This is a genomic window from Halomonas rhizosphaerae (assembly GCF_030010555.1).
Taxonomy (GTDB): domain Bacteria; phylum Pseudomonadota; class Gammaproteobacteria; order Pseudomonadales; family Halomonadaceae; genus Halomonas; species Halomonas rhizosphaerae.
Genome location: NZ_JASCQP010000007.1, coordinates 1 through 55,226, shown reverse-complemented (window position 1 = coordinate 55,226; position 55,226 = coordinate 1). Strand labels below are relative to the sequence as shown.

Annotated in this window: 52 protein-coding genes and 1 other RNA gene (1 of these 53 running past the window's edge); 27 read left to right on the top strand and 26 right to left on the bottom strand. The window is 68.0% G+C overall.

Going from position 1 to position 55,226, the window contains the following annotated elements; translation table 11 throughout:
* The 3 genes from gmhB to glyQ all read right to left on the bottom strand — a co-directional run.
* A protein-coding gene (gene gmhB, locus QLQ83_RS02005; protein WP_282733906.1) for a D-glycero-beta-D-manno-heptose 1,7-bisphosphate 7-phosphatase crosses the window boundary here: on the bottom strand, positions 1-526 show its 5' portion. It extends 65 nt beyond the left edge of the window; only the first 526 of its 591 coding nucleotides appear in the window; the start codon lies at positions 524-526; its stop codon lies beyond the left edge, outside the window.
* A gap of 253 nt (positions 527-779) precedes the next feature.
* Positions 780-2,846 carry a glycine--tRNA ligase subunit beta gene (glyS, locus tag QLQ83_RS02000; RefSeq protein ID WP_282733905.1) on the bottom strand — a complete coding sequence of 689 codons (2,067 nt, stop codon included), beginning with the start codon at positions 2,844-2,846 and terminating at the stop codon, positions 780-782.
* Complete coding sequence (gene glyQ / locus QLQ83_RS01995) at positions 2,846-3,793, bottom strand: glycine--tRNA ligase subunit alpha (protein WP_282733904.1); 948 nt, start codon at positions 3,791-3,793, stop codon at positions 2,846-2,848. The genes glyS and glyQ overlap by 1 nt, the downstream gene beginning before the upstream one ends.
* Positions 3,794-3,887: 94 nt before the next feature.
* On the opposite strand from glyQ, the gene rfaD reads away from it, so the two are divergent.
* Entirely contained in the window at positions 3,888-4,844 is a 957-nt protein-coding gene (rfaD, locus tag QLQ83_RS01990) for an ADP-glyceromanno-heptose 6-epimerase (RefSeq protein ID WP_282733903.1), read from the top strand.
* The gene (gene waaF, locus QLQ83_RS01985) at positions 4,837-5,877 is read left to right on the top strand and encodes a lipopolysaccharide heptosyltransferase II (protein ID WP_282733902.1); all 1,041 of its coding nucleotides are present in this window, start codon (positions 4,837-4,839) and stop codon (positions 5,875-5,877) included. Before rfaD ends, waaF begins: the two co-directional genes overlap by 8 nt.
* Here waaF and QLQ83_RS01980 read toward each other — a convergent pair.
* From QLQ83_RS01980 to QLQ83_RS01965, 4 genes are all read right to left on the bottom strand, one after another.
* On the bottom strand, positions 5,874-7,550 hold the full coding sequence (locus tag QLQ83_RS01980; RefSeq protein WP_282733901.1) for a sulfatase-like hydrolase/transferase: 1,677 nt from the start codon (positions 7,548-7,550) through the stop codon (positions 5,874-5,876). The genes waaF and QLQ83_RS01980 overlap by 4 nt on opposite strands.
* A 202-nt stretch (positions 7,551-7,752) precedes the next feature.
* Positions 7,753-8,523 carry a glycosyltransferase family 2 protein gene (locus QLQ83_RS01975; RefSeq protein WP_282733900.1) on the bottom strand — a complete coding sequence of 257 codons (771 nt, stop codon included), beginning with the start codon at positions 8,521-8,523 and terminating at the stop codon, positions 7,753-7,755.
* Complete coding sequence (locus QLQ83_RS01970) at positions 8,520-9,620, bottom strand: glycosyltransferase family 9 protein (protein WP_282733899.1); 1,101 nt, start codon at positions 9,618-9,620, stop codon at positions 8,520-8,522. Before QLQ83_RS01970 ends, QLQ83_RS01975 begins: the two co-directional genes overlap by 4 nt.
* 367 nt (positions 9,621-9,987) lie before the next feature.
* Complete coding sequence (locus QLQ83_RS01965; RefSeq protein ID WP_282733898.1) at positions 9,988-10,734, bottom strand: 3-deoxy-D-manno-octulosonic acid kinase; 747 nt, start codon at positions 10,732-10,734, stop codon at positions 9,988-9,990.
* Here QLQ83_RS01965 and QLQ83_RS01960 point away from each other — a divergent pair.
* The 3 genes from QLQ83_RS01960 to waaA are packed head-to-tail and all read left to right on the top strand — an operon-like array spanning position 10,733 to position 14,551.
* A complete protein-coding gene (locus tag QLQ83_RS01960) occupies positions 10,733-11,830 on the top strand; it encodes a glycosyltransferase family 9 protein (protein WP_282733897.1) in 1,098 nt (365 codons plus the stop codon). The two genes, QLQ83_RS01965 and QLQ83_RS01960, sit on opposite strands and share 2 nt — an antisense overlap.
* Positions 11,820-13,250, top strand: coding sequence for a bifunctional D-glycero-beta-D-manno-heptose-7-phosphate kinase/D-glycero-beta-D-manno-heptose 1-phosphate adenylyltransferase HldE (gene hldE, locus QLQ83_RS01955; RefSeq protein ID WP_282733896.1), 1,431 nt, complete (start codon positions 11,820-11,822; stop codon positions 13,248-13,250). The genes QLQ83_RS01960 and hldE overlap by 11 nt, the downstream gene beginning before the upstream one ends.
* A complete protein-coding gene (gene waaA, locus QLQ83_RS01950) occupies positions 13,250-14,551 on the top strand; it encodes a lipid IV(A) 3-deoxy-D-manno-octulosonic acid transferase (protein ID WP_282733895.1) in 1,302 nt (433 codons plus the stop codon). The genes hldE and waaA overlap by 1 nt, the downstream gene beginning before the upstream one ends.
* Positions 14,552-14,573: 22 nt before the next feature.
* Here the strand turns inward: waaA and rpiA are convergent, their stop codons facing one another.
* Positions 14,574-15,248 (bottom strand): ribose-5-phosphate isomerase RpiA, encoded by a 675-nt coding sequence (rpiA, locus tag QLQ83_RS01945; protein ID WP_282733894.1) that lies wholly within the window; start codon positions 15,246-15,248, stop codon positions 14,574-14,576.
* Positions 15,249-15,403: 155 nt separating this feature from the next.
* On the opposite strand from rpiA, the gene ilvA reads away from it, so the two are divergent.
* Positions 15,404-16,918 (top strand): threonine ammonia-lyase, biosynthetic, encoded by a 1,515-nt coding sequence (gene ilvA, locus QLQ83_RS01940; RefSeq protein WP_282733893.1) that lies wholly within the window; start codon positions 15,404-15,406, stop codon positions 16,916-16,918.
* A 401-nt stretch (positions 16,919-17,319) separates the two neighbouring features.
* Here ilvA and QLQ83_RS01935 read toward each other — a convergent pair whose 3' ends face one another.
* The 3 genes from QLQ83_RS01935 to QLQ83_RS01925 form a co-directional block, all read right to left on the bottom strand.
* Complete coding sequence (locus tag QLQ83_RS01935) at positions 17,320-17,952, bottom strand: 5-formyltetrahydrofolate cyclo-ligase (RefSeq protein ID WP_282733892.1); 633 nt, start codon at positions 17,950-17,952, stop codon at positions 17,320-17,322.
* Between the two features lie 9 nt (positions 17,953-17,961).
* Positions 17,962-18,146, bottom strand: a non-coding RNA gene (ssrS, locus tag QLQ83_RS01930) — 6S RNA.
* Between the two features lie 51 nt (positions 18,147-18,197).
* Entirely contained in the window at positions 18,198-18,497 is a 300-nt protein-coding gene (locus tag QLQ83_RS01925) for a cell division protein ZapA (RefSeq protein ID WP_282733891.1), read from the bottom strand.
* A gap of 326 nt (positions 18,498-18,823) precedes the next feature.
* On the opposite strand from QLQ83_RS01925, the gene QLQ83_RS01920 reads away from it, so the two are divergent.
* The 4 genes from QLQ83_RS01920 to QLQ83_RS01905 all read left to right on the top strand — a co-directional run bounded on the left by QLQ83_RS01920 (position 18,824) and on the right by QLQ83_RS01905 (position 23,432).
* Positions 18,824-19,402 carry a YecA family protein gene (locus tag QLQ83_RS01920; RefSeq protein WP_282733890.1) on the top strand — a complete coding sequence of 193 codons (579 nt, stop codon included), beginning with the start codon at positions 18,824-18,826 and terminating at the stop codon, positions 19,400-19,402.
* A 31-nt stretch (positions 19,403-19,433) separates the two neighbouring features.
* On the top strand, positions 19,434-20,771 hold the full coding sequence (gene pepP / locus QLQ83_RS01915) for a Xaa-Pro aminopeptidase (protein WP_282733889.1): 1,338 nt from the start codon (positions 19,434-19,436) through the stop codon (positions 20,769-20,771).
* A 65-nt stretch (positions 20,772-20,836) separates the two neighbouring features.
* Positions 20,837-22,048 carry a 2-octaprenyl-6-methoxyphenyl hydroxylase gene (ubiH, locus tag QLQ83_RS01910; protein WP_282733888.1) on the top strand — a complete coding sequence of 404 codons (1,212 nt, stop codon included), beginning with the start codon at positions 20,837-20,839 and terminating at the stop codon, positions 22,046-22,048.
* 112 nt (positions 22,049-22,160) lie between these two features.
* The gene (locus QLQ83_RS01905; RefSeq protein WP_282733887.1) at positions 22,161-23,432 is read left to right on the top strand and encodes a UbiH/UbiF/VisC/COQ6 family ubiquinone biosynthesis hydroxylase; all 1,272 of its coding nucleotides are present in this window, start codon (positions 22,161-22,163) and stop codon (positions 23,430-23,432) included.
* On the opposite strand, the gene QLQ83_RS01900 is transcribed toward QLQ83_RS01905, so the two are convergent.
* From QLQ83_RS01900 to gpmI, 3 genes are all read right to left on the bottom strand, one after another.
* Positions 23,410-24,714 (bottom strand): S41 family peptidase, encoded by a 1,305-nt coding sequence (locus QLQ83_RS01900; RefSeq protein WP_282733886.1) that lies wholly within the window; start codon positions 24,712-24,714, stop codon positions 23,410-23,412. The genes QLQ83_RS01905 and QLQ83_RS01900 overlap by 23 nt on opposite strands.
* Before the next feature lie 72 nt (positions 24,715-24,786).
* Complete coding sequence (locus QLQ83_RS01895; RefSeq protein WP_282733885.1) at positions 24,787-25,944, bottom strand: murein hydrolase activator EnvC family protein; 1,158 nt, start codon at positions 25,942-25,944, stop codon at positions 24,787-24,789.
* A 21-nt stretch (positions 25,945-25,965) separates the two neighbouring features.
* Positions 25,966-27,540, bottom strand: coding sequence for a 2,3-bisphosphoglycerate-independent phosphoglycerate mutase (gene gpmI / locus QLQ83_RS01890; RefSeq protein WP_282733884.1), 1,575 nt, complete (start codon positions 27,538-27,540; stop codon positions 25,966-25,968).
* Between the two features lie 211 nt (positions 27,541-27,751).
* Between gpmI and QLQ83_RS01885 the strand changes: the two genes are divergently transcribed.
* From QLQ83_RS01885 to ruvX, 8 genes are all read left to right on the top strand, one after another.
* Entirely contained in the window at positions 27,752-28,174 is a 423-nt protein-coding gene (locus tag QLQ83_RS01885) for a rhodanese-like domain-containing protein (RefSeq protein WP_282733883.1), read from the top strand.
* Positions 28,175-28,233: 59 nt separating this feature from the next.
* Positions 28,234-28,758 (top strand): protein-export chaperone SecB, encoded by a 525-nt coding sequence (secB, locus tag QLQ83_RS01880; RefSeq protein WP_282733882.1) that lies wholly within the window; start codon positions 28,234-28,236, stop codon positions 28,756-28,758.
* A 13-nt stretch (positions 28,759-28,771) separates the two neighbouring features.
* Positions 28,772-29,518, top strand: coding sequence for a 16S rRNA (uracil(1498)-N(3))-methyltransferase (locus QLQ83_RS01875; protein WP_282733881.1), 747 nt, complete (start codon positions 28,772-28,774; stop codon positions 29,516-29,518).
* A gap of 50 nt (positions 29,519-29,568) precedes the next feature.
* On the top strand, positions 29,569-30,282 hold the full coding sequence (locus tag QLQ83_RS01870) for a CvfB family protein (protein WP_282733880.1): 714 nt from the start codon (positions 29,569-29,571) through the stop codon (positions 30,280-30,282).
* 89 nt (positions 30,283-30,371) lie between these two features.
* Positions 30,372-31,337, top strand: coding sequence for a glutathione synthase (gshB, locus tag QLQ83_RS01865; protein ID WP_282733879.1), 966 nt, complete (start codon positions 30,372-30,374; stop codon positions 31,335-31,337).
* A 19-nt stretch (positions 31,338-31,356) separates the two neighbouring features.
* Complete coding sequence (locus tag QLQ83_RS01860) at positions 31,357-32,277, top strand: TonB family protein (protein ID WP_282733878.1); 921 nt, start codon at positions 31,357-31,359, stop codon at positions 32,275-32,277.
* 17 nt (positions 32,278-32,294) lie between these two features.
* Positions 32,295-32,867: a YqgE/AlgH family protein gene (locus tag QLQ83_RS01855; RefSeq protein ID WP_282733877.1), complete on the top strand. Its 573-nt coding sequence runs from the start codon at positions 32,295-32,297 to the stop codon at positions 32,865-32,867.
* 34 nt (positions 32,868-32,901) lie between these two features.
* Positions 32,902-33,345, top strand: coding sequence for a Holliday junction resolvase RuvX (gene ruvX, locus QLQ83_RS01850; RefSeq protein ID WP_282733876.1), 444 nt, complete (start codon positions 32,902-32,904; stop codon positions 33,343-33,345).
* On the opposite strand, the gene QLQ83_RS01845 is transcribed toward ruvX, so the two are convergent.
* The 3 genes from QLQ83_RS01845 to QLQ83_RS01835 all read right to left on the bottom strand — a co-directional run bounded on the left by QLQ83_RS01845 (position 33,346) and on the right by QLQ83_RS01835 (position 35,873).
* Positions 33,346-33,993 (bottom strand): hypothetical protein, encoded by a 648-nt coding sequence (locus tag QLQ83_RS01845; RefSeq protein WP_282733875.1) that lies wholly within the window; start codon positions 33,991-33,993, stop codon positions 33,346-33,348.
* Between the two features lie 93 nt (positions 33,994-34,086).
* On the bottom strand, positions 34,087-35,115 hold the full coding sequence (pyrB, locus tag QLQ83_RS01840; RefSeq protein ID WP_282733874.1) for an aspartate carbamoyltransferase: 1,029 nt from the start codon (positions 35,113-35,115) through the stop codon (positions 34,087-34,089).
* An 80-nt stretch (positions 35,116-35,195) separates the two neighbouring features.
* Positions 35,196-35,873, bottom strand: coding sequence for an IclR family transcriptional regulator (locus tag QLQ83_RS01835; protein ID WP_282733873.1), 678 nt, complete (start codon positions 35,871-35,873; stop codon positions 35,196-35,198).
* Positions 35,874-36,063: 190 nt separating this feature from the next.
* On the opposite strand from QLQ83_RS01835, the gene QLQ83_RS01830 reads away from it, so the two are divergent.
* The 3 genes from QLQ83_RS01830 (at position 36,064) to QLQ83_RS01820 (ending at position 40,138) form a co-directional block, all read left to right on the top strand.
* A complete protein-coding gene (locus QLQ83_RS01830; protein WP_282733872.1) occupies positions 36,064-38,403 on the top strand; it encodes a cytochrome P450/oxidoreductase in 2,340 nt (779 codons plus the stop codon).
* 71 nt (positions 38,404-38,474) lie between these two features.
* Positions 38,475-39,530 carry a TRAP transporter substrate-binding protein gene (locus tag QLQ83_RS01825; protein WP_282733871.1) on the top strand — a complete coding sequence of 352 codons (1,056 nt, stop codon included), beginning with the start codon at positions 38,475-38,477 and terminating at the stop codon, positions 39,528-39,530.
* A gap of 176 nt (positions 39,531-39,706) precedes the next feature.
* Positions 39,707-40,138, top strand: a complete 432-nt coding sequence (locus QLQ83_RS01820; RefSeq protein WP_282733870.1) for a hypothetical protein — start codon at positions 39,707-39,709, stop codon at positions 40,136-40,138.
* Positions 40,139-40,200: 62 nt separating this feature from the next.
* Here QLQ83_RS01820 and QLQ83_RS01815 read toward each other — a convergent pair whose 3' ends face one another.
* On the bottom strand, positions 40,201-40,986 hold the full coding sequence (locus QLQ83_RS01815) for a helix-turn-helix transcriptional regulator (RefSeq protein WP_282733869.1): 786 nt from the start codon (positions 40,984-40,986) through the stop codon (positions 40,201-40,203).
* A 129-nt stretch (positions 40,987-41,115) separates the two neighbouring features.
* On the opposite strand from QLQ83_RS01815, the gene QLQ83_RS01810 reads away from it, so the two are divergent.
* On the top strand, positions 41,116-42,813 hold the full coding sequence (locus QLQ83_RS01810; RefSeq protein WP_282733868.1) for an FAD-dependent monooxygenase: 1,698 nt from the start codon (positions 41,116-41,118) through the stop codon (positions 42,811-42,813).
* Positions 42,810-43,010, top strand: a complete 201-nt coding sequence (locus tag QLQ83_RS01805) for a hypothetical protein (RefSeq protein ID WP_282733867.1) — start codon at positions 42,810-42,812, stop codon at positions 43,008-43,010. Before QLQ83_RS01810 ends, QLQ83_RS01805 begins: the two co-directional genes overlap by 4 nt.
* Positions 43,011-43,057: 47 nt before the next feature.
* On the opposite strand, the gene QLQ83_RS01800 is transcribed toward QLQ83_RS01805, so the two are convergent.
* From QLQ83_RS01800 to QLQ83_RS01770, 7 genes are all read right to left on the bottom strand, one after another.
* On the bottom strand, positions 43,058-44,329 hold the full coding sequence (locus QLQ83_RS01800) for a multidrug effflux MFS transporter (protein ID WP_282733866.1): 1,272 nt from the start codon (positions 44,327-44,329) through the stop codon (positions 43,058-43,060).
* A gap of 53 nt (positions 44,330-44,382) precedes the next feature.
* A complete protein-coding gene (gene maiA, locus QLQ83_RS01795) occupies positions 44,383-45,027 on the bottom strand; it encodes a maleylacetoacetate isomerase (protein WP_282733865.1) in 645 nt (214 codons plus the stop codon).
* A gap of 10 nt (positions 45,028-45,037) precedes the next feature.
* Positions 45,038-46,057: a fumarylacetoacetate hydrolase family protein gene (locus QLQ83_RS01790; RefSeq protein WP_282733864.1), complete on the bottom strand. Its 1,020-nt coding sequence runs from the start codon at positions 46,055-46,057 to the stop codon at positions 45,038-45,040.
* A 69-nt stretch (positions 46,058-46,126) separates the two neighbouring features.
* The gene (gene hmgA / locus QLQ83_RS01785; RefSeq protein WP_282733863.1) at positions 46,127-47,437 is read right to left on the bottom strand and encodes a homogentisate 1,2-dioxygenase; all 1,311 of its coding nucleotides are present in this window, start codon (positions 47,435-47,437) and stop codon (positions 46,127-46,129) included.
* A 14-nt stretch (positions 47,438-47,451) separates the two neighbouring features.
* Positions 47,452-47,691 (bottom strand): DUF2783 domain-containing protein, encoded by a 240-nt coding sequence (locus tag QLQ83_RS01780; protein ID WP_282733862.1) that lies wholly within the window; start codon positions 47,689-47,691, stop codon positions 47,452-47,454.
* Positions 47,678-49,402: an FAD-dependent oxidoreductase gene (locus tag QLQ83_RS01775; protein ID WP_282733861.1), complete on the bottom strand. Its 1,725-nt coding sequence runs from the start codon at positions 49,400-49,402 to the stop codon at positions 47,678-47,680. The genes QLQ83_RS01780 and QLQ83_RS01775 overlap by 14 nt, the downstream gene beginning before the upstream one ends.
* Positions 49,403-49,472: 70 nt before the next feature.
* A complete protein-coding gene (locus QLQ83_RS01770) occupies positions 49,473-50,441 on the bottom strand; it encodes an MBL fold metallo-hydrolase (protein WP_282733860.1) in 969 nt (322 codons plus the stop codon).
* Positions 50,442-50,811: 370 nt separating this feature from the next.
* Here QLQ83_RS01770 and QLQ83_RS01765 point away from each other — a divergent pair, with 370 nt between their 5' ends.
* The 4 genes from QLQ83_RS01765 (at position 50,812) to QLQ83_RS01750 (ending at position 54,241) form a co-directional block, all read left to right on the top strand.
* Positions 50,812-51,861: a TRAP transporter substrate-binding protein gene (locus QLQ83_RS01765; RefSeq protein WP_282733859.1), complete on the top strand. Its 1,050-nt coding sequence runs from the start codon at positions 50,812-50,814 to the stop codon at positions 51,859-51,861.
* A 20-nt stretch (positions 51,862-51,881) separates the two neighbouring features.
* Positions 51,882-52,421 carry a TRAP transporter small permease gene (locus tag QLQ83_RS01760; RefSeq protein ID WP_282733858.1) on the top strand — a complete coding sequence of 180 codons (540 nt, stop codon included), beginning with the start codon at positions 51,882-51,884 and terminating at the stop codon, positions 52,419-52,421.
* Complete coding sequence (locus tag QLQ83_RS01755) at positions 52,418-53,713, top strand: TRAP transporter large permease (RefSeq protein WP_282733857.1); 1,296 nt, start codon at positions 52,418-52,420, stop codon at positions 53,711-53,713. Before QLQ83_RS01760 ends, QLQ83_RS01755 begins: the two co-directional genes overlap by 4 nt.
* A 72-nt stretch (positions 53,714-53,785) precedes the next feature.
* Complete coding sequence (locus tag QLQ83_RS01750; protein WP_411971108.1) at positions 53,786-54,241, top strand: MarR family winged helix-turn-helix transcriptional regulator; 456 nt, start codon at positions 53,786-53,788, stop codon at positions 54,239-54,241.
* 75 nt (positions 54,242-54,316) lie between these two features.
* Here QLQ83_RS01750 and QLQ83_RS01745 read toward each other — a convergent pair.
* Positions 54,317-55,226, bottom strand: a 910-nt coding sequence (locus QLQ83_RS01745) for an IS3 family transposase (protein WP_282733855.1), incomplete at its 5' end; no start/stop codon positions are given.

Here is a 55,226-nt window from a genome sequence, read left to right as displayed (position 1 = left end):
AGGCGGCCAGGTCATCGAAGATCATTGCGCCTTCGAGGCCTTCTCCCTTTTCCTCCGTCCGGCGTCCCTTGCCGGTTCGCACCAGTACCGGCCGGCACCCCATCGGCTCACCGGCCTGAAGGTCGCGGAGGCTGTCACCGACCATCCAGCTGCCTTCAAGGCTGTCCAGCGCCAAAGCCTCCCGAATCTCTTCAAGCAGCCCGGGCGATGGCTTGCGACATGCACAGCCATCACCCGGGCCGTGGGGACAGTGGGCGATATGGGCAATCTCCCCGCCGGCCTCTTGCACCAGTTCGCGGAGTCGAACGTGTATGGCCTCCAGCATCTCCACGCCGTAGTAGCCGCGGGCTATGCCGGACTGGTTGGTGGCAACGGCCACCGTCCAGCCGTCACGGGTGAGCCTGGCGATGGCCTCGATGGCGGTGGGGAAGGGGATCCATTCTTCCAGAGACTTCACGTACTCGTCGGAGTCCTGGTTGATGACACCATCGCGGTCGAGGATCACGAGCCGTTCGGCTGCGGGCATGGTGGCAATCTCCTGAGGTGGGTAGTCTTTGAGCGGAAGTGTTTCACGTGGAACATCTGATGCCAAGCCGCCAAGCCGCCAAGCCGCCAAGCCGCCAAGCCGCCAAGCCGCCAAGCCGCCAAGCCGCCAAGATCGAGCTCTCGTCCATCTGCTCCTGCTGGTCTCGTTGGGGTGTTTCACGTGGAACAGCAAATATCAGGCATGAAAAAGGCCGGCGATTGCTCGCCGGCCTCGCTGTCACCTCAAACTCGCGTTACTGCTGGAGCAGGGCGATATCCGCCACCTCCAGGAAGAGGGCCTGAAGGCCGGCGAGCAGGGCCAGGCGGTTGCGGCGCACGGCCGGATCCTCGGCCATGACCATGACCTGGTCGAAGAAGGTGTCAACCGGTGCGCGCAGGCCGGCCAGGACGTCCAGTGCCTCGCTGTAGCGAGCCTCGGCGAAGAGCGGCATTACCGCCCGGCGGCTCGATGCCAGGGCCTCGTAGAGCGCCTTCTCGGCGGCTTCCTGGAGGAGACCGGCTTCTACCTCGGTGGTGCCATCGTGCTGTTGCTTGCTGAGGATGTTGGAGACGCGCTTGTTGGCGGCGGCCAGGGCCGCGGCTTCCTCGCGGCGAGAGAAGCCCTGGACGGCGCGCAGGCGGCGCGCGAAGTCGAGGGGCTGGGTCACCGGGCGGGCCCGCACGGCGAGGTAGACCTCGGTATCGATGCCCTCGTCGCGTGCCCAGGCGCGGAAGCGGTCGAGCATGTAGGTGAGCACCTCATCCACCAGCCCTTCGGCGTAAGGTAGCTCCTGGTGCTGCGCCGCGGCCAGTTCCAGCAACTCCCTCAGGTCGAGGGCAAGCTTGCCCTTGACCAGGATGTTGATCACGCCGATGGCGGCGCGGCGCAGGGCGAAGGGATCCTTGGTGCCGCTGGGGCGCTGGCCGATACCGAAGATGCCGGTCAGGGTGTCGAGGCGATCGGCCAGTGCCAGTGCCAGGCCGGTGCGGGTCTGGGGGATCGCATCGCTGGCGAAGCGGGGCAGGTACTGCTCCTCGAGGGCCTGGGCCACCTCGGCAGCCTCGCCGTCGTTCACGGCATAGTAGCGGCCCATGATGCCCTGGAGTTCCGGGAACTCGAGGACCATCTCGGTGACCAGGTCGCACTTGCCGAGCTCCGCGGCGCGACGTGCCTGGGCCACGTCACCGTCTATGCGGCCGGCGATGAAGGCCGCCACGGCGGCGCTGCGATGGGCCTTGTCGGCCAGGCTGCCGAGCTTCTTCTGGAACACCACGCCGGCCAGTTCTGGGGCCCGGTCGGCCAGCGTTCGCCGGCGGTCGGTGTCGTAGAAGAAGGCGGCATCGGCCAGGCGGGGGCGGATCACCTTCTCGTTGCCTTGGATCACCTGCTCCGGTTCGTGGCTGTCGATGTTGGCGATAGTGATGAACAGCGGCTTGAGGTGGCCCTCCTGGTCGAGTAGGTGGAAGTACTTCTGGTTGGCCTTCATGGACGAGATCAGGCACTCGGCGGGCACCTCGAGGAAGCGCGCATCGAAGCTGCCGGTCAGGGCCACGGGCCACTCCACCAGGCCGCTCACCTCGACGAGCAGTTCCTCGTCGATCACCGCCGTGGCGTCCTGGACCTCGGCCTCGGCCAGCACCTGCTCGCGGATGCGCTCGCGTCGCTTGTCGCGGTCGGCCAGCACCCAGGCCTGTTCCAGGGCGCCGAGGTAGTCGTCGGCGTGGGCCAGCTCGATGGGTGCCGGCGCATGGAAACGGTGGCCGCGGGTGGCGCGTCCTGCCTGCAGGCCCAGGGCGCTTGCCTCGACGACCTCGTTGCCATAGAGCATGACAAGCCAGTGGACGGGACGGGAGAACTCCACCCGCGAGGCGCCCCAGCGCATGTTCTTGGGCACCGGCAGGGCGCCGATGGCCTGTTCGACGATGGCGGGGAGCAGGGCCGTGGTGGCCTCGCCCTGCTGCTGCTCGCGATACCCCAGCCAGGTGCCCTTGTCGGTCTCCAGGTGGATCAGGTCATCCACGCCGACGCCGCAGGAGCGCGCGAAGCCCTCGGCGGCGCGTGTCGGTTGGCCTTCCTTGAAGGCGGCGGCCAGGGCGGGACCACGACGCTCGACCTCGCGGTCGGGCTGCTTGTCGGCCAGCTCGCGCACTTGGACGGCCAGGCGTCGCGGGCCGCCATGGGCGAGGACCTCGCCGAAGTCGATGTCGGCCTCGACGAGACCCCGGCGGAGGCCCTCGGCAAGGGCGTCGGAGAGGTCATCGATGGCGCCCGGTGGCAGCTCCTCGACGCCCAGTTCGACCAGTAGGGTATTGGCAGCCATCAAGCGTCTCCCTGTTCGGCAAGCAGTTCGCGGCGCAGGGCTTCGGGGGCCAGCGGGAAGCCGGCGGCCTTGCGCGAGTCAAAGTAGGCCTGGGCCACGTCGCGGGCCATGGTGCGCACGCGCAGGATGTAGCGCTGGCGTTCGGTCACCGAGATGGCGTGGCGGGCATCCAGCAGGTTGAAGGTGTGCGATGCCTTGAGCACCTGTTCGTAGGCGGGCAGTGGCAGGCCGGCCGCCAGCAGCTTGGTGCACTCGCGCTCCTGGTGGTCGAAGGAGGCAAAGAGGAATTCAACGTCGGCGTGCTCGAAGTTGTAGGCCGACTGCTCGCGTTCGTTCTGCAGGTAGACGTCGCCATAGGTGACGCGGCTGCCATCCGGTGCCACCGTCCAGACCAGGTCGTAGACGCTGTCGACATCCTGCAGGTACATGGCGATCCGCTCCAGGCCGTAGGTGAGCTCGCCGGTGACCGGGTAGCACTCCAGGCCCCCGGCCTGCTGGAAGTAGGTGAACTGGGTCACCTCCATGCCGTTGAGCCAGACCTCCCAGCCCAGGCCCCAGGCGCCGAGGGTGGGCGACTCCCAGTTGTCCTCGACGAAGCGGATGTCATGGACCAGCGGGTCGAGCCCCAGGTGCTTCAGGGACCCCAGGTAGCGCTCCTGCAGGTCGGCGGGGGAGGGTTTCATCACCACCTGGAACTGGTAGTAGTGCTGCAGGCGGTTGGGGTTCTCGCCGTAGCGGCCATCGGTGGGGCGTCGGGAAGGCTGCACGTAGGCCGCGTTCCAGGTCTCGGGGCCGATGGAGCGCAGGAAGGTGGCGGTGTGGAAGGTGCCGGCGCCCACCTCCATGTCCAGGGGCTGGAGGATCACGCAGCCCTGGTCGGCCCAGTACTGCTGCAGGGCGAGGATCAGGCCCTGGAAGGTTGTCACGTCTGGCGTCGACTGTGTCATTGGAAGCACCGTTGGCCATGAATTCACGAGCCGTCAAGTATACAATCACCGGAAGATCGGTTATAGGCGCAGGCCCGGAGACGAGAGGATTCCCATGATCGTAGTGACAGGCGGGGCCGGCTTCATCGGCTCGAATCTGGTCAAGGCACTCAATGCCCGCGGCCGTGACGATGTGCTGGTGGTCGACGACCTCAGCGACGGTACCAAGTTCGTGAACCTGGCCGACTGCACCCTCGGCGACTACCTGGACAAGGAGGACTTCCTCGCCCGGGTGACGGCGGCGATGAATGGCGAGGCGTCACACCTGCCGCCCATCGAGGCCATCTTCCACGAGGGCGCCTGCTCGGACACCACCGAGTGGGACGGACGCTTCATGCTCGAGAACAACTTCGAGTACTCCAAGGTGCTGCTTCACTTCTGCCAGCGCGAGGGCATCCCTTTCCTCTACGCCTCCTCGGCGGCCACCTACGGGGGCAGCGAGGTGTTCTTCGAGGCCCCCGAGCACGAGAAGCCGCTCAACGTCTACGGCTACTCCAAGCTGCTGTTCGACCAGTACGTGCGTGCTCGCCACGACGACTTCACCAGCCAGGTGGTGGGTTTCCGCTACTTCAACGTCTACGGGCCCCGGGAACAGCACAAGGGCAAGATGGCCAGCGTCGCCTACCATCACCATACCCAGATCAGCGCCGGCCAGAACGTGAAGCTCTTCGGTGCCTGGGATGGCTATGAGGCCGGCATGCAGAGCCGCGACTTCATCTATGTGGGCGACGTGGTGGACGTCAACCTCTGGTTCCTAGATCACCCCGAGGCCTCCGGCATCTTCAATCTGGGCACCGGCCGCGCCGAGCCCTTCAAGGCCATCGGCGAGACCGTGGTCGACTACTATGGCCGCGGCAGGATCGAGTACATCGATTTTCCCGAGGAGCTGAAGGGCCGCTACCAGAGCTATACGCGCGCCGACATCAGCCGCCTGCGCGAGGCCGGCTACGATCGCGAGTTCCGTACCGTGGCCCAGGGGGTACGCGACTACCTGGAGTGGCTGAATGGCTGAGGCCCGGCAGATACCGGCCTCATGGAAGCCACGCATCCTGGTGGTGGGGCCTTCCTGGGTCGGCGACATGGTTATGGCGCAGAGCCTCTTCAAGACCCTGAAGGCGAGGCAGCCGGGCAGCCGGATCACCGTGGTGGCCCCTGCCTGGTCACGGCCGATCCTCGAGCGGATGGACGAGGTCGACGAGGTGGCCAGCCTCGAGGTAGGGCATGGGCAGTTCGGCCTGGCCACACGGCGGCGGCTTGCCCGTTCCCTGCAAGGACGCTTCGACCATGCCATCGTCCTGCCACGCTCCTGGAAGTCGGCGCTGGTGCCCTTCCTGGCGCGTATCCCCCTGCGTACCGGCTTTACCGGCGAACAGCGCCTCTGGCTGCTCAATGACCGCCGGCGGCTCGACAAGGCGGTGCTGGACCAGACCGTGAAGCGCTTCGTGGCCCTGGGCCTGCCGGTGGAGGAAGCGGCTCGGGGCGACTTCCCCATTCCCCGGCCCCGGCTGCGCCTGGACACCGAGAACCTGGTGGAGCGCCGCGTCGACCTGGGACTCTCGTCGCGCCCTGCCATCGGCATGATGCCGGGGGCAGAATATGGTCCCGCCAAGCAGTGGCCGCTCGCGTATTTTCGGGAACTGGCGAGATCACTGGTGGTGGAGGGATTCGAGGTGCGCGTGCTGGGAGGCCCCAAGGACGTGGATGCCGGCGAGGTGATCGCCGATGCGCTGCCCCACACCCACAACCTCTGTGGAAGGACGCGGCTGGCGGATGCCGTCGACCTGCTCGGTGACTGCCAGCAGGTCGTGACCAACGACTCCGGGCTGATGCATGTGGCGGCCGCGGTAGGGACCCGGGTGCAGGCCATCTATGGTTCGTCATCGCCTGCCTATACGCCGCCGTTGACCGAGAATGCCGAGGTGCACTACCTCGCCCTCGACTGCTCGCCCTGCTTCCGGCGCACCTGCCCGCTGGGGCACACCAACTGCCTGAAGCAGCTCAAGCCCGAACGGGTCCTGCAGGCGATGCTGGCGACCGCCGGCTAGGGCAGTTCCTCGGGTGCCTCTGGTGTCTGGTCCTCGGGGGTCTCGACGACCTGCTCGACGACCGGTTCGGGAGGGGGTGGCGGGGCTTGCGGCGGCGCCAGGCCTTCCCACAGGCGCTCCTGGAGGGCCGTCTCCTCGCGCAGATGGGTATTGAGGGTGTCCAGCCCGTGCTCCTCGATCAGGGTCGGTTCACCGGAGAGCAGCGACACGCCCAGTCCCGCACGATGCCAGTCGATGACGAACCCCATGGCCTCGAGCACCGTGGGCAGGACATCCATGGTCGATGCCTCGACCTTGAGCCGGCGCGGCTCGAGCTGATCCCCCAGCAGCATGAAGGTATTGTCTCGCTTGCCGGCGACCAGCTGCTCCCAGGCAGAGACGCGCATGGTCAGGTGGTCACTGGCGACCACCACCAGGGTGTTCTCCAGCAGGCCTTCATCCTCGAGTCGCTCGACCAGCCGGCGCGCCAGCCAGGCCGAGCATTCCACCGAATAGAGGATGTCCACGCCGTCGAACTCGCCCTGACGCTCCCGGCAGTCGCGAGCCGGATAGCCATTGGGGGCATGGCCGGTGATGCTCAGGTTGACCAGTCCCCAGGGGGCGTCCTGCCGTTCCAGCCGGCGGATCTCCTCGACGGTGAGGTCATAGAGCGTATCGTCATACAGGCCCCAGCTGTTCACGTAGTCGGGCTCCTCGAGCCGTGGCTCCAGCTCTTCCCGTCCCAGTATCCTGTCGAAGCCGTGGTCCCGGTAGAAGACCCCCTTGCCGGCGAAGCGGGTGCTGGCCCCGCCCATGTAGGACAGCTTATAGCCATGGGCGGCGAGCAGGTCGCCCAGGCAGTCGACGCCCGGCACTACCTTGCCGAGGGGCTCGAACTGGCTGTCATGCAGCAGGCCGGCCGGCATCAGTGGCGTGCCGCACTGGCTGGCAATCATGCCGGCCATGGTCCAGCCGGTGTTGTCGACCTGGCGGACCCCCTCGAAGACCACGGCCTTCTCCCCCAGGGTCTCCAGGTGGGCATAGGCATCCCCGAAGCGTTCCCGGTCGGCGTAGGTGCGCTCGATGCTCTCCAGGTAGAGCAGCAGCAGGTTGGGCGGGTCGCGAGGTGCCTCGAGGATGACCGGCTCGACGTACTGGCGCTCCAGCCAGGCGCCATCCTCGGTGACGATGGCGGCGCCGCGTTGGCCGATGCCATAGAGCATGGGGTTGCCTACCAGCAGGGCCAGGGCCAGCAGGCGCTCCGCCAGTCGCCAGCGATGGTCGACCCGCACCAGCCAGGTGAAGGAGGCCAGCAACAGCAGCATGCTGAGGGTATAGAGCAGGGCAGCGCCGATGCGATCACCGCCGCCATGCTCTTCCATGCCGGCCTGGAGGTGAAAGAATACCGCCCCGAGATCGACCATGCCGAAACTGTTGGCCAGGTAGACGTAGAGCCCCCACAGGGCGATCGGGAACAGCGACCAGGGCCAGATCCTGCGCACGGGGCGAGGGTGTGATGGCGCGCCCCAGCGCCACCAGCGGGCCACCAGCAGCCACCCCACGGTGATCGGGACCATGCTCCAGAGCGGAATGCGGGGCAGCGCGGCCACGGCAAACCCCAGCCACAACCCGATGACGATCAGGGCCCACCAGCGGGGCTGGCGAAGCGGGGGCGGCAGGAAACGGCTGGGCATGGTGGGAAACACTGAGGAGAATTCCCCTACAGCTTACCAAGGGACAGGAAGCGAAAGTACCAATGAGTCCTGGAGAGGCGTCCTACCGTCGCGGTGGCTACCCAGCCTGCCACATCCCCCCCCCCGTTCCACCGACTGGTGGAACGGCACCGTGAGTTCGGCGCTTCGCGACCAGGCCGGTAGTAGCGCAGCATCCAGGAGATCAGGCCTGCCCCGAATGATCGGAACGCTCCTTCTCATAGAGCTCGTTGAGCTTGGCATACTTCATGTAGGCATGAAACGCGGTGGTCACGGCCACCGTCATCCCGTCGGCGCCCTGGAACAGGCCTCCCTTGAGGATCAGTTTCCTCAACAGGGCACTCAGTGCATGCCAGGTTGGGCGGCAGCGGGAAGGCTTCTTCCCCCGCTGCTTCATTGCCCAGGCATCCCGGCTCGAGAGCTGATCGATGCGGATGACCCAGTGGGAGAGGTCCCGGTAGGTGAAATGCCGGATATGGCCCTTCGTATCGAGGACCTGCGGTGCCTGAACGGAGGAGTGGGCCTTCTTTGGCAGGTAACCCGAAGTAGTGCGGTTGTAGAGTCGCGTCACCGGGTCCGGATAGAAGCCGGCTGCCTTGATCCAGTGTTGGCCGGCAAAATTGCGGCGGTTGAAGCGATACGCCTTGTCGGGATCCTCCAGTGGCAGTGACCGGATGGCGGCCACGGCATCCTCCTCGAGTCGTTCGTCGGCATCCAGGGCTAGGATCCAGTCGTTGCGCGCCCGGGGCACGGCGAAGGCCTTCTGGGGGCCGTCACCGAGGTAGGGCTGATAGATGACAGAGGCCCCCTCGCGCTCGGCGATCGCCACGGTGTTGTCCCGGCTGCCCGAATCCACGACGATGATCTCGTCACAGACGGGGCGCAGCGAGGCGATGCAGTCGGAGATGTTCTCCGCCTCATCGAGGGTGATGATGATTCCGGTGATCGGCATCATGGGGTCGTCTCGCGGGTCGGGAAGTGGCGAAGGTGGTCGGCGATCCGGCTCGCTGCGGCCTCCAGGTCGATGCTGTCCATGTCGCGCTCGCCGGCTCCGGGGGGCGGGCAGAAGGCCAGTCGGTGGGCCTCGGCATTGCAGGTCTGCCAGCGCAGTGGGGTGGCAGAGCGGCGGGACGGATAAAAGCCCGCGGTGGGGCGATCCAGGCAGCCGGCGATGTGCAGGGGACCGGTGGAGCCGGCGATGAACAGGTCGGTAGCCGACAGGCTGAGGGCGAAGTCATCGAGACCACGGCGGGGCGGCAGCAGGCCTGCCGTCACGCCTTCGCCGAGGAGTCGCCTGCGGAGTCGGTCGGCCGCGGCCTCCTCGCCGGGGCCGGCGGTCAGCACCCAGGCCGGGGCGGGACGACTCGCCTCGGCCAGCCGCGCCTCCACGCCCAGCACCAGGGTGGCATAGCGCTCGAGGGAGAGGTTCACGGCCGATCCGCCGCTGCCGGGATGCAGGAAGAGCCAGGGGCGCGAGCTGTCAAGGCCCAGCTCATCGGCAATGCGCTCCCGCTGCGCCTCGCGGGTCCCCTCGGGAAGCGGCCAGTAGGGCGGCTCGGGGCGTGCCGGCAGCGCGAGACCGAGCTCCCCCAGCAGGGCCTCGGCCAGCTCCATGTTGTAGAGGTACTCCGGCTTCTCGGAGCGGGACCTGCGCTGCACGATGCGTCGGTTGTAGAATAGCTGGGCCCACTTGGTGGCCGGGGCCAGGCGCAGGGGAATGCCGGCTCGCCAGCCCAGCCAGCCGATGCGCGGGGTGGAGAAGAGCGTCAGAAGGGCATCGAAGCGCGCCTCGCGCAGGCGCTGGAGCAGCGCCCGGCGCCCCGCTCGGCCGCCTGCGCCACCCGGGTCGATCAGCACCTCGTCGATCCAGGGGCACTGCCTGGCCAGCGGCGCGGTGTAGGCGGGAACCAGCACGCTGACATGGGGCGCCGCGCCGAGGGCCTTGAGGCAGGCAAGTGCCGGCCAGGCGAGCATGAAATCCCCGAGCTTGTCGTTGCGAACCACCAGCAGGCGAGGGCGGTTACCGTCACCGCCGGCAGGACCAGGTGTCATCATCCGGGCTCCCGAGCCCCGTCACCGCAAAGGAGATCTCCTTGTCACGAAAGGTCATGCATATCTGTCTCTCGAACGGCTGGGGCGGACTGGAAATGTATTCGTCGCGGATTATACCCGAGCTTAGGCGACAGGGGGGGGAGGAGGCCCCACGGCCTGGCGCTGGCGGGTTCACGGGTTGCCGCCAGTCTTGCCATCCATGGCGAGACTGGCCGCTTCGCCGCCCGATGATCCCCTGGCCTGGCGTGACGCCCTGGGAGAACTGGCGGGCGACGCCACGCTGAGGAAATGCCTGGGTCCGGCGGCTCGCCAAGAAGGTGAATGCTCACTTCGCCCTGAGCGTCCATGTGCAGGGGCTGGTGGAGGCTTATGCCGACGCCGGCACGGGAGCGTCATAGCCCCCACGGATGGCCGCCATGGCCTTGGAAGCGCCGAACTTCGCCAGCGAGCGTTCGAGACGCGCCAGGTTGTCGGTCTGCCAGGTGCCCGTGGGGCGCAGCCGGCAACGGTCGAGGTCGATCAGCCACACCTTTCCCTGCGGGTCGACGAGCAGGTTGCGAGCGTTGAGGTCCACGTGATCCAGGCCGGCATCATGGAAGCGGCGGATGGTGGCGCCGACGCGTTGCAGCAGATCGTCGTCGGCCTCGCCGGAGACCAGCAACTCGGCCAGGGCACGGGCGCCTGGAATGCGCACGGTGATCAGCGCCGCCCGGTAGGTGAGCCCGTGGCGGGTCACCCGAGCGGCGACCGGGCGAGGGACGGGCAGGCCGCGCGCATGCAGGCCGGCGGTCAGGCGACACTCGCGAAAGGCGCGGGTCCGCTCCAGGCCGGTCCACAGGTAGTAGTTGTCGCTGAGCCGGGCGATGAGGCCGCCGCGGCGATAGGGTCTTAGCACCCACTGGGCGCTTTCCTCGAAGGGGCTGGCATCCAGGAAGAGGCTGGCACCGCGACCGGGGGCCTCGCCGATGACCCGACCGGCGTCTCGCCAGTAGGCGGGATCGAAGGCGCATGGGGGAATGGGCGGCACCGTTTGTGGCGCCCGGCCGGCGTCACATAAACTGTCCGCATCATATAGAATGAAAATCTTTCCCGCTCGATACGTTGCCAACCGCATGAAGCATCCTCTGCCCGCCCGACCCCAGCATATCTGCGTACTGCGGCTCTCCGCCCTGGGCGATGTCTGTAACCTGGTGCCGACGGTGCGTGCCCTGCAGCGCCAGTGGCCCGAGGCGAGGCTCACCTGGATCATCGGCAAGGGCGAGCACAGTCTACTGGCGGGCCTCTCCGGGGTCGAGTTCGTCGTCTATGACAAGGCGACGGGACTTGCCGGCATGCGCGCCCTCTGGCGCGAACTGGCCGATACCCGCTTCGACCTGCTGCTGCACATGCAGCAGGCGCTGCGGGCCAGTGTGCTCTCCCTGGGGCTCAAGGCCGACGTGCGGGTGGGCTACGACAAGGCCCGGGCCAAGGATGCCCAGCACTGGTTCACCCAGCGCCACCTGGCGCCCCATCCCCGGGCCCATGTGCTGGAGTCGTACCTCGACTTCGCGCGCCTGCTGGGCGTCGAGGACCTCTCGCTGGCCTGGGACCTGCCGGTGCCAGGGACGGCCTTCGAGGAGGCGCGGCAGATTATCGGAGAGTCGCCCTACCTGCTGATCAGCCCGTGCGCCAACCCGCGCCTGCGCAACTTCCGCAACTGGTCCGCCGAGGGATACGCGGCGGTGATCGAGCATGCCTGGCGCCAGCATGGCCTGAAGACGGTGCTCACCGGCGGTGGCAGCACCCAGGAGCGCCAGCTCGGCGAGCGCATCCAGGCCCTCTGTCCCGGTGGGGTGGTGATCGACGTCATCGGCGAGACCTCGCTCAAGGGCCTGCTGGCACTGATCCGGAAGAGCCGGGCGGTGATCGCCCCGGACTCGGGCCCGGTGCACATGGCCAATGCTCTGGGCGCCCCGGTGGTCGGGCTCTACGCCACCACCAACCCCGACCGGGCCGGCCCCTACCTGTGGCGCGACTTCGTGGTCGACCGCTATGCGGACGCCGCTCGCGCCTTCCTGCACAAGGAGCCAGCGGAACTCTCCTGGGGCCAGCGGGTCCGTCACCCCGATGCCATGTCGTTGATTCGTGCCGAGGACGTGATCGACCGCCTCGAGGCAGTGCTGGCCTCCCCCGAGACCCCAAAGGACACGGAGTTCCCCGATGAAGCTTGACCTGACCGCCCTGGAGCGCTCCCGCCTGCTGGTGGTGGGCGATGTCATGCTCGATCGCTACTGGCATGGCGGCACCTCGCGCATCTCCCCGGAGGCGCCGGTACCGGTGGTGCGGGTCGACGAGTCCGAGGACCGCCCCGGGGGGGCCGCCAACGTGGCCCTCAACATCGCGTCCCTAGGCGCCCATGCCGCCCTGGCCGGCCTGGTGGGCGACGACGACAATGCCGACCGGCTGGCCACCCGGCTGGAGGATGCTGGAGTGAGCACTCACTTCGACCGCAGCCCGGGTATCCCCACCATCACCAAGCTGAGGGTGATGAGCCGCAACCAGCAGCTGATCCGCCTGGACTTCGAGGAGGGCCTCGGCGACGTCGACACCACCGGGTTGCTGGCACGGGTCGAGGCGGCCCTGCCCGACTGCGACCTGGTGATTCTCTCCGACTACGGCAAGGGAACCCTGAACCAGGTCGAGGCACTGATCCGGCTGGTCAAGGCCGCCGGCAAGCGGGTGCTGGTGGACCCCAAGGGCAGCGACTTCAGCCGCTACCGCGGGGCCAGCGTGATCACTCCCAATCTGGGCGAGTTCGAGACCGTGGTCGGCCACTGCCGGGACGACGCCGAGCTCGCCGCCAGGGGCGAAGCGCTGCGCGCTGAGCTGGAGCTGGAGGCGCTGCTGATCACCCGCAGCGAGAAGGGGATGACACTGATTCGCGAGGGACACGAGCCGCTGAACCTGCCTACCCGGGCCCGCGAGGTCTTCGATGTCACCGGGGCGGGCGATACCGTGATCGGCGTGCTCGGCCTGGCGCTGGCGGCCGGGCACGGCTTCGCCGAGGCGATGACCCTGGCCAACCTGGCCGCCGGCCTGGTGGTGGCCAAGCCCGGCACCGCGACCCTCTCCATTGCCGAGCTCTATACCGCCCTGCACGGCGACAAGCTGGCCGAGTTCGGGGTGATCGAGGAGCCGGCGCTGATCGAGGCGGTGCGTGCCGCCCAGGCCCGCGGCGAGCGGGTGGTGATGACCAATGGCTGCTTCGACATCCTGCATGCCGGCCACGTCGCCTACCTGGAGCAGGCCCGCCGCCTCGGCGACCGGCTGGTGGTCGCGGTCAACGACGATGCCTCCATCAGCCGCCTCAAGGGCCCCAAGCGTCCCATCAATCCCCTGGCGCGGCGCATGCAGGTGCTGGCCGGCCTGGGCGCCGTCGACTGGGTGGTGCCCTTCGGCGAGGACACCCCTCAGCGGCTGATCGAGGCGGTGCTGCCCGACGTGCTGGTCAAGGGCGGTGACTATCGTCCCGAGGAGATCGCCGGCGGCGCGGCCGTCCGCGAGGCGGGCGGCGAGGTCAGGGTGCTGGGCTTCGAGGATGGCGTCTCCACCACGGCGATGATCTCCACCATCCTCGACCGCGAGACATGATGTCGGTGTCTCGCCCCTGGATCCGTCGGGGCTATGCGGCGGTCCTCTATCTGCTCGCGCCGCTGATCTGGCGACGCGTCTGGCGCGAGCAGCTGCCCGGGCGGCCGCGCAGCGAGCGGCTGGGCCTTATCCCGTCCGTCGGCCAGGGGGAACGTACCCTCTGGCTGCACTGCGCCTCGGTGGGTGAGGTGCAGGCCGCCCGACCCTTGATCGAGGCGCTGCGGCAGCGCTGGCCCGGTCACCGCCTGGTCATCACCACCATGACCGCGACCGGGGCGGAACGGGTGCTGGCGCTGGCAGGAAGCCGCCAGGATTCGGGAGCTGTCGCCGAAGTGAACCATCACTTCGTGCCGCTGGATTTCCCCGGCGCGGCCCGCCGCTTCGTCGCCCGCTTGCGCCCCGAACTCGCCATCTTCTTCGAGACCGAGCTCTGGCCCAACCTGCTGGCTGCCTGCGACCGGTCGGGCGTGCCGGTGGCGGTGGTCAACGGCCGCCTCTCGCCCCGCGCCTGGCGGGGTTATTGCCGCCTGCGCCCCCTGATGGCGGAGGCCCTGAGCCATGTGGCCTGGCTGGCGGCCAAGTCCGAGGCCGATGCCCGGCGCTACGCCGATCTGGGCATGGCGCCGGCACGCACCACGGTGGTGGGCTCTCTGAAGTTCGATATCGGCACCGGCGGCGAGGCCCGGGAGGTGAGTGATCGCTTGCGTACCCGGCTCGGCAGCCGGCCGGTCTGGGTGGCCGGCTCCACCCATCCCGGCGAGGACGAGCAGGTGCTGGCCGCCCATGCCCGCCTGCGCGAGCGGCTTCCCGATGCGTTGCTGGTCCTGGTGCCCCGCCATCCCCGCCGCTTCGACGCCGTGGCCGCGCTGTGCCGCCAGGAGGGCCTGACGCTGGCGCGCCGCTCGCGCGACGAGTGGCCCCAGGACGACACGGCGGTCTACCTGGGTGACTCCATGGGGGAGTTGCTGACGTTCTATGGCGCGGTCGACCTGGCCTTCGTCGGTGGCAGCCTGGTGCCTATCGGCGGGCACAATCTGCTGGAGCCGGCCGCCCTGGGCACGCCGGTCCTTTCCGGGCCGGCGCTGGCCAACTTCGAGGACGTGGCCGAGGTAATGCGCGGCGCCGGGGCCCTGGTGGAGGTCGATGACGCCGAGACGCTCACCGCGGAACTGCTGCGCCTGTTCGACGACCGGGAGGAGCGGCACCGCCTCGCCGAGGCCGGCCGCGCCGTGGTCGCGGCCAACCGGGGCGCCCTCGCGCGCACCCTGGCGGGCCTGGAAGGGCTCATGCAGGCGGAGTGAGCGTTCACTTCGGAATGAGGAGTCAGGCGGGAAGCAGGCGCTCCACGCCCTTCTCGGTCCCCAGCAGCAGCACATCGGCACCGCGCGCCGCGAAAAGGCCGTTGGTGACCACGCCGACGATGGCATTGAGCCGTGCCTCCATGGCCACCGGGTCGTCGATCATGAACTCGAAGCAGTCGATGATCTGGTTGCCGTTGTCGGTGACCACCCCCTGGCGATAGACCGGATCCGCCCCCAGCCTGACCAGTTCCCGGGCCACGTAGGAGCGAGCCATGGGGATCACCTCCACCGGCAGCGGAAAGTTCCCCAGCCGCTCGACCCTCTTGGAGGCGTCGGCGATGCAGACGAAGCGTTCGGCACAGGCGGCGACGATCTTCTCTCGTGTCAAGGCCGCACCGCCCCCCTTGATCATGTGAAGGTGAGCGTTCACTTCGTCGGCGCCATCGATGTAGAAGGGCACGGTGCCGGCCTCGTTGAGCTCGAAGACCTCGATACCGTGGCCACGCAGGCGCTCGGCGCTGGCCTCGGAGCTGGCCACGGCACCGCGGAAGTCATGGCGCAGGGCCGCCAGCCGGTCGATGAAGCGGTTCGCGGTGGAGCCGGTACCGATGCCGAGGATGGTGTCGCGCTCGAGGCGGGGGCGGATCTCGTCGATGGCCGCGGCGGCCACGGCGTCCTTGAGTTCGTCCTGGGTCATGTCGTGCTCGCTGTCGGGTGGATGGCGAATGCCGCGCCATTATAGGCGATGCCGGTGGCGGGTGCTGGACGCCATGGCCGCCGCAATGCTACCAATAGGGGTTCTCTGCAGCGCAGCAAGATCTGCCGCCCGCGTCACGCCTCTGGGATATCAGGATGCTCGAAGCTACCGTCAAGAAGATTCTCCAGGCCCGGGTCTATGAAGCCGCCCGGGAAACGCCGATCTCCCCGGCCCCCTTCCTCTCCCGCCGTTTCAACAACCAGATCCTGATCAAGCGCGAGGACCTGCAGCCGGTCTACTCCTTCAAGATCCGCGGCGCCTACAACAAGATGGCCCAGCTCAGCGAGGCGCAGAAGGCCCAGGGCGTGATTGCCGCCTCGGCGGGCAACCATGCCCAGGGGCTGGCGATGGCGGCCAAGCTGATGGGCGTCAAGGCGGTGATCGTGATGCCCCGCATCACGCCGGAGATCAAGGTCCAGGCGGTGCGGGCGCGGGGCGCCAAGGTGGTGCTCAAGGGGGATGCCTTCGCCGAGGCGGCGGCCCATGCCCAGGAGCTGATCGCCGAGCACGGCTACACCTACATCCCGCCCTTCGACGACATCGATGTCATCGCCGGCCAGGGGACCATCGCCGTGGAGATCCTGCGCCAGCATGGCGGGCCGATCGACGCCATCTTCGTGCCGGTAGGGGGTGGCGGCCTGATCGCCGGCATGGCCGCCTACATCAAGTACCTGCGGCCCGAGATCAAGGTGATCGGGGTGGAGTCCGAGGACAGCGCCTGCCTCAAGGCGGCGCTGGCCGCCGGGGAGCGCGTGGTGCTGGACCAGGTCGGGGTCTTCGCCGAGGGCGTGGCCGTGGCGCAGGTCGGCGAGGTGCCCTTCTCGATCCTGCGCGACCTGATCGACGACGTCATCACCGTCAACACCGACGAGATGTGTGCCGCGGTGAAGGACATCTTCGAGGATACCCGGGCGGTCTCCGAGACCTCCGGGGCGCTCTCGCTGGCGGGCCTCAAGAAGTACATCCAGCAGACCGGTGCCGAGCACCAGACCCTCGTCTGCATCAACTCCGGGGCCAACACCAACTTCGACCGCCTGCAGCACATCGCCGAGCGTACCGAACTGGGCGAGCAGCGCGAGGCGATCCTCGCCGTGACCATCCCCGAGAGGCCCGGCAGTTTCAAGAAGTTCTGTCGCACCATCGGCAAGCGGATGGTCACCGAGTTCAACTACCGCTATGCGGACCCGGAGAAGGCCCACATCTTCGTCGGCGTCCAGGTGAAGCCCGGTGGCGAGGACCGCCAGGCGGTGATCGACAAGCTCCGTGGGGCCGGCTATCCCGTGGAGGACCTCACCGACAACGAGCTGGCCAAGCTGCATATCCGCCACCTGGGGGGCGGCCGGCCGAAGGAGCGCTTCGACGAGGAGGTCTACCGCTTCGAGTTCCCGGAACGGCCCGGGGCGCTGATGAACTTCCTCACCCACCTGCCCCACGACTGGAACATCTCGCTGTTCCACTACCGCAACCACGGGGCCGCCTATGGCCGGGTGCTGGTGGGCATGCAGGTCCCCAATGGAGATCGCACCCACGTCGAGGAGTACTTCGATGATATCGGCTATCGCTACTGGAAGGAGAGCGACAACCCGGCCTATCGGCTCTTCATGGCCTGAGGCCGGGCCATCCTCGACACGCCGAGTGAGCGCTGACTCACTCTGCAGCCTGGATCTCCCGAGTGTTTAAAAATGTAACACCCTAAGTATGCTGGTTGTCATACTGAGGCATCAGGCCCTATAGTCACGTCGTTGCCGCATGCCTCGCGGTCACCCCACAACAACATCCACAACGACCCTCGCGGTCCTGTCTCCCACGGAGTCGACAATGAAGCGCAAGCCCGATCTGGTCATGGCACTGGTGCTGGTCTTCGGCATCGGGGTCGTGGCGACCGGCTATGCCCAGGCGCTGGCGGGCGGCTGAATCCCCCCGCAAACGGAGTGGAGAGCGCCGGAATCGCCCGATGACGAAGGCCGATGCATATCTGCATCGGCCTTCGTCGTTCGTGCGGCAGAATCCCTCAGGGGCGTATTACCCGGGCATCGCTGACGATGGCGTCCAGCGGCACGTCCCAGGGGGCGGCGGGGAGGCGCTCGACACGCTGGCAGTCGTGGGCCAGGCCGATCAGGCGAGGGCGCGGCCCCGGGCGGCGGGTGAAGGCCAGGCTGCGGTCGTAGAAGCCGCCGCCCATGCCCATGCGCTGACCTCGGTCGTCGAAGCCCACCAGCGGCAGCAGGATCACATCGAGGGCCCAGGCCGGGGTGCGCCGCGCACGATGCGCCCCGTGGCGGGCCTCGGGTTCCGGGATGCCGAAGCGGTTGGCCACCATGGGCGTCCCCGAATGGTAGTGCACGAACCACAGCTGGTTGCGGGAGAGCGGCTTGAGGACCGGCAGGTGGACGCGTGTGCCGCGGCGCTCGAGCCAGGGAATCAGTGGGGTGGGATCGATCTCGCCGTCATTGGGCAGATAGAGGGCCAGGCGACGGGCGCGCTGGATCTCGGGCAGCTTCCGGAGGTGTCGGCAGAGGCGTTCTGCGGCGTCACGGCGAGCGTCGGCGCTCAGTTCGCGTCGGCGCAGGCGCAATTCGCGTCTCAGCCGGCGACGGGCGTCGTCGGTCAGGGGGGTGGCGGCGGTATCCTGCATGTGGGTCATGTCGGATGAGGGTTCCCCAGAGTGCCGCTGTCGTTCTGGCCCTTGAACCCAGTGGTTCAAGGTGGGTGGCCGCAGCCGAACCGTCAGGCTTTCCGACGCACGGACATGCACACGGGTCCGGCTAGCATTTGGCCCCCTGGGTACTGCGCATAGGCTCGAGGGACGATAACGACTGGCAAACACCCCAGGGAACCCCTTCATCCTACCAGAGGCACTGGCAGGGCCAAAGGGATGATTGCGTCGGCTCAACGCGCGGGCATGGCGTCCAGCGCTTTCTCGAGGCGGGCGTTGAGCTCGTTGAGGCTCTCCTCGCCGGCCCGCTGGTCATCCAGGGCCTCGAGCAGCTCATGGGCGATGTTGAGGGCCGCCATGATGGCGATCTTCTCGCGGTCGATCACCCGGCCACGTGAGTGGATGCCCTGCATGGCGCGGTCGAGGTAGCGGGCGGCCCGCTCGAGCTTGTCCTGCTCCTCCGGCGCGCAGGCGATGGCATAGCTGCGCTCCAGGAGGGTGATCTCGGTGGTGGGCCGTTTAGGCTCGGTCATGGCAGGCTCCGGAAAGGGGCAGAGGAAGGGGATCGCACGCCGGGTGCGCGTCACAGGGAGCCGATGCGTTAACATCGAGGCCAGGAGCCTGTCGCACTTAACACTGACCTACGACGAGGGCCGGTCTTGCGGCCAATTTCATTCGATCTGATTCATTACATAGCGGGCTATTCGCTACTTCAGATCGATAAATCTGTCTCGAAGTCCGACGCTCTCACGACGATCGGTCAAATCCGACAGGCGCCAAGAGGATGAATGCCAGTCACTATAAGAGAGCCGTTTGCGGGCGGTCAACGCGCCCGGCGGCCCCACCAGCGGATCTTGCCATGTCACTGATCAACGAACGCCAGGACTTCTCGACCATTGCCGACACCTTCCTGCTGCACGGCAGCATGCAGTCGCCGGCCTTCCTCGACGGGCGCCTCTGTGCCGAGCTTGCGCTGCACGACCTCACCCCCGAGGCGTGGCTGGAAGAGGTCTGCCTGAGTCTCGGGGTCGACCAGCCCCGCGACGAGCCGAGTGCCGAGCGGCTGCTGGGCTGGCGCCGCCAGACCCTCGAGGCCCTCTCCGCCGCCGAGCTCAACTTCGAGCCCCTGCTGCCGGATGAGCTCTTCTCCCTGGCCGAGCGTGCCCTGGGCCTGCAGGAGTGGACCCTCGGCTTCCTCGAGGTGGTGGCCGATGCCGGCGAGGAGCCCCGCCGTGCCTGGTCGCCGGCCCTGCGCGAGGCCCTCCAGGATCTCGAGGGCCTGACGGGCATCGAGACCGATATCGAGGACAGTCCGGAGAACGAGAACGACCTCTTCGCCCTCACCGAGCACGCACGCATGGCCGCCATGCTGCTCTACACCGAGCGGCATCCCGGCAAGCCCCAGGTCGAGCAGGTCGACGAGCCCACCCGCCACTGAGAGCGGCCAGAGAACCCACCCAGGAGCCGTGATGCACCCCGAGATCCTGCCCCGTCCCGCCCCGATCACCAATGACGAGTACCGTGCCCGCCGCCGGGCCCTGATGGATAGGCTGCCCGCCGACAGCGCCGTCCTGCTGCCGGGAGCGGCACTGGTCACCCGCTCGCGGGACAGCGAGTTCCCCTTCCGCCAGGACAGTGACTTCCACTACCTGACCGGCTTCCCCGAACCGGAGGCCCTGCTGCTGCTGCTGCCGGGCCGCGAGGCCGGCGAGAGCGTGCTGTTCTGCCAGGACCGCGACCCGACGCTGGAAGCCTGGACCGGCATCCGCCTGGGCGCGGAGGGTACCGTGCGCAAGCATGGCATCGACCAGGCCTTCGAGAATGCCGAGCGCGAGGCGCGGCTGGCCGAGCTGCTCGACGGTCGTCACACGCTCTACCTGCCGCTGGGCGATGCCGAGGCCCTGGCGCTCGCCGAGGAGGTGCGTGGTGAGCTGGCCGGCCGCTCGCGTCGCGGGGCGGTGGCGCCATCGGCCTTCGCCGACGTCAGCGAACTGATCCACGAGCAGCGCCTGTGCAAGAGCGAGGCGGAGCTGGCCCTGATGCGCCACGCCGGGGCGATCTCCGCCCGGGCCCATGTGCGGGCCATGCGCACGGCTCGCCCGGGGCTCATGGAGCGACAGCTGCAGGCCGAGCTCGAGCACGAGTTCCGCTGGCAGGGCGGCAGCGGCCCGGCCTACGCCAGCATCGTCGGTGGCGGCATCAATGCCTGTGTGCTGCACTACATCGAGAACCATGCCCCCCTGGAGGATGGCGCCTTGGTGCTGATCGATGCCGGCGCCGAGTTCGATCTCTATGCCGGCGACATCACCCGCACCTTCCCGGTCAACGGCCGCTTCTCCGAGGCCCAGCGGGCCCTCTACGAGGTGGTGCTGGCCGCCCAGGAGCGCGCCGTCGCCGCGGTCCGCCCCGGCATCACCCTGGCGACGATCCACGAGGGCGTGGTGCACGACCTCACCGCCGGTCTCATCGAGCTCGGGCTGCTGGAGGGCGACGTCCAGGCGCGCATCGACGATGGCAGCTACAAGCGCTTCTACCTGCACTCGACCTCCCACTGGCTGGGGCTCGACGTGCATGACGTGGGGGCCTATCGCCACGAGGGGCAGCCCCGCGCCCTGCTGCCCGGCATGGTGCTCACCGTGGAGCCCGGCCTCTACGTGCCTGCCGATGACGATCTGCCCGAGGCCTTCCGCGGCATCGGCATCCGCATCGAGGATGACGTGGCGGTGACGTCCGACGGCCGCGAGGTACTGACCGTGGACGTGCCCAAGCGGGTAGCGGAAATCGAAGCCCTGATGGACAGTAATTGACCGGTCAAGGAGCCGTTGGCAATGCCTTTATGTAATGTACGTTATGGGATAAAAGGGTGCCTGCCATGAGCTCGACCGCGCAGCTGCGGGTGGATATCGCCATCATCGGCGGCGGACTCGTGGGGGCCAGCCTGGGCTGTGCCCTGGCTGCGCTGGTCGAGCGGGCGGGGCTCCGGGTGGCGGTGATCGAGGCGGCACCGCTGCCGCCGCCGCAGGCCGAACCCTGGCAGCCCAGCTTCGATGCCCGGGCGAGCGCCATCGCCGGTGGCTCCGCCCGGCATTTCGCTAACCTGGGGGTCTGGGACAGCATGGCCGAGATGGCCGCCCCGATCCGCACCATTCACGTCAGTGAACGGGGCCGCCTGGGCGTGACGCGGCTGCGCGCCGCTGAGCTTGGGGTCGAGGCGCTGGGTCAGGTGATCCCCAATGCCTGGATGGGGCGAGTGCTGCATGGCCGGCTGAGCGAGCTGCCACTGGCCTGGCACTGTCCGGCCAGGGTCGAGGCGATCCACCCCGTCGCCGAGGGATATCGGCTGCAGCTGTCGGATGGCAGCGAGCTGGAAGCCGGGCTGACGGTCCTCGCCGACGGCGGACGCTCGGGGCTCAAGGAACGGCTGGGGATCGAGAGCCGCGAGCGGCCCTATGACCAGGTGGCACTGATCGCCAGCGTCGAGGTCAGCCGCCCCCACAGGGGCGTCGCCTATGAGCGGTTCACGCCGGCGGGACCCATCGCCCTGCTGCCCCTCCAGGGCCAGGCCATGGAGCTGGTCTGGACCCACGAGCGCGGCGAGGAGGGGCGCCGCCTGGCCCTGTCCGACGGGGATTTCCTGGCCGAGCTGCAACGGGCCTTCGGTGACCGGGTCGGGCATTTCCGACGGGTCGGCCGCCGTCATGCCTACCCGCTGTCGCTGATCACCGCTCGCGAGACCACTCGCCCCGGACTGGCGGTGCTGGGCAATGCGGCCCATGCCCTGCACCCGGTGGCCGGCCAGGGCTTCAACCTGGCGCTGCGTGGGGTCATGGATCTGGTGGCTGCCATCGAGGCCGGCATCGAGCGGGGCGATGGCCCGGGGAGCGCGGCGGTCCTGCGGGACTTCGAGGTGCGTCGAGACGCCGACCGTGACAACGTCATCCGCTTCAGCGACGGCCTGATTCGCCTGTTCGGGCTCGATATTCCCCTGCTCTCCCATGCCCGCGGCGCAGGTCTCGTGGGGCTGAACCTGCTGGGGCCACTGCGCCGCGGCCTGGCCCGCCGGGCCATGGGGCTGGAACGCTAGAGGCTGTTGCGACAGGAAACGACAAGGGCTGGATGGCAGGAGCGCGAAGGTTGGGTATCGACACGCTGAACAGGCAGCATGGTCATCGGGGCCGTCACGAGGAGCAGAGTTCATGAGCACAGGACAGGGACGCGCCTCGGCGCCGTTCGAGGTAATCATCGTCGGCGGCGGCATGGTGGGCACGGCCCTGGCCTGCCTGCTGGGCCGGGCCGGGCTTGAGGTGGCGTTGCTGGATGCCCGCGAGGCGCCGCTCGACCGCGACGCCGTGGGCAAGGGGCCGCCCTCCATGCGGGTCAGTGCCCTGACGCCGGTATCGCAACAGCTGCTGAGGGGACTGGGTGCCTGGGCGTGGATGGCCTCGCGCCGGGTGAGTCCCTATCGCTTCATGCAGGTCTGGGACGGCGAGGGCAGCGGCGAGGTGAACTTCTCCGCGTCCCAGGCCGGGGTGCCGGTGCTGGGGCATATCGTCGAGAACGACGTCACCCTGGCGGCGCTCGAGGCGTGCCTGGCCGAGTTGCCGAGCGTCCAGGCGCGCTTCGGCGCTCGCGTGGCCGGTCTCGAGGCTGACGACGCCGGGCGGACGGTGCTGCTGGAGGATGGCCGCCGGCTGACGGCCTCCCTGGTGGTGGCCGCCGACGGGGCCCGGTCACCGCTGCGGGCGATGGCCGGCATCGGCGTCTGCTCCCGCGACACCGGCCAGGTGGCGGTGGTCACCACGGTGCGTACGCGCCTCGCCCATGGCGGCGTGGCGCGCCAGGTCTTTCTCCCGACGGGGCCACTGGCCTTCCTGCCGCTGCACATAGAGGGCGGCGACCATCACTGCTCCATCGTCTGGTCCACCAGCCCGCAGGAGGCCGAGCGTCTGCTGGCCCTGTCCCGGGAGGCGCTGGGCGTCGAGATGGCGGTCGCCATCGAGCACCGGTTGGGCGAGGTGACGGTGACCGACCGGTCGCTGGCGGTGCCGCTCACCCAGCGACATGCCGAGCGCTACGTGCTGCCGGGCTTCGCCCTGGTGGGGGATGCGGCGCACAGCATCCATCCGCTGGCAGGCCAGGGGGTGAACCTGGGGCTGATGGATGCGGCGGTGCTCGCCGAGGAACTGGTCACGGGCCGGCGACGGGGGCTGTCACCAGGCGATGCCGTGCTGCTGGGGCGCTACGCCCGGCGCCGGCGTGGCGACAATGCCGCCATGCTGGCGCTGATGGACGGCTTCCGGCTGCTGTTCGGGGCGCGCCACCCGGCGCTCACCCTGGCGCGTAACCTGGGGCTCTCCGGCGTCGACCGGTTCGGGCCGCTCAAGCGGCTGCTGATGCAGCAGGCGACGGGGCATCGCGGGCGCCTGCCTCGCGCCTGTCGCGCCCTCAGCCGCCGCGACGCTGGCTGAGCACGTCGAGGGCCTTGAGCAGGTTGAGGGCCTCGCCGAGCTGGTAGTCCTCGCGCAAGCGCTCGCTCATCTCGCTGCGGGTGCGCTGCTCGTCCTGGGAGCGCAGGTGGCCCTCCAGGTCCGATTCGCGCACGTTCAGGCCACTGCCCTCGGCCACCTCCAGGCGGCCACGGATCACCTCCACGTCGGGCTCGATGCCCTGGGCCTGGATCGAGCGGCCGTCGGGGGTGAAGTAGAGCGCCGTGGTCAGCTTAAGCCCCTCGCCGTTGCCCAGCGGCATGATCTGTTGCACCGAGCCCTTGCCGAAGCTCTCGGTACCCATCACCACGCCGCGGCGCTGGTCCTGCAGGGCGCCGGCGACGATCTCCGCCGCCGAGGCGCTGCCGCCATTGATCAGCACCACCAGCGGCACGTCGGCCGCCGCCGTCTCGCGACCGGCCGAGAAGCGCATCTCGCTGTCCGGCAGGCGCCCCTCGGTGTAGACGATCAGTCCCTCGTCGAGGAAGGCGTCGGCCACGTCCACCGCGGCCTGCAGCACCCCGCCGGGGTTGTTGCGCAGGTCGAGCACCAGGCCCTTGAGCGGCCCGTCGCGTTCCAGGCGACGGATGGTGCTGCCGACCTGCTCGCCGGTGCGGGTCTGGAACTGGCTGACCCGCAGGTAGCCGTAGCCCTCCTCAAGAAGCTCGCTCTTGACGCTCTCGGTGCGGATGACCTCGCGGGTCAGGGTGACCTCCTGGGGGGCGCTCTCGCCCTGGCGCAGGATGGTCAGCCGGATCTCGGTGCCGGGGTCGCCGCGCATCAGGTTGACCGCCTCCTGCAGCGAGAGCCGGTCGGTGGGCGTATCGTCGATGCGCAGGATCTTGTCCCGGGACTGCAGGCCGGCTCGTGAGGCCGGCGTGTCGTCGATGGGGGTGATCACCGTCAGCTGGCCATCCTCCAGGCCCACCTCGATGCCCACGCCGCCGAACTCTCCCTGGGTGGACTCGCGCAGGCTCTCGAACTCCTCGCTGTCCAGGTAGGCGGAGTGGGGATCGAGCTCGCTGAGCATGCCGCGCATGGCGTTGCGCAGCAGGTCGGCATCCTCGACCTCCTCGACGTAGGCGCGCTTGATGCGCTCGAACACCTCGGCGAAGGCCTGGATCTCGGCGACCGGCAGGTCATCCTCCGGGCTCTGGCCCTGTGCGGTGGCAGGCAGGGGAGCGAGCGCCAGCAGGGCGGCCGACAGCAGTGCCGACACCAGGCGGCGCGTCACGGTGGGCAGAGCGGCGGGACGTAGGGACATGCAGATTCTCGCGGTTCCGGAGGTGGCAGCCCAGCATAGCCCGTGGCCGGGCGTCTATGGAATAGCCGGGGCTCACGGCTGGCGGGCGATCCAGCGCCGCGGGTCGATGGGGTCGCCGTTGCGGCGTACCTCGAAGTAGAGCCCCGGCCGCTGTTGACCGCCGCTGTCGCCCACCGCGCCCAGGGAGTCGCCACGGGTGACGGCTGCCCCCACCGGTACCTCGAAGTGCTGCAGGTGGGCATGCAGGGTCATTACCTGGTCGCCGTGATCGACGATCAGCAGGTTGCCGAAGCCGCGCATCCAGTCGGCGAACACCACTCGCCCCGCATGCACGGCTTTGACCGGGGTGCCCGCGGCAGCCTGGATCAACAGGCCGTTGAGGTGGACGCCCTCCCCCTCATGAAAGGCCGAGGCGATGCTGCCCTGCACCGGCCATGGCAGCTCGCCCCGGGTCTGTTCGATGGCCGTGGAGGGCGGTGGCCGCTCCAGGCGCGCCAGCTGCTCCTGCACCTCGCGCAGGGTGCGCTCGGCATGGGCCCGGTCCTGGGCGAGCGTCGCCAGGCGTGCCTGTTCGCTGGCGAAGCGCTCGTCTAGCCTGGCCACCAGGGCAGCACGTTCCGACATCTGCTCGGCCAGGGTGGCGCTGCGTGCGGCAAGCTCCGTGGCGACGGCCTCGAGGCGCTCGCCACGCTCATCCAGTGCCCGGCGATTGTCTGCCAGTTCGGCATCGAGCCTTTCCAGCTCGTCGAGGCGCTCGTTGCGTGCCCGGGCCAGGCGGTTGAGATAGTGCTGAAGGCGGTCGAGTCGCGCCGGGTCGTCCTGGTTGAGCAGCAGCTTGAGCTGGGGGGTGCGGCCGAGGCGATAGAGGGCATCGAGCTGGGCCGACAGGGCCTCGACTTGCTGGGCGCGCTCGGCGGCCAGCTGCTCGCGTCGCGCCTCGAGGGAGGCGATCTCGTCGCCGAGCGCGCGTCGCTCGGCCTGCAGGTCATCGAGGTGGCGGTGGGTCTCGGCGAGGGCGGTCTCCACCTCGCGCAGGGCCTCGCTGGCCTCGTCCCGGGCCTCCCGGGTGGTGGAGAGCTGCGCGGAGGCCTCCCTGAGCTCCTCGCCAAGGGCATCGAGGCGCGCCTGTGCCTCACGTTCGGAGGGCTGGGCGGCAAGCGGCGACGCCAGGCCCAGCACCATCGCCAGTCCCGGCAGCCATGCGCCGAGCGTTGTGACGCCTCTCGCCATCCCCTGGCCTCCCCGCCCGGCTCAGTCGCGCTCGATCAGCACCCGGCCGGTCATCTCCTCGGGGATCGGCTGGTCCATCATCGTCAGCAGGGTCGGGGCGATGTCGCACAGGCTGCCGTCGTCCGCGAGCCGCACCGGACGCTCGCCGACATAGATCAGCGGCACCTCGAAGGTGGTGTGGGCGGTTTGGGGCGCTCCGGTCTCGGGGTGGACCATCTGCTCGGCGTTGCCGTGGTCGGCGGTGACCAGGCAGGCGCCGCAGGCGCGCCGGATCGCCTCCACCACCCGGCCGACGCAGGCGTCCACCGCCTCGATGGCCCGGACGGCGGCGTCGAAGTCGCCGGTGTGACCGACCATGTCACCGTTGGCGTAGTTGCAGACGATCAGGTCGAACGTGCCGGCATCGATCGCCTCCACCAGCCGGTCGGTGACTTCCGCGGCGCTCATCTCGGGCTTCTCGTCGTAGGTCTTCACCTCCTGGGGGGAGGGTATCAGCACCCGGGTCTCGCCCCGGTACTCCTCCTCGCGGCCGCCGGAGAAGAAGAAGGTGACGTGGGCATACTTCTCGGTCTCGGCGATGCGCAGTTGGGTGAGGTCGCGCTTCTCCATCACCTCGCCCAGGGTGTTGACGAGTTCCGCCGGCGGAAAGGCCGCCGGCGCAGGGATATCGGCAGCATACTGGGTCAGCATCACCAGGCCGTCGGCGGCGAGCCTGGGTCGCACGCGGCGCTCGAAGCCGCTGAAGCCCGCCTCGACGAAGGCGCGGGTCAGCTCCCGGGCGCGGTCGGCACGGAAGTTCATGAAGATGGCGGCATCGCCCTCGGCCAGGGCCACCGGCGCGCCGCTCGGGCGGATGCTGGTGGCGGTGACGAACTCGTCGGTCTCGTCGCGCTCGTAGGCCCGGCGCAGCCCCTCCTCGGCCCCGATCGCCTCGAACTCGCCCTCGCCCTCGGTGATCAGGCGGTAGGCCTTCTCCACGCGATCCCAGCGGTTGTCCCGGTCCATGGCGTAGTAGCGGCCGATGATCGAGGCCACGAAGCCGTTCTCGGGGCCCACCAGCTCGGCGAGGCGCGCGTTGGTGCGTTCCAGCGACGCCATGGCGCTCTTGGGCGGCATGTCGCGGCCGTCGAGGAAGGCGTGGACGTAGATCCGCCGCGCGCCGCGGCGGGCGGCCAGCTCGGCCATCGCCAGGAAGTGGTCCTCGTGGCTGTGCACGCCGCCTGGCGAGAGCAGGCCCAGCAGGTGCACCGCCTTGCCCTCAGCCACGGCGGCATCGATCGGCGCCGTCAGCACCTCGATGGTGTCCAGGTCGCCGTCCTCGACGGCCTTGGTGATGCGCGTGAAGTCCTGGTAGACGATGCGCCCGGCGCCCAGGTTCATGTGGCCGACCTCGGAGTTGCCCATCTGGCCATCCGGCAGGCCAACGTGGCGGCCGTCGGTATGGATCAGGGTGTGCGGCTGCTCCTGCCACAGGCGATCCATCACCGGGGTGCGGGCGGCGAGCACGGCGTTGTCCCTGGCTTCCTCGTTGTAGCCATAGCCGTCGAGGATGATCAGCGCCACCGGACGCGGGGTAGGGGTGCGGGGTTCGGTCATGGGGAGGGCCTCTTTGTCCTTGTCAGCCCCGGCAGGCGCGCGGGCGGTCACCGGGGTCGCGACTTGCATCTGCTTGCGGCATCATATCGCAGGGCACCGCCAGACGTCATTTGAGCGGCCCCCGGCCTGCCGTGGCTTTGTGTATACTGGGCGCCGCCGCGACGAGCCGGCCCCGTTCACCGTGCATCCGAGACAAGAGTTAGCCGAACCCATGATCGATCAGCTGTTCGAATTCGTGCAGAATCACCCTCTGCTGGTGGGGGCCTTCCTGCTGGTGTTGACCGCCTGGATCGCCTACGAGGTCCGCAACAGCAGCAGCGGTGGCGTGACCTCCGGCGAGGCGACCCAGCTGGTCAATCGCGAGGACGCCGTGGTGCTCGACCTTCGCGAGGCCGGCGAGTTCAAGGCGGGCCACATCGCCGGCGCGCGCAACATCCCCCAGAGCAAGCTCGATGAGCGCATGCGTGAACTCGAGAAGTTCAAGGGCAAGCCGATCATCGTGGCCTGCAAGCATGGCCAGAGCGCCGGCGTCGCCCAGGCCAAGCTGACCAAGGCAGGCTTCGAGCGGGTGCTCAAGCTCAAGGGCGGCATGGCCCAGTGGCAGGCCGATGGCCTGCCGGTCGTCAAGAAATAGCGCCCATCAGGCCGCGACGCATCATCGACACGCATTCACCGAATCAAAGGACCTTTCCCATGGCGGAAGAGAACAACCAGAACGCCGGCCCCAATGGCCAGGCGGCCGGCCAGCAGGACAAGCCCCAACTGCAGTTCGCCCTGCAGCGCATCTACGTCAAGGACATCTCCTTCGAGGCCCCCAACTCGCCGACGGTCTTCCAGCAGCCGTTCAAGCCCAAGGTCGGTCTGGACCTGAACACCACCAGCCGCCAGGTCGGGGAAGGCCTGTACGAGGTGGTCATCAAGGTCACCGCCCAGGTCACCCACAGCGAGGAAGGCACCACCTCCTTCCTGGCCGAGATCGAGCAGGCCGGCCTGTTCCGTATCAGCGGCATCGAGGGGCAGCAGCTCGACCACACCCTGGGCGCCTTCTGTCCCAACATGCTCTTCCCCTATGCCCGGGAGTGCATCGACAATCTGGTCAATCGGGGCGGCTTCCCGCCGCTGATGCTGGCGCCGGTCAACTTCGAGGCGATCTACGCCCAGAAGAAGAAGCGTCAGGCCGAACAGGCCCAGCCGTCGGGCGAGCAGGCGACCCAGTAAGCGTGACCGGCCCGTGTCAGTGAATGCCCCGCGAGTGAAGGCCCCGCGCATCCACGTTGCCGCCGACCTTGTGGTCGGCGGCGACGTGGTTCTGCCCGAGGGACCGGCCCGCCACGTGGCACGAGTGCTGCGCCTTACCGAGGGCGCGCCTCTGCGGCTCTTCGACGGCGCCGGCCGGGAGGCCAGGGCGGTGATCGTCGAGGCCTCCCGCAAGCGGGTGGTGGTGCGCATCGAGGCCGTGGCCCCGGGCACCGGCGAGTCGCCGCTCGCGGTGCACCTGGGGCAGGCGATCTCCAAGGGCGATCGCATGGACTACGCCATCCAGAAGGCGGTGGAGCTCGGCGTCGCCGCGATCACCCCGCTCTACACCGAGCATGGCGACGTGCGCCTCCGGGGCGAGCGCGAGGCGAAGAAGCTCGCCCACTGGCAGGCCGTGGCGGCCAGCGCCTGCGAGCAGTGCGGTCGCGCGACCCTGCCGCCCGTGCACCCCCCCGCCGGCCTGGCCGACTGGCTGGCCGGCCGCGACGAAGCGCTGCGCCTGGTGCTGCATCCCGGCACCACCGGGGCCCTGGAACAACGGGAAGCGCCTGCCAGCGCCGCCCTGCTGATCGGCCCGGAGGGTGGACTGTCCGAGGCCGAGGTCGAGGCGGCCCTGGCCGGCGGCTTCGTCCCCCTCTCCCTCGGCCCGCGCATCCTGCGCACCGAGACCACGCCGGTGGTGGCGCTGTCGCTGCTGCAATCCCGCTTCGGCGACCTGTGAGCGCCAACGCATCCCCGGCGCCTTGTGCCTCTCCTCACCGGAGCTCCCCCATGCCCGACTCCCGAGACCGCCGCCCATCCACCTCGCCTCGCTCCGCCGGCACGCGCAACTATTGTGCCCCCAGGGCGGCCGTCGGAGAGGTGGCCTACCTCGAGGTGGTTACCGTCAACGACACCGGGGCCTTCCTCGACTGGGGCCACCCCCGCGACCTGCTGCTGCCCTATGGCGAGCAGCGCTTCCGTCCCAGCGTGGGCAAGCGGGTGCTGGTGATGATCTACGAAGACCAGCAGGGCCGGCCGGTGGCCTCCCAGAAGCTCGAGCGCTTCATCGCCGACGAGGCCGTGGGCCTGCAAGCAGGTGATGCGGTGTCACTGGTGATCGCCGAGGCGACCGACCTGGGGGTCAAGGCCGTGGTGAACCACCGCTTCTGGGGCCTGCTCTACCGTGACGACATCAACCGCCCGCTGCGCCGCGGCCAGCGTCTCACCGGCTACGTGAAGCGCCTGCGTGACGACGGTCGGCTGGACCTCTCGCTGCTGCCGCCGGGCGAAGCGCGGCTCGACGTGGTGGGCGAGCAGGTGCTCAAGGCCCTGCGCGAGAGCGGCGGCTACCTGCCGCTGGGCGACAAGAGCGACCCGGCGGAGATCAAGGCGCGGCTGGGGGTGAGCAAGAGCGCCTTCAAGCAGGCCATCGGCCGGCTCTACAAGCACCAGCAGATCACCCTGGAGCCTGGCGGGATCCGCCTGGTGCCGGGCGGGGAGTAACCGGTTAGTGCAGGCCTGGCAACTTGGTGCGCCTGCCGGCCCTGCGGCATACTGACCGGACCCACTCCCCGGACCGGAATCCCGACCCCATGAACGAACGCGCGCTGAAGATCGGCGTGGTGATGGATCCCATCGCCGACCTCACCTACAAGAAGGACACCAGCCTGGCCATGCTGTGGGCCGCCAGGGACCGCGGCTGGTCGCTGCACTACCTGGAGCAGGAGGACCTCTTCCTGCGCGAGGGACGTGCCTTCGGCCGGATGCGCGCGCTGGAGGTGCACCGCGACCCCGGGCACTGGTTCGACCTGGGCGAGCCGGAGGTGGGGCCCCTGGCCGAACTCGACGTGATCCTGATGCGCAAGGACCCGCCCGTCGATGGCTACTTCCTCAACGCCGTCTACCTGCTGGGCTTCGCCGAGCGCGAGGGCGTGCTGGTGGTCAACCCCACCCAGGCGCTGCTGGAGTGCAACGAGAAGCTCTTCGCCCAGCAGTTCCCCCAGTGCTGCACCCCGACCCTGGTCTCCTGCAACGAGGCCGTGCTGCGCGACTTCCACGCCGAGCACGGCGACGTGATCTTCAAGCCGCTGGACGGCATGGGCGGCACCGGGATCTTTCATGTCCGCCCCGAGGGCCGCAACCTGGGCGCCATCATCGAGATGCTGAGCGAGCGCGGCAGGCGCCAGGTCATGGCCCAGCGCTACATCCCCGAGATCAGCGAGGGCGATACCCGCATCCTGCTGGTGGACGGCGAGCCGATCCCCTACGGCCTGGCCCGCGTGCCCATGGCCGGCGAGACCCGCGGCAATCTGGCCGCCGGCGGCACGGGGACCAGTCGCGAGCTCACCGCCCGCGACCACTGGCTGATCGAGCAGGTCCAGCCGACGATCCGCGAAAAGGGGTTGATGTTCGTCGGCCTCGACGTGATCGGCGACTACATTACCGAGATCAACGTCACGAGCCCCACCTGCGTGCGCGAGATCGACGACCAGCGCGGTACCGATATCGCCGCCCAGCTGATGGACGCCATCCAGCGCCGTCTCGGCGAGCGGCGCTGATCCGGGAGGCCTACGGCCCATGACGAGCAGCCCCCTCAGCGACCCCATCCAGTATGCCCCGGTCTCCCGGCCGTACCGGCACTGGCTGGCCTGGTCGCTGGCGCTGCTGCTGCACCTGGTGGTCATCGGGGTGGTGGCCAGTCGCCAATTCGCGCCGGCGCCCGTCGAGCGCTCCAGCATCGACGTGGTGCTGGTGAGCCGGCCGTCGCCGGAGGCCGTGGAGGCTTCGGCCATCGCCGAGGCCGACCAGCGCGCCGCCGGCTCGCCCCAGGAGCAGGCTCCGGCGGAGGCCAGGGCCGCGCCCATGGACGAGTTGCCCGAGCTGCAGGCGGCCGAACCCGAGGTGGACCCGGCCACCCCGGCAGAGCCGGAGAGTGCCGCCCGCCCCGAGCCCGAAAGCGAGGCGCCCGAGCCCCCGGCGGCCGAGCGCCCCCGCGAGGCCCAGGCGACGCCCGTGCCTCGCGACAGTGCCCCCCAGTCGGCCGAGACCTCGGCGCCACCCACCGCCTCGGCCCCCTCCGCCTCGGGGCGCGACCTGCTCGCCCAGGCCACCTCCAGCATCCGCGAGCAGGGCCTCTCGTCGGAGTTCGCCGGCGAGCAGCCGGGGGAGGGGCGCCAGGCCGCCCAGCAGGCCGCCGAGGCACGCTATATCGACGACTGGACCCGCCGGGTCGAGGATTACGGCAACCGGGTGCACCCGGCGCCGCGTCACCTGGAGGGGCAGCTGCGCATCCGGGTGGTGATCGGCCGCGACGGTCAGGTTCGCCAGGCAGAGGTGGTACAATCCTCGGGACATGCCGAACTCGACCAGGCAGCCCTGGACACGGTGCACGGTGCCGCCCCCTATCGCCCCTTCGACCGGGGCATGGGCACCCTGGACAGCCTGTCCATCACCCGGGTCTGGCGGTTCGGCCAAGGCAATCATTACGGCGTGCAATAGGTCCGCCGGGGAGTCTCATGCAATCCGTGCAACACTTCGGCTTGAAAAACCACTTCCTGCTGGCGATGCCGCACCTGGAAGACCCCAATTTCGCCGGCAGCCTCAGCTACCTCTGCGACCATGACGAGAACGGCACCATGGGCGTGATCGTCAACCGGCCCCTGGAGCTGACCCTGGACGCCCTCTTCGAGCAGCTCGAGCTGGGCGGCGACGAGAGCCCCCATCGCGATGCGCCGGTCTACTATGGCGGCCCGACCCACAAGGATCGCGGCTTCATCCTGCATCGCGGGTCCAGCGATTCCTGGGATTCCAGCATCCAGGTCGCCGACGATATCGCCCTGACCACCTCCATGGATATCCTCCAGGCCCTGGCGGACGGCAAGGGGCCCGAGCAGTTCCTGGTCTGCCTGGGCTGTGCCGGCTGGGAGTCGGGCCAGCTGGAGGCCGAGCTCAAGGAGAATGCCTGGCTCACGGTGGAGGGGCGCGCCGACATCCTCTTCACGGTGCCGCCCGAGCAGCGCCTGGGCGCCGCCGCGGGCATCCTGGGCATCGACCTGAACCTGATGACCCGCGAGGCGGGCCACTCCTGATGAGGGGGCGGCGCGTGATGACGGAGCCGGACTGATGGCCGAAGCCGGTTCGCGACTGATCCTGGCCTTCGACTTCGGCACCCGGCGCATCGGCGTGGCGGTGGGCAACGAGCTGCTCGCCAGTGCCCGGGAGCTCGAGCCCTTGCCTGCCCGGGACGGCATCCCCGACTGGGCGCAGGTGGCGCGGCTGGTGGACGAATGGCGCCCGGACCTCTTCGTGGTGGGGCTGCCGCTCAACATGGACGGCAGCGAGTCGGTCATGAGTACCCGCGCGCGCAAGTTCGGCAAGCGTCTCTATGGCCGCTACGGCATCCCCTGCGAGATGGTCGACGAGCGCGGCTCCACCCGCGAGGCCAAGTCGATCGCCCGGGAGGCCGGCCACCGCGGCAACTATCGTGAACAGGGCGTCGACGGCATCGCCGCGGTGCTGATCCTGGAGGGCTGGTTCGCCCGGCACGAGGGTCTGCCGCCGCGCTGATCAGGCCGGACGGGTGTCGCCGGCACGGTATTTCGTGGCGAAGTCGCCCACCGAGATGCAGGTGAACTTCTCGATGAAGAACGCCAGGGTCGCCGGGCAGCGGAAGCGCTCCTCGAAGGCCTCCACCTCTCCTTCCCGCTCTCGCTCGACGCTCGCCAGGTAGCCATCACCGGCCTTGCGCACCCTGACGGTCGCCTGGCTGTCCTCGGCCTGTTTCTCGACCATCAGCTCTGGCTGCCCCTCGAGCAGCTCCCCCAGCACCTTGCCCCCCTCGCGCTCCTCGGGCGAGGCCCAGAGGGGCTGGTCACGGTCGCCGTAGCGATACAGGAAGATCATCGGCAGCACCGAGAAGATGGCGGTCGTGAGGGTCCAGGTCAGCGCCGCGCTGGAGAGATCCGCCGTGAACACCGCGACCATCTGCACGACGATGCCCAGCGCCAGCAGTCCCGCCAGGGGGCGCCACATCCGCGGGTTCATGAAGCCCCTGTCCAGGAAGTAGCCCCACAGTCCGATCACCACCACCGCTCCCACGCCCAGCTGGATCATGGCGAGCAGCGACCCTCCCCCCATCAGCAGGGCGATGACGCCGATCAGGATCAACAGGGTGTAGAAGCCACACAGCAACAGGTACGCACGCTTCAGGTTCATCGGTGTTGCGCCTCCAGGCCTGGTCGCCATGTGCGGCGACGCGGATTGTCGTTCCCCACCAGCATAGGCGATCGGTTGCGACCTGCAGGCCGCTCAGAAGGTGGCGTCGTCAACGCCCAGGCGGTCGGGCACGAACCAGGGCACGTCGCGCAGGTCCCTGTCGATGAGCGCCTCGACCCCGAGCAGGGTCGCGAAAATCGCCATGCGCACCGGGATGCCGTTGTCGGTCTGGCGGAAAATCGCCAGGCGCGGGTCGCCGTTGAGGTCCACGTCCAGGTCGTTGGCCTCGGGGCGGCTGTCGCGGGGCAGCGGGTGCATGACGATGGTGGAGGGGCCGCAGCGGCTGTCCAGGAAGGCGCGATCCACGGTGAAGTCCCGGGAGAGGTTGAAGCCCTCGCTCATCTCGGCGGTGAAGCGCTCCTTCTGGATGCGGGTGGTGTAGACCACGTCCACGTCGGAGAAGTCGCCGGCCAGGCTCTCGCGAACCTCCACGCTGAGCCCCTGGCGGCTGACCCGCTCGATCAGGTGGCTCGGCATCTCGAGGCCGGGCGGCGCCACCAGGGTGACGCGCATCGGGGCGTAGCGAGACAGCAGCTTGATCAACGAGTGCACCGTGCGGCCATACTTCAGGTCGCCGGTCATCAGCACGTGGGCGTCCCTGAGCGCCTTGCCCTGCAGGGCGAACTCCTTGTCGATGGTGTAAAAGTCCAGCAGCGCCTGGCTGGGATGCTCGCCGGGGCCGTCGCCGGCGTTGATCACCGGCACCTTCGTCGCGGCGGCGAATTCGGCCACCGAGCCCTGGTCCGGGTGGCGCATGACGATGGCGTCGCAATAGCCGCTCATCACCCGGCTGGTATCGTAGAGCGACTCGCCCTTGGCCATGGACGAGAAGGTGAAGCCGGTGGTGTCGCAGACGCTGCCGCCGAGCCGGCAGAAGGCGGCATGAAAGCTGACCCGAGTACGGGTGCTGGCCTCGAAGAAGAGGTTGCCGAGCACGGCCCCTTCCAGTACCCGGGTGATCTTGCGCCGACTTGCGATGGGCTCCATCCGCGCGGCGACGCGCATCAGGTGGTCGATGTCGTCGCGGGACAGGGAGTCGATGGATAGCAGGTGGGAACTCATCACAGGCCTCGGCTGGTGGCTGGGGGACGGGGCTAGTGTACCCCCCCGAGGGGATGGCTTCACGGGCCGCCCGCCTCAAGCTACTGGCCGATCAGGTCGGCGAGCTGGCCGGCATGGTCCATCACCTCGCGGATGGCCGTGTCGGTGTCCAGATCATCCATGGCGACTACGCCGACACAGGCCTCCACGCCGGGCCGGACCTGCGGCGAGGCGATGGCACTGGCCACGCCGACGGCCCCGCGCTGCAGCTGACCGCGGGTCAGGCTGAAGCCCTCGGTTCGCGCCTGGCGTACGGCCTCGTCATCGTCTGGCTGCGGGGGACGAGCGGCCAGGATGGCGATGCCGGCCGCCCCTCGTGTCAGCGGGTGGCGGCTGCCCACCCGGTAACCGACCCGCAGCAGCCCCTCCTCGGGCTCGGCTTCCATGATCACCACGCACTCATCGCCCTGGGCGACCGAGATGAAGGCCGTGGCCCGGGTGGCCCTCGCCAGCCTTTGCAGCAGGGGCTGTGCCACGCCGCGCAGCTGGGGCTCGAAGCGCGAGGCCAGCAGCGAGATGCCCGCCCCCAGGCGCACCGGGCCCTCACGGGTCCGCGTGATCAGCCCATGCCCCTCGAGGGTGGTGACGATGCGATAGGCGATGGCGCGGTGCACCGCCAGTTGCTCGGCGAGTTCGGCGATGGTGACGCCCTCGGCATGCTCGGCGACGATTTCGAGCGCGCGCAGGCCGCGATCCAGGGTTTGCAGGGTGGTGGCCATCGAACGACATTCCTCGAGTCGGGGGTGGCGGGGCAAGAAAGTGCAGTCGCCCGGGGATTGACGTCCCCATCGGAACTGCCTATGTTCAGCCATAAGTTCGATAAACGATACATCCTGTGCGATAAAAGTAACAATAGATCCGCGACTCATGACCGCTACGATGCCGGGCGACAGTCCCGCGGGAGGCCCCATGACATCAGCAATCCACCGGACCGAAACCGGCGTGGCCGGCTGCCCCTTCCACCAGGCCGCCGTATCGCCCACCGGCTGCCCGGTATCGCCCGAGGCCGCCGCCTTCGATCCTTTCGATGCGCCCTATCAGCTCGACCCTGCCGAGGCGCTGCGCTGGGCGCGCGAGCAGCAGCCGGTGTTCTACAGCCCGAGGCTCGGTTATTGGGTCGTGAGCCGCTATGAGGACGTGAAGGCGGTGTTCCGCGACAACCTCCTCTTCTCGCCCTCGATCGCCCTGGAAAAGCTCACCCCGGCGCCTCCCGAGGCGATGAAGATCCTCGAGAGTCACGGCTATGCGATGCGCCGCACCATGGTCAACGAGGACGAGCCGGACCACATGGAACGCCGCCGACTGCTGATGGAGGCCTTCCTGCCCGAGCACCTCGAGAAGCACGAGGCATGGGTGCGCGAGTTGGTGCGCGACTACATGGACCGCTTTATCGACAAGGGGCACGTCGATCTGGTGGCCGAGATGTTCCGAGAGATTCCCATGACCGTGGCACTGCGCTTCCTGGGGGTGCCCGAGGAGGATGCCCAGGAGCTTCGCCGCTTCTCGGTCGCCCACACGCTCAATACCTGGGGCCGCCCCTCCCCGGCACAGCAATTGCAGATTGCCGAGGACGTCGGCCGCTTCTGGCAGTCGGCACAGGCGATCCTCGATCGCATGCTGGCCGAGCCGACCGGCGAGGGCTGGATGTATGACTCGATCCGGATGCACGCTGAGCATCCTGACATCGTCCCGGAGAGCTATCTGCGCTCGATGATGATGGCGATCCTGGTGGCCGCCCATGAGACCACCGCTTTCGCCACCACCAACGCCTTTCGTACCCTGCTGTCGCACCGCGAGTCCTGGAACGACATCTGCGAGAACCCTGCCCTGATTCCCAGCGCGATCGAGGAGTGCCTGCGCGTCGCCGGGTCGGTCGTGGCCTGGCGTCGCATCGCCACCGACGACACCGAAGTCGGTGGGGAGAAGATTCCGAAGGGCGGCAGACTGCTGATCGTGCAGGCGTCGGCCAACCAGGATCGTCGCCACTGGGAGAATCCCGAGGCGTTCGACATCTACCGCCACAACGCGGCCGAGCACCTCACCTTCGGCTATGGTGCGCACCAGTGCATGGGCAAGAACATCGCCCGGATGGAAATGCGGGTCATCCTCGATGAATTCGTCCGTCGTCTGCCGCATATGCAGCTGGTCGAGGACCAGGCGTTCGAGTACCTGCCCAATATCTCGTTTCGTGGCGCCACGTCGCTATGGGTGGAATGGGATCCCGCGCAGAATCCCGAACGGCGCACTCCCTCGGTGCTGGAAAACCCCACGCATTTCCGCATCGGGGCACCGGTCAAGGATGACATCCTGCGCCGGGTCGTCGTCAGCGAGGTGGAGCGCGAGGCCGAGGCGGTGATCCGTGTCGACCTGGTCGATCCCCATGGGCGTGAGCTGCCCGACTGGTCCCCCGGTTCCCATATCGAGCTGGTGTCGGGCGAATGGCGCCGCTGCTACTCGCTGTGCGGGACGTGCGGTGACCGCAGCCGCCTGTCCATCGCCATCCTGCGCGAGCCCGAGGGGCGAGGGGGCTCGGTGCATTTCCACGACACCCTCGAGCCGGGTGACGTGCTGCATATCGCCGGTCCCAAGAACCACTTCCCTCTGGACGAGGCCGTGCCGCGCTATACCCTGATTGCCGGCGGTATCGGCATCACGCCGATCCTGGCCATGGCCGATCGGCTCAAGGCGCTCGGCAAGCCCTATGCGTTCCACTACTGCGGCGCCGGGCGGCGAACCATGGCCTTTCTCGACCGGGTCGAACGTGACCATGAGGCAGCGCTGACCCTCCATGCCGGCGACGAGGGCTGCCGCCTCGACCTGCCGCGAGGGCTCGCCGGCCTATCCGAGGGCGAGCAGGTCTACGCCTGCGGCCCGGAGCGCATGCTGGAGGCGCTCGAGGCGCTGGCGGTGGACTGGCCCGAGGGCACGCTGCATGTCGAGCATTTCACGGCCCGCTCCAGCATCCTCGATCCCGAGCACGAACATGCCTTCGACGCACGACTCGCCGACTCCGACCTGACGGTACGGGTCAGCAACGACCAGACCCTGCTCGAGGCACTGACGGCGGCCGGTGTGGATGTGCCCAGCGACTGCTGTGAGGGCCTGTGTGGTACCTGCGAGGTGGCGGTGGCCGAGGGCGACATCGATCACCGCGACCTGGTGCTCAGCCGCGCCGAGCGCGATGCCAACGACCGGATGATGGCCTGCTGTTCGCGCGCCAAGGGCAAGCGTCTGGTGCTCTCGCTATGATCCTGATGATCATCAGGACAGCCTGTTGCGCACGCCAACCCTGACATCAATAACAACCAAGGAAACCGACAATGAAGAAACTGGCGACACTGACGACACTCACCGCCCTTTCCCTTGGCGCCTTCCAGAGCGCTGCGGCCACCGAGCTGCAGGTCAGCACCTGGGCGGGCCCCAACCACGGCGTCAACACCATCGTCTGGCCGACCTGGGCCAGCTGGGTGGAGGAGGCGACCGAGGGGCGGGTCACCGTCAACGTGGTCCACGACATGGGCCCGCCCGACGCCCAGATGGAGTTGATCGCGGACGGCGTGGCCGACGTCACCTGGCTCTTCCATGGCCTGATGCCCGGGCGCTTCGAACTGACCAAGCTGCCCGAGCTGCCCACCTTCGAGGACTTCTCCTCCGAAGCGGCCTCGGTAGCCTACTGGCGCACCCACAATGAATACCTGGCCCAGGCCGGCGAGCACCGCGGCGTCGAGGTCATCGGTCTGGGCGTGCACGGCCCCGGGTCGCTGTTCCTCGATGAATCGATCGACAGCCTCGATGACCTGGACGGCAAGCGCGTGCGCATCGGCGGCGGGATCATGGCCGACATCTCCAACGCACTGGAGCTGACCGGTGTCGCCCTGCCGCCGGCCAGCACCTACGAGGCCGCGACGCAGGGCGTGATCGACGGCGCCATGCTCACCCTCGAGGGCCTCAAGAGCTTCCGCCTGGCCGAGGTGTTGCCCTACACGGTGCAGATGCCAGGCGGCTTCTATCGCGGCAGCTTCTCCCTGGTCATCAACCCGGATACCTGGGCGTCGCTCTCCGACGAGGACCGAGCAGCGATCGAGGAGGTCTCGGGTGAGCGCCTCTCCCGGCTGTTCGGCTACATGATGGATGTCGTGGACGTGCGCGGCATCGAATTCGCCGAGCAACAGGGCAACACCTTCATCGAACTGCCGGACGAGGAGGTCGAGCGCTTCCAGCAGATGGCCACAGAACTGCCGGGTGCCTGGTTCGAAACGGCCGGCGCCCAGGGGGTGGATGGCGAAGCCGCCCGCGGCTACTTCCTCGAACAGCTCGATGCCGTCGGCGAGGAAGAAGGCCTCTCCGCCGATGAAGTGATCGACCCGGGCGCCTGATCCCTGGCAGCCATCGGCCCGACCCACGAGCACGGCCACGGCCGTGCTCGCCATCGTTCGGACCGGGACCCGTCATTCTGTTTCAATTGAAACTATCTTGATCCCCGTCAAGGCAGCCCGGCTCCCCCAGCTCGATACTGGTACCGACAGCACGATCACCTGACGGGAGCATTACGATGGCCACTGCACAGACCACCCGCACCGCCTCCTGGTGGGAGCGCCTGACCGAACGCTGCTATGCCACGTCCACGGCCCAGCTGGTGCGTGACGTCCAGCACGACGCGGGCCCTACCTATCATGCCCTTCTGAATGACCTGGAGAGCCCCCTCGAGCCTGGCTTCGAACGCGAGATGGCGCGACAGCTGGCGGCGGGGCAGCCGAGTGACTTCGTCCCGGCCAGGACCCTGATGCCGGTGATGATGCAGCGCTTCGGCCTGCAGGATGCCGAGGTGGCGGCGGAGCCGGGATACAACGCGATGCGCAAGACCTGCAATGGCTGCCCGGTCGTCGGCCATTGCTGGAAGGCCATGCGCGCCGGTGCCGAGGTCGAGGAGTGTCGCGGCTTCTGCCCCAACGCCAGGGCGTTCGACAGCCTCGCCGCTGGCTGAGGTCATTCGGCAAAAGGCGTCGTCGGGCCCTGGCCATGCGCCGGGGCTTCTTATGACTGGAATCAGCCTTTCCGGCACAGCGCCACCAGCCGTGCCTTGGAGCGCACGCCAAGCTTGGCGTACGCACGCTTGCGGTAGGTCTCGGCGGTGGAGAGGGCGATGTCGAGCTCGGCGGCGGCGGTCTTGAGGGTGTGGCCGCGCAGCAGCGAGAGGCAGAGCTGGCGTTCCCGCGCGGAGAGCGGCTTGAGGGCCTCGGCTTCCTCGTGACTGGCGGGCAGGGCGGCCGGGTGTGCCTGGCGATAATGGCGGCATACCAGGCTGGCCAGCAGCGGGATCAGGGCCTCCAGCCGCGCCATGTCCAGGGGAGCGAAGGGGCCGCGCCCGAGGTCACGGTAGAGGTTCAGGTAGTAGACGGTTGCGCCGGCGGGAATCACCACCGAGACCTTGTCGGCCAGGTCGGGAAAGGCGAACAGGTGGCTGCGGTAGGCCGGCGACATCGCCTCGGTCGGCATAGGCATCAGTTCGGCGTCTGCCTGCTCCCTGCCTGCCTCGAGCAGCTGTCGCAGCCGGGGATAGTTGGGGTCCTGGCGGAACAGCCCGCCGGCGTAGAGGTCGGCCAGGCGTCCGGCCACCTTGGGGTAGCGCGGGTTGTCCACCAGCAGAGACTCCATGGTGTCGCGTCCCGAGTAGGCGAAGAGAATGCACTGCTCGATGCCCACCCCCTGACGCAGCAGGGCGATCAGCTGGCCGTCGAAGCATTCCGTGCCCAGGTGCGTGACGCACTCGGCCAGGGTGGCCAGCAGCCCCGGCCAGTCCGGGGGGGCCTTCCTCGGGAATCCTGTCGCCATCAGGGTTGCTACCATCGTCGTAGGGAGTGTGTCGTCTGTCCCCGCTTTCACGGGACAGGGAGCGGCGCGGCACCGGGATAACCTGCCCGCACGTCAGACCACAACCTGAACTCCTGGCAGGAGGTGCCCATGCGACCCGCCGGACGCGCCGAGACCGACTCGCTCTACTTCGATTATCCGCATTTTCCCTTCGTTCGTCCTCCCGAGCTGGATGGCCAGGCGGTTCGTCACCGCGTGGCCATCGTCGGTGCCGGGCCGGTGGGGGTGACCGCTGCCCTGGAGCTGGCCCGCCACGGCATCGCCTCGGTGGTGCTGGACGACAAGGACACCGTCAACGACGGCTCGCGGGCGATCTGCCTCTCACGCCACAGCTTCGAGATCCTCCAGCAACTCGGCATCGCTGCGCCCTTCGAGGAGAAGGGGCTGGGCTGGACCCAGGGCCGCACCTATTTCCGCGACCGCGAGATCTACCGCTTCCAGATGCCGCACTCCGACCAGGAGCGCTACTACCCGATGGTCAATCTGCAGCAGCAGTACATCGAGCAGTTCCTGATCGACAAGGCTCAAGCCAGTGACCTGATCGAGATGCGTTGGCAGAGTGCCGTGACCGGTGTGAGTCAGGCCGATGCCGGCGTCACCCTGCAGGTGACCACCCCCGAAGGTGACTACCGGCTGCAGTGCGACTACCTGCTGGCCGCCGACGGCGCGCGCAGCGTGGTGCGTAAGGCCTTCGACCTCTCGTTGCATGGCGAGGCCTATGAGGGGCGCTACGTGATCGCCGACGTGCGCCTCAGGTCCGACTTTCCCACCGAGCGCCGCGCCTTCTTCCACTCCCATGCGCTGCCCGATACCACCATCCTGGTGCACAAGCAGCCCGATGACATCTGGCGCATCGACTATCAGCTGGCGCCAGGGGAAGACCCGGAAGAGGCGGTTCTGGAGGAGCGGATCCGCGAGAAGGTCGAGCTGATCGTACGCGAGGTGATGCAGGAGAGCGGCGACTGGGAGCTGGAGTGGTGGAGCCTCTACAAGGCGCATACCCTGGCGCTGGACGACTATCGCCACGGGCGCGTGCTGTTCATCGGCGACAGTGCCCACCTGGTGCCGATCTTCGGTGTGCGGGGCCTCAACAACGGCCTGGCCGATGCCGCCAATGCCGGCTGGAAGCTGGCCTGCGTGCTCAAGGGCCAGGGCACAGACGGGCTGCTCGACAGCTACAGCCCGGAGCGCCGTGGCGCCACCCTGGATGTCTTCGCCAACGCCGGCAAGAGCACGCGCTTCATGACCCCGCCGACCCGGGGCCATGCGCTGATGCGCGATGCCGCCCTGGCCCTGGCGTTCCATAATGATTACGCCAGTGGCTTCGCCAACCCGCGTCAGGTCACCCCCTACACCTATGCCGACAGCCCGCTGACCCTGGCCGACGGTGCCGCCTTCGAGGCCGGGCCGATTCCCGGCGCGCCCCTGATCAATCGCCGTCTGGGGGATGACGACTTCCTGCTCGACCACCTCGGCACGGGCTTCACCCTGATGCACTTCAGCGAGGCAGGCGAGGTCGAGCCGCCCCTGCAGCAGAGACTCGCGGCGCTTCAGGCCAAGGGTATCGATCTCACCCTGCTGCGCGTGGCCCGGTCGCCGGGCGCCGAGGACGCCCTGGTCGACCCCGACGGCAGCCTTTTCACCGGCTATGGTGCCGCGCCGGGCGCGGCCTACCTGGCGCGCCCCGACCGCCACGTGGCGGCCCGCTGGAAGTCTTTCGAGCCCGCCGCCCTCGAGGCCGCCCTGAACCTTGCCCAAGGTCGGGCCCTGGAAGGAGAAACATCATGACCGATGCGACACTGCCCTTTGCCGACCTGGAGCGGGTCTACGAGCACCTGGCCGAGACCCTCGACGCCCTGCCCGAGGCGCAGGAGAGCCACTTTCTTGCCCAGCTGGCGCTGGCCCTGGCCCACCGCGTGCCCGAGGTCGAGCGGGTGATGGCCGCCATCGACGAGGCCCGGGAGGGCGCCAGCATCAGTTCATGAGGGCTGGCCAGGGTGCCCGGCGCTCTCGCGCCGAGCTTCTTTGCTGATCAGCCTTGCCGGCAGTTCGGTTGAGAGATGCTTGAGGCCCCGTTGCGTTGCCTGATCAATCCAAGATAGGCGGTGAGCGATACAAGGCCCCCCAATGCAATGGCGATGGCCATGGTGCGCGAGGTGCCGTCGTGGAACTGGCCGACCAGGGCGCCGCCCAGGGCGGCGATGGTCATCTGCAGGAAGCCGAACAGCGACGAGGCCGAGCCGGCGCACTGGGGGTTGGGTGCGAGTGCGCCGGCCATGCTCTGCGGCATCACGATCCCGAAGCCGAACAGGAACAGGATGTGGGGCCCGATCACCGCCCAAGGCTCATGAAGGCCGGCGATCGCCAGTCCCGCCATGGTGGTGCCGGCCAGGGCGCACAGCAGGGTGGCCAGCAGCAATAGTCGGTCGCGTCCCAGCCGGTGGCTGTAACGGCCGCTGAACAGGGTGCCCGAGAAGAAGCCCAAGACGATCAGCATGAAGCCGATGCCGTACTGGAACGGCGACAGGCCCATGTATTCGATGAGCACGAAGGAGGATCCCGAGAGAAAGGCGAACAGGCCGGCGAAGCCGCTGGCGTTGATCAGGGTGTAGCCGATGAAGGCCCGCTGGGTCAGCAGCATGCGATAGTTGGCCAGTATCACTCGGGGGGCCACCGACTGGCGACGGTCGGCGGGCAGCGGTTCGGGCATCATCAGGGCGAGAACCAGCAGCATGATCGCCGAATAGATGGCCAGCAGCAGGAAGACCGACGCCCAGCCGAAGAACAGCAGCAGCCCTGCTCCCACCACCGGCGCGAGCGCCGGGGCCATCGCCATGGTACTGGCCATGTAGGAGAGCACGCGTCCGGCCTCGACCGGGCCGTAGATATCGCGCACCGCGGCGCGGCCTAGCACCGGGCCGGCGGCACCGCCGAAGGCCTGCAGGAAGCGCCCCGCCAGCAACCACTCGACATTCGGCGCGAAGGCACACAGCAGACTGGCCAGCAGGAACAGGCCGAAGCCGGCGATCATCACCGGGCGCCGCCCGAAGCGGTCGGAGATCGGTCCGCAGAACAGCTGGGCGAGGGCAAACCCTGCCATATAGAGGCTCAGCGTCAGCTGGACCTGGTCGGGACCGGTATTCAGCGCTTCGGCCATGGCTGGCATGGCGGGCAGGTACATGTCGGTGGCCAGTGGACCCAGCGCGGTCAGTGCCGCCAGTACCGCCACGGTGGCGGGAGAAGTCAGCCTCAGCACCCGGTTCTCCTCGATGATCTTGTTGTCCCGGTACAGAAAAGCGGGCACGGCATCGGCATCTTGCCGTGAGCCGTGCCCGCATCATTAGCCCGCTTAGTATATCAGCGAGCGTCCGGCTGCGCCTCCGGTGCGGCCTGACGGAAGGCAGGCAGCGCCCGACAGTTGGCGGTGATGCGCTGGATCGTCGGGTAGGCCGAGAGGTCGCACGCGAAGCGCTCGGCGTTGAAGACCTGAGGCACCAGGCAGAGATCGGCCAGGGTCGGGGTGTCGCCATGGCAGAAGTCACCGGTGCCGGCCTCGCGAGAGAGCATCCCCTCCAGGGCGTCGAACCCCTCGGCGATCCAGTGGCGGTACCAGGCCAGCTTGGCCTCCTCGCCCACCCCGAGCTCGCCCACCAGGTATTTGAGCACCCGCAAGTTATTGAGGGGATGGATCTCGCAGGCCACCAGCTGGGCCAGTGCACGCACCCGAGCTCGCCCCTCGGCATCGGCCGGCAGCAGGGGCGGTTCGGGGTGCACCTCGTCCAGAAACTCGCAGATCGCCAGCGACTGGATCAGCTGGACCCCGTCATCGGTCTCCAGCGTCGGTACCAGGCCCTGGGGATGACGCGCGACGTTCGCCTCAGTGCGCTGCTCGCCCTTCACCAGGTTGACCGGGACCTGGTCATAGGCCAGGCCCTTGAGGTTCAGGGCGATGCGCACCCGGTAGGCGGCCGACGAGCGGAAGTAGCCGTACAGCGTCGTCATGGAGCCTCCCTTACCTGGGCTGGTACTTGACGACCTGCTGGTCGATAGCGCCGAAGATGCTCTTGCCTTCCCGGTCGAACATCTCGATGCGTACCCGGTCGCCGAAGCGCATGAACGGCGTCTTGCTGTCGCCGTGCTGGATCTTCTCCACCATGCGCACCTCGGCCAGGCAGCTGTAGCCCACGCCGCCGTCGGCCACCGGCTTTCCGGGGCCGCCGTCGGGGTCCGGGTTGGAGACGGTGCCGGAACCGACGATGGCGCCGGCGCCCAGGTAGCGGGTCCTGGCCGCATGGGCCACCAGCTGCGGGAAGTTGAAGATCATGTCCGGCCCGGCTTGCGGCTCGCCGAACTTCTCGCCGTTGAGGTGCACGGTCAGCGGCAGGTGGACGCGGCCGTCCCGCCAGGCGTCGCCCAGCTCGTCCGGCGTCACCGCGATGGGCGAGAAGGCGGAGGCCGGCTTGGCCTGGAAGAAGCCGAAGCCCTTGGCCAGCTCGCCCGGGATCAGGCCGCGCAGGCTGACGTCATTGACCAGCATCACCAGCTTGATGTGCGCTGCCGCCTGCTCGGGCGTCACCGCCATGGGCACGTCGTCGGTGATCACGGCGATCTCGCCCTCGAAGTCGATGCCGTGCTCCTCGCTGATCGCCTCGATGTCCTCGGTAGGTGCCAGGAACTTGTCGCCGCCGCCCTGGTACATCAGCGGGTCGGTCCAGAAGGTCTCGGGCATCTCGGCGTTGCGCGCCTGGCGCACCAGCTGGACGTGGTTGAGGTAGGCGGAGCCGTCGGCCCAGTGGTAGGTGCGCGGCAGCGGCGAGTGCAGGGCGCTCTGGTCGAGGTCGAAGGCGCCTTCGGCCTTGCCCGCGTTGAGTTCGGCGTAGCGGGACTCGAGCGTCGGGCTGACGGCGTCCCAGTTCTCGGTGGCCTGCTGCAGGGTGGGCGCAATGTCCGCGGCGCGAACGGCGCGGGTCAGGTCGCGGGAGACGACGACCAGTTCGCCGTCGCGGCCGTTCTTGAGGGTGGCGAGCTTCATCTTGTCTCGGTCCTTGTCGTCAGGGGCGGGGCAGTCGGCCCCGGCCGGTCGATTCGTGGCGTCGGTGGTTCAGGGTTGGCGCGGGTCGAAGTGCGAGCGCAGGGTGGACCAGACGTCCACGTAGTCGCGCTGGCGGAAATCGGCCTCCAGCGCCGCCTCGGTCGGATGGTAGACGTAACGGCTCTCGAACATGAAGGCCAGGGTATCGCCCTGGTACTGCGGCGTCAGCTCGGCTTCGCTGGCCTTCTCGAAGGTCTCGGCATCCGGCCCATGGGGCGACATGCAGTTGTGCAGGCTGGCGCCACCCGGCAGGAAGCCCTCGGCCTTGGCATCGTACTCGCCGTGGATCAGGCCCATGAACTCGCTCATCAGGTTGCGATGGAAGTAGGGCGGGCGGAAGGTGTTCTCGGCCACCATCCAGCGCGGCGGGAAGATCACGAAGTCGAGGTTGGCCATTCCGGGGGTGTCGGAGGCCGAGGTCAGCACGGTGAAGATCGACGGATCGGGGTGGTCGAAGCTCACGGTGTTGATGGTGTTGAAGTGGGCCAGGTCGTACTTGTATGGCGCAACGTTGCCGTGCCAGGCCACGACGTCGAGCGGCGAGTGCCCGAGCCGTGTCTCCCAGAAGCGGCCCGAGAACTTGGCGACCAGCGAGAACTCACCCTCGAGGTCCTCGTAGGCGGCCACCGGGCTCAGGAAGTCGCGCGGGTTGGCCAGGCCGTTGGCACCGATGGGTCCCAGGCCGGGGAGCTCCAGCGGGCTGCCGTAGTTCTCGCAGACATACCCCCGGGCGGCATCGGCGCCGTCACCCAGGCGGACCTGGAACTTGATGCCGCGCGGGATCACGGCGATCTCGCCGCTGGCGACGTCGAGCTCGCCCATCTCGGTGCGCAGGCGCAGGGTGCCGAGCTGCGGCACGATCAGCAGCTCGCCGTCGGCATCGTAGAAGAAGCGCCCGGTCATGTCGCGGTTGAAGGCGTAGACATGTACGCCAACGCCGCTCTGGGCCCCGGCATCCCCGTTGACGGCGATGGTCAGCAGGCCATCGACGAAGTCGGTGGGCTCGCCGGGCACCGGTACCGGGTCCCAGCGCATCTGGTTCGGGTCGGCGGCAGGCCGGGCCAGCGGAGAGGTGGCCACGGGCCTGTCGGGCAACGGCTGGTAGGCGCTCTGCAGCACCGAGGGACGGATGCGGTAGAGCCAGCTGCGCAGGTTCTGGTGGCGCGGGGCGGTGAAGGCCGAGCCGGTGTACTGCTCCGCATAGAGGCCGTAGGCGCAACGCTGGGGCGAGTTCTGCCCCTCGGGAAGGGCACCGGGCAGGGCCTCGGTGGCGAAGTGGTTGCGAAAGCCGCTCTGGTACTGAAGCGTATCGGTGGTCATGGAATTATCCTCGTTCAGCGCTGTTCTTGTTGGGCGGACGAGCCTTGAGCCGGTGCCGGCTCCACGGCCTGGCCGGCGATGGCCAGGGCCTCCTCGAGTACCCGCTGGTCACCGACATGATTGGCCAGCAGCAGGATCAGCCGGGCGTTGATGCGTTCGCTCGCCTCCTCGCTGCGCTCGCGGTGCACCTCGGTCAGCGCCGCGTAGAAGGCGTCCGGATCGGTGAAGTTCGGGGTCAGTTCAAGCCGTGGCATGGCGACCTCCCTGAATTCGGGAATGAGGGGTAAGGTGGATGCCCAGGGCGCGGTCCAGTGCTGTGCCGACCGCCTCGACCGACACCTCGCCCCAGCGGGCCGTCACGTGCTGGTCGGGGCGGAACAGGTAGCCGGCGCCGGGGGTCAGGCCGTAGCGCTCGGCCACCAGGCCCTCGGCATCCTCGATCAGGGTGATGCGTGGCAGGCTCGCCAGGGCATGGGAGGCGGGCCCCAGCACCAGCAGGTCGAGGTCGGGCCGCGCCTGCAGCAGCTCGTCCAGGCGATGCTTCAGATCCTCGGCCGTCGCCGTCCCCAGGCGGCCATCGATCAGCAGCACGAAGCGGTTGCCGATCTGGTTGAGTAGCCAGGCACGCTGATCGCCCAGGCGGATGGGGGCATCCTTGGCCGGGCTCCCGGGGCGCAGCTCGGCCGGCATCCCCTCGGCATCGGGGCCATTGAGCGGCGAGTCCTCGTAGCGGCAGGGCTTCGACAGCCGACCGCTGTTGACCAGGCTGCGGGCAAAGGGATACTGCTCCGCCAGTTCCAGGGTGGTGTCGCGGAACAGCCGGCTGACGCGGCTCTTGGGCGTGATGAAATCGGTGGCACGGGTGGAGTTGAGGATATTCTCCTCTGCCCCGTGCTGGCGTTCGGTGTCGTAGGTCTCGAGCAGGGCCGCGGGGGCCTGGCCCTTGATCACCCGGGCCAGCTTCCAGGCCAGGTTGTCGATGCCCTGGGCCCCCCCGTTGGCGCCGCGGGCCCCGAAGGGTGAGACCTGGTGGGCGGCATCGCCCATGAAGAACACCCGCTGGTGGATGAAGTTGTCCATCTTGCGGCAGCGGAAGGTATAGACGCTGGCCCATTCCAGCTCGAACTCCACTTCCTCACCGAGCATGGCCTGCACGCGGGGGCGGATGTTCTCCTCCTTCTTCTCCTCTTCCGGGTCGGCGTCCCAGCCGAGCTGGAAGTCGATGCGCCAGACGTTGTCCGGCTGCTTGTGCAGCAGCACCGACTGGCCGGGGTGGAAGGGCGGGTCGAACCAGAACCAGCGCTCGGTGGGGAAGTCGGCCTTCATCACCACGTCGGCGATCAGGAAGCGGTCCTGGAAGATCTGGCCCTTGCACTCCAGGCCCAGCATGTCGCGGATCTTGCTGTTGGCGCCGTCGGCCACCAGCAGGTAGTCGCAGCTGAGCCGGTAGTCACCGTCCCGGGTGGCGATCGTCACCACGCTATGCTCCGGCTGGCTGTCCACCGCGGTGACCCGGCTCAGCCAGCGCAGGTCGATGTGCGCGTCCAGCGCCTGGGCGCGATCGACCAGATACTCTTCCAGGTAGTACTGCTGCAGGTTGATGAAGGCCGGCACGCGGTGGCCCTCCTCGGGCAGCAGGTTGAAGTCGTAGACCTCGCGATCCTGGAAGAAGACGCGACCATGCTGCCAGGTCACGCCCTTGTCGAGCATGGGCTGGGCGGCGCCCAGCCGATCCATGATCTCCAGGGTGCGCTTGGCGAAGCAGATCGCCCGCGAGCCGACGCTCACGGTGTTGTTGTCGTCGAGCACGATGCTGTCGATGCCCTGCAGGGCCAGGTCGATGGCGGCGGTCAGCCCCGAGGGGCCCGCCCCGACGATCACCACCGGGCAGTGGCGTGTCTCGCTGAGGTCCAGTTCGGACGGGCGTCGATAGGGATAGACGGGATTCTTGTAGGTCTTGGGCATGAGTGGCTCCCACGGCTTCGCCGGGCCAGGACCCCGGCGAGCGTGTCGTGATCCGGACGGCAGTTAGGGGTTACTGGTTCTCGACGACGTCCTGCAGCGAGTGCCACATGTCGTTGTCACGCTCGGCGGTCCAGATGCGCGGATCCGGGTACTCGCCACCCGCCTCGTCATAGCAGCGCGTGATGTCGAAGGGCACACAGTGGTCGAAGATCACCCAGTGGCCGTACTTCGGCTTGAGCAGGGCGTAGGTCTCGGCGTAACACTCGGACAGCGACTTGCCGGCGGCCTTGCCCGCCTTGACGCTCTCGTACATGTCGGCGAGGAAATCGCGGGTACCCTGGATCGCCTCCTCGCACTGCTCGGGTGTCTGCAGCGCCTCGCCGCGTCCCGGCACCAGCTTCTCGGGGGCCATGGCCTGCAGGCGGTCCAGGGTGGCGGGCCAGTATTCGTGATAGGCGTCGCCGGTGTAGGGGGTAGCCCCGAACTCGACCAGGTCGCCGGAGAACATCACCTTCTCCTCGGGGAGCCAGACGATGGTGTCGCCCTTGGTGTGGCCGCGGCCCAGGTGGATGATGCGCACCTCGCGCTTGCCCATGTACACCGTCAGCTCCTCCTGGAAGACGATGTTCGGCCAAGTCAGGCCGGGCACGGAGTCGACGCCCTTGAACAGGCGCGGGAAGCGGCCGACCTCGGACTCATAGTCCTGCTGGCCGCGTTCCACGATCAGATCAAAGGTGTGCTGGCTGGCGATGATGTTCTCGGCCTCGTAGGCGGAAGCACCCAGCACGCGCACGGCGTGGTAGTGGGTCAGTACCACGTGCTTGATCGGCTTGTCGGTGATCTCGCGGATCCGGCGAATTACGTCCTGGGCCATGATCGGGGTGGCCTGGGTATCGATGACCATCACGCTCTCGTCGCCGATGACGATGCCGGTGTTGGGATCGCCTTCGGCGGTATAGGCGTAGAGGCCCTCGGCCAGTTTGTCGAAGCTGATCTGCTTCTCTTCGGTATCGGCGTGGGACGCGAACTTCTTGCTCATGATTCCTCCAGTGTCGTCAGGGCGCCGGGGTCCCCGGTCATCGTCGGGCTATGCCGACGGGGGGGTCGGCAGTGAAGCGATAATAGTTTCCTGTGAAACTTTATGTCCAGTCGAACATACTTCTCTGTTGCTGTGAAGGCCTGGGAGAGGCGCGCATAGGCCCGTAAGCCGGCCTCTACCACCGCTGTTAGACCTAAGTTCTAGGCATTTTAGTTGCACAGGAGACTAAGCAGCGGGCAAGGTGTCGCCCAGAGGAACATCGTTCCCCGTGCAACTGGCAGCGTTTCCTGCCTCTGCCCGATAGAAGAAGATCCTTACAACAACCGGCGGTGACCTGGCCGCCTTTCCCGTGACGACGGAGGAGTACAAGATGAAGAAAGCGACCGGACTGATCTTGGGGACCCTGGCGGCAGCTATTCTGAGCTCCACGGCTCTTGCCCAGACCACCATCAATGTCAGTAGCTGGGGTGGTCCGAACCACGGCATCAACACCATCGTCTGGCCGACCTGGAAGGCCTGGATCGAGGAAGCCACCGAGGGGCGCGTGACGCTTCAGGTCACCGAGGACCTGGGTCCGCCGGCGGCCCAGATGGCCCTGGTGGCCGATGGCGTCGCCGACGCCAGCTGGATCTTCCATGGCCACATGCCGGGCCGTTTCGAGCTGACCAAGCTGCCGGAATTCCCTACCTTCGAGGACTTCTCTTCCGAGGTTGCCTCCTCCGCATACTGGGAAACCTTCGAGGCGCATCTTGCCCAGGGCAACGAGCATCGCGGCCTGGAGGTCATGGCCGTAGGGGTACACGGCCCGGGGCAGATCTATACCGCCGACAAGGTGGAGACCTTCGACGAGCTGGAAGGCAAGCGCCTGCGGACGGGTGGCGGAGTGATGAGCGACCTGGCGGATGCCATGGGCGTGACCGGCGTCGCTCTGCCGCCCACCGGGGTCTATGAGGCGGCCTCTCAGGGGGTCATCGATGGTGCCATGCTGACCCTGGAAGGTCTGCGCAGCTTCCGCGTGGCAGAGGTGCTGCCCAACACCCTGCAGGTCGATGGCGGCTTCTATCGTGGCAGCTTCGCCATCATCATGAGCCCGATGGTCTGGGACCGAGTCTCCGCCGAGGATCGCGAGGCCATCGAGGCCGTATCGGGCGAGTCGCTGTCGCGCCTGTTCGGCTACATGATGGATGTCTCGGATCAGCGTGGCGTCGAATTTGCCAAGGAACTCGGCAACACCTTCACCGAGGCTTCCGAAGAGGACATCGCCATGCTTCAGGAGGTCAGCGATGACCTGATCGACCAGTGGGCGGACAAGGTCAGCAACGGCGACCTGGACGCCAGGGAGGCGCTGGCGTTCTTCCGTGACCGGCTTGCCGAAGCGGCCGACGCCGACAGCATCGAGTCCCGTGTGGTGCAGGAATAAGCCCGTCTGGAGTGTTGACCATGACTAGCATGCCGACCCGCTGGCATCGCGTCGGCCGGGGCCTGCAGCTCGGGCTGGAGGGGGTGGCGGGAGCCACCCTCTTTGCCATGATGCTGCTGACCACGGCCGACGTTACCGGCCGCTTCATCTTCAACTCCCCGATCCTCGGCAGCGTGGAGCTGACCCAGCTGATGCTGGCGGCAGTGGTCTTCCTGTCACTGCCAGTGGTCTGCTGGCGGGAGGAGCACGTCAGCGTCGACCTGCTCGATGCGATCTTTCCGGCGCGCTGGGTCTGGTGGCGACAGGTGATCGTCAACTTGATCGTTACCCTGGCCCTCTGGGTCATGGCCGGGCGTGTCTGGGCACTGGGTGCACGAGCCTTCGATTGGGGGGATGTCACCGAGTTTCTGCGCATTCCCGTGGGTTACCTGATCTACCTCATGGCGATCATGCTGGCTCTCTCGGCGCTGCTCACCCTGATGCGCGCTGGGGGCTACCTGCTGGAGGGCATCGGCGTCCTCGAGCGGGGGGGGCCGCTGAGCCCGGGAGGTACTCCATGATCGAGTCGCTCTACGGGTTTGCCGCGCTGCTGATGCTGGCGTTCCTGCGGGTGCCACTGGCCTTCGCCATGGGCATCGTCGGCTTCGTCGGGTTCTACTACCTCACCGGTAACTGGACGGCAGCCGAGGCCATGGCGGCGCGCCGCGTCGTGGATACGGGGATGGATTATGGCCTGTCGGTGATCCCGCTGTTCATCCTGATGGGTAACCTCGTATCCCATGCCGGCCTATCGGATGCCCTGTTCCGCGCCTCCAATGGCTTTCTCGGTCACCGCAAGGGGGGCCAGGCGATGGCGACCATCGTCGCCTGCGGTGGCTTCAGTGCCATCTGCGGCTCGAGCCTGGCCACCTGTGCCACCATGGGTCGGGTGGCCATGCCCCAGATGCGCAAGTACGGCTACAAGGACTCGCTGGCCGCGGCCTCCATCGCCGCCGGCGGCACCCTGGGCATCCTGATTCCGCCCAGCGTGATGCTGGTGATCTACGGTATCCTCACCGAGACCAGCATCCGCGAGCTGTTTGCCGCGGGATTCATTCCCGGGATGATCGGCATCCTGTTCTACCTGGTGGCGGTGAAATGGGTGCTGTGGCGCGACCCTGATGCCGGCCCGGCCGGCGAGACGGTGCCTTGGTCGGAGCGCTTTGCCGCCCTCAAGGATGTCGGCAGCACCCTGGCACTGTTCGTGCTGGTGATCGGCGGCATCTATCTGGGCGTGTTCACGCCCACCGAGGCGGCCGGCATCGGGGCCATGGGGGCCTTCGTGATCGCTCTGCTGAAGCGGGCGCTGACCCTGCAGGTGCTCATGAACGTGCTGATGGATACCGTACGCACCACGGCCATGCTGTTCGCCGTGGTACTCACCGCCCTGATCTTTGCCAACTTCATCAACCGCGCGGGGCTGCCCAATGACCTGCTGGCGCTGGTCAACGGCCTGGATGTCGCGCCCTTCGTGGTGATCCTGGTGATCATCGCCATCTATGTGGTGCTGGGCTGCGTGTTCGAGAGCATGTCGATGCTGCTGCTCACCGTGCCGGTGTTCTTCCCGGTGGTGGCAGGGCTCGGCTACGATCTGGTGTGGTTTGGCATCCTGGTGGTGATCGTGATCGAGATCAGCCTGATCACGCCGCCGGTGGGGATGAACGTCTTCGTCCTGAGGGCGGTACTGCCGGACGTCTCCACGGGGACGATCTTCCGCGGGGTGACGCCGTTCTGGGTGGCCGGTACGCTGCGTGCCTTGCTGGTGCTGGTGTTCCCGGGCATCGTGTTGTTCCTGCCGCAACTGCTTTACTAGGGGATGATGGAGATGGAAGGGCGACCGAAGATGTCTCAAGAGCCGGCGAGTCCTGTGGGGGAGGCTGCCGGGGTGGGCCTTCCTCCCAAGCCGGAGCTGGACCTCAACCAGTTCCTACCCTATCGGCTCAACCGGCTGGCCGATCGCATCAGCGACGAACTGGAGCGCATGTATGCACAGCGCTACGACCTCAACGTGGCCCAGTGGCGAGTGCTGGCCTGGCTAAGCCACTGCGATGACCTGACCGCCAAGAAGGTCTGCACCTATACCAACATGGACAAGGCGCGCGTCTCCCGGGCGGTGCAGGCGCTGGTCGATCGTGGCCTGGTGACCCGGACGCCCTCGGCCAGGGACCAGCGGGTCCATGACCTGCACCTTACCCGCGAGGGGGCAGAGCTGCTCTCGCGCCTGATCCCGGAGGCCCAGGACTGGGAGGCGGAGCTCGTGGCGACCCTCAGTGCGGGCGAGTACCGCGACCTGCTCAATGCCATGGGCAAGCTAGAGCGGCAGCTGGAGCGGATCGGCTAGGCCCGCCCGCGAGCCCTCTGTACGACAGCGCCCGGCCAAGTGAACTGACCCCCAATCGTTGGACGGTTAGTTCTCTTAACCGGCGGCCATGGCCTGAGTCCTGTATTGCACGGGGCTCAGGCCTTTTAGTCTCTGCTTGATCCGTTGATGGTTGTAGTAGTGGATGTAGTCGGCAATGCCTTGCTGCAACTGCTCAACGGTGTCGAACCGGTTCAGATGGAAGTACTCGGCTTTCAGGGTGCCGAAAAAACTCTCCATGGCGGCATTGTCCAGACAATTCCCTTTCCGTGACATGCTGCGCAGTATCCGTTTCTCCACCACCAGGCGACGATAGTTGGGGTGCCGGTAATGCCATCCCTGATCCGAGTGCAATAGAGGCCGATCACCCGGCCTCAGCCGGTCGAAGGCGCTCCTCAACATGTGCTTCACCAGGCCCAATACCGGTCGTGGCCCGGTCTGGAAGGCGATGATTTCGCCGTTATACAGATCCATGACCGGTGACAGGTAGAGCTTCTGGTCATCGACCTTGAATTCGGTGATGTCGGTCACCCATCGTTGATTCGGTCCTTGGGCCTGAAACCGACGCCGTAGCGTATTCGGGGCGGCGTAGCCCTCGGCTCCTCGATAAGCCCGATACCGCTTGGGGCGAACGAGGGACTTCAAGCCCAGTTGTTGCATCAACCGCTGGACGGTCTTGTGGTTGACCGCCTCGCCTGTCTGGCGCAGCACAGCGGTGATACGGCGATAGCCATAGCGTCCCTTGTGGTAATCATAGATCGCCTGGATACGCGCCTTCAGAGACGCATACGGATCGCCAGCCCCCAGGGCCTTGAGCTGGTAGTAGAACGTGCTGCGCGGTAGCGATGCCGCACGTAGCAGCAGCGCCAGTGGGTGCTCATGCCTTAACCCTTGGACGGCTTGGGCTTTTTGCCCCGTGTCGTCGCCCACTTCTCTCGGGTCAAGGCATCGAGCTTTTTTAGATAGG

What these genes read in the sequence shown, in the direction of transcription:
- pepP (WP_282733889.1), top strand. Translation starts at nt 19,434, where the DNA reads ATGCACCCCGAGATCCTGCCCCGTCCCGCCCCGATCACCAATGACGAG.
- QLQ83_RS01870 (WP_282733880.1), top strand. Translation starts at nt 29,569, where the DNA reads ATGCCCGACTCCCGAGACCGCCGCCCATCCACCTCGCCTCGCTCCGCC.
- QLQ83_RS01885 (WP_282733883.1), top strand. Translation starts at nt 27,752, where the DNA reads ATGATCGATCAGCTGTTCGAATTCGTGCAGAATCACCCTCTGCTGGTG.
- QLQ83_RS01790 (WP_282733864.1), bottom strand. Translation starts at nt 46,057, where the DNA reads ATGAAGCTCGCCACCCTCAAGAACGGCCGCGACGGCGAACTGGTCGTC.
- QLQ83_RS01760 (WP_282733858.1), top strand. Translation starts at nt 51,882, where the DNA reads ATGACTAGCATGCCGACCCGCTGGCATCGCGTCGGCCGGGGCCTGCAG.
- QLQ83_RS01855 (WP_282733877.1), top strand. Translation starts at nt 32,295, where the DNA reads ATGCAATCCGTGCAACACTTCGGCTTGAAAAACCACTTCCTGCTGGCG.
- QLQ83_RS01815 (WP_282733869.1), bottom strand. Translation starts at nt 40,986, where the DNA reads ATGGCGACAGGATTCCCGAGGAAGGCCCCCCCGGACTGGCCGGGGCTG.
- QLQ83_RS01860 (WP_282733878.1), top strand. Translation starts at nt 31,357, where the DNA reads ATGACGAGCAGCCCCCTCAGCGACCCCATCCAGTATGCCCCGGTCTCC.
- QLQ83_RS01805 (WP_282733867.1), top strand. Translation starts at nt 42,810, where the DNA reads ATGACCGATGCGACACTGCCCTTTGCCGACCTGGAGCGGGTCTACGAG.
- QLQ83_RS01845 (WP_282733875.1), bottom strand. Translation starts at nt 33,993, where the DNA reads ATGAACCTGAAGCGTGCGTACCTGTTGCTGTGTGGCTTCTACACCCTG.
- QLQ83_RS01825 (WP_282733871.1), top strand. Translation starts at nt 38,475, where the DNA reads ATGAAGAAACTGGCGACACTGACGACACTCACCGCCCTTTCCCTTGGC.
- QLQ83_RS01970 (WP_282733899.1), bottom strand. Translation starts at nt 9,620, where the DNA reads ATGACACCTGGTCCTGCCGGCGGTGACGGTAACCGCCCTCGCCTGCTG.
- glyQ (WP_282733904.1), bottom strand. Translation starts at nt 3,793, where the DNA reads ATGACACAGTCGACGCCAGACGTGACAACCTTCCAGGGCCTGATCCTC.
- QLQ83_RS01780 (WP_282733862.1), bottom strand. Translation starts at nt 47,691, where the DNA reads ATGCCACGGCTTGAACTGACCCCGAACTTCACCGATCCGGACGCCTTC.
- ruvX (WP_282733876.1), top strand. Translation starts at nt 32,902, where the DNA reads ATGGCCGAAGCCGGTTCGCGACTGATCCTGGCCTTCGACTTCGGCACC.
- ubiH (WP_282733888.1), top strand. Translation starts at nt 20,837, where the DNA reads ATGAGCTCGACCGCGCAGCTGCGGGTGGATATCGCCATCATCGGCGGC.
- QLQ83_RS01775 (WP_282733861.1), bottom strand. Translation starts at nt 49,402, where the DNA reads ATGCCCAAGACCTACAAGAATCCCGTCTATCCCTATCGACGCCCGTCC.
- QLQ83_RS01820 (WP_282733870.1), top strand. Translation starts at nt 39,707, where the DNA reads ATGGCCACTGCACAGACCACCCGCACCGCCTCCTGGTGGGAGCGCCTG.
- QLQ83_RS01980 (WP_282733901.1), bottom strand. Translation starts at nt 7,550, where the DNA reads ATGCCCAGCCGTTTCCTGCCGCCCCCGCTTCGCCAGCCCCGCTGGTGG.
- QLQ83_RS01755 (WP_282733857.1), top strand. Translation starts at nt 52,418, where the DNA reads ATGATCGAGTCGCTCTACGGGTTTGCCGCGCTGCTGATGCTGGCGTTC.
- gshB (WP_282733879.1), top strand. Translation starts at nt 30,372, where the DNA reads ATGAACGAACGCGCGCTGAAGATCGGCGTGGTGATGGATCCCATCGCC.
- QLQ83_RS01895 (WP_282733885.1), bottom strand. Translation starts at nt 25,944, where the DNA reads ATGGCGAGAGGCGTCACAACGCTCGGCGCATGGCTGCCGGGACTGGCG.
- waaA (WP_282733895.1), top strand. Translation starts at nt 13,250, where the DNA reads ATGTCGGTGTCTCGCCCCTGGATCCGTCGGGGCTATGCGGCGGTCCTC.
- rfaD (WP_282733903.1), top strand. Translation starts at nt 3,888, where the DNA reads ATGATCGTAGTGACAGGCGGGGCCGGCTTCATCGGCTCGAATCTGGTC.
- QLQ83_RS01810 (WP_282733868.1), top strand. Translation starts at nt 41,116, where the DNA reads ATGCGACCCGCCGGACGCGCCGAGACCGACTCGCTCTACTTCGATTAT.
- QLQ83_RS01965 (WP_282733898.1), bottom strand. Translation starts at nt 10,734, where the DNA reads ATGCGGTTGGCAACGTATCGAGCGGGAAAGATTTTCATTCTATATGAT.
- QLQ83_RS01920 (WP_282733890.1), top strand. Translation starts at nt 18,824, where the DNA reads ATGTCACTGATCAACGAACGCCAGGACTTCTCGACCATTGCCGACACC.
- waaF (WP_282733902.1), top strand. Translation starts at nt 4,837, where the DNA reads ATGGCTGAGGCCCGGCAGATACCGGCCTCATGGAAGCCACGCATCCTG.
- QLQ83_RS01960 (WP_282733897.1), top strand. Translation starts at nt 10,733, where the DNA reads ATGAAGCATCCTCTGCCCGCCCGACCCCAGCATATCTGCGTACTGCGG.
- QLQ83_RS01770 (WP_282733860.1), bottom strand. Translation starts at nt 50,441, where the DNA reads ATGAGCAAGAAGTTCGCGTCCCACGCCGATACCGAAGAGAAGCAGATC.
- secB (WP_282733882.1), top strand. Translation starts at nt 28,234, where the DNA reads ATGGCGGAAGAGAACAACCAGAACGCCGGCCCCAATGGCCAGGCGGCC.
- rpiA (WP_282733894.1), bottom strand. Translation starts at nt 15,248, where the DNA reads ATGACCCAGGACGAACTCAAGGACGCCGTGGCCGCCGCGGCCATCGAC.
- QLQ83_RS01925 (WP_282733891.1), bottom strand. Translation starts at nt 18,497, where the DNA reads ATGACCGAGCCTAAACGGCCCACCACCGAGATCACCCTCCTGGAGCGC.
- QLQ83_RS01905 (WP_282733887.1), top strand. Translation starts at nt 22,161, where the DNA reads ATGAGCACAGGACAGGGACGCGCCTCGGCGCCGTTCGAGGTAATCATC.
- QLQ83_RS01830 (WP_282733872.1), top strand. Translation starts at nt 36,064, where the DNA reads ATGACATCAGCAATCCACCGGACCGAAACCGGCGTGGCCGGCTGCCCC.
- QLQ83_RS01835 (WP_282733873.1), bottom strand. Translation starts at nt 35,873, where the DNA reads ATGGCCACCACCCTGCAAACCCTGGATCGCGGCCTGCGCGCGCTCGAA.
- QLQ83_RS01900 (WP_282733886.1), bottom strand. Translation starts at nt 24,714, where the DNA reads ATGTCCCTACGTCCCGCCGCTCTGCCCACCGTGACGCGCCGCCTGGTG.
- pyrB (WP_282733874.1), bottom strand. Translation starts at nt 35,115, where the DNA reads ATGAGTTCCCACCTGCTATCCATCGACTCCCTGTCCCGCGACGACATC.
- glyS (WP_282733905.1), bottom strand. Translation starts at nt 2,846, where the DNA reads ATGGCTGCCAATACCCTACTGGTCGAACTGGGCGTCGAGGAGCTGCCA.
- QLQ83_RS01765 (WP_282733859.1), top strand. Translation starts at nt 50,812, where the DNA reads ATGAAGAAAGCGACCGGACTGATCTTGGGGACCCTGGCGGCAGCTATT.
- maiA (WP_282733865.1), bottom strand. Translation starts at nt 45,027, where the DNA reads ATGACGACGCTGTACGGCTACTTCCGCTCGTCGGCCGCCTACCGGGTG.
- gpmI (WP_282733884.1), bottom strand. Translation starts at nt 27,540, where the DNA reads ATGACCGAACCCCGCACCCCTACCCCGCGTCCGGTGGCGCTGATCATC.
- hldE (WP_282733896.1), top strand. Translation starts at nt 11,820, where the DNA reads ATGAAGCTTGACCTGACCGCCCTGGAGCGCTCCCGCCTGCTGGTGGTG.
- ilvA (WP_282733893.1), top strand. Translation starts at nt 15,404, where the DNA reads ATGCTCGAAGCTACCGTCAAGAAGATTCTCCAGGCCCGGGTCTATGAA.
- QLQ83_RS01935 (WP_282733892.1), bottom strand. Translation starts at nt 17,952, where the DNA reads ATGACCCACATGCAGGATACCGCCGCCACCCCCCTGACCGACGACGCC.
- hmgA (WP_282733863.1), bottom strand. Translation starts at nt 47,437, where the DNA reads ATGACCACCGATACGCTTCAGTACCAGAGCGGCTTTCGCAACCACTTC.
- QLQ83_RS01975 (WP_282733900.1), bottom strand. Translation starts at nt 8,523, where the DNA reads ATGATGCCGATCACCGGAATCATCATCACCCTCGATGAGGCGGAGAAC.